This window comes from Rhizobium bangladeshense (genome assembly GCF_001662075.1).
Taxonomy (GTDB): Bacteria; Pseudomonadota; Alphaproteobacteria; order Rhizobiales; family Rhizobiaceae; genus Rhizobium; species Rhizobium bangladeshense_B.
This window is the reverse complement of the sequence record NZ_LYPL01000010.1, coordinates 1-54896: the sequence shown is the minus strand read 5'-3', so window position 1 is coordinate 54896 and position 54896 is coordinate 1. Positions and strand designations below refer to the sequence as shown.

57 protein-coding genes and 2 pseudogenes (1 of these 59 running past the window's edge) are annotated in these 54896 nt (G+C 62.5%); 36 read left to right on the top strand and 23 right to left on the bottom strand.

Going from position 1 to position 54896, the window contains the following annotated elements:
* From A7X77_RS19755 to A7X77_RS19730, 6 genes are all read left to right on the top strand, one after another.
* Positions 1-45: the final stretch of an ABC transporter substrate-binding protein gene (locus A7X77_RS19755; protein WP_064684543.1), read on the top strand. It extends 1602 nt beyond the left edge of the window; 45 of the gene's 1647 nt are visible here — the last part of the coding sequence; its start codon lies off the left edge, out of view; the stop codon is at positions 43-45.
* 58 nt (positions 46-103) lie between these two features.
* Complete coding sequence (locus A7X77_RS19750; RefSeq protein ID WP_064684542.1) at positions 104-1081, top strand: ABC transporter permease; 978 nt, start codon at positions 104-106, stop codon at positions 1079-1081.
* Between the two features lies 1 nt (position 1082).
* A complete protein-coding gene (locus A7X77_RS19745; protein ID WP_064684541.1) occupies positions 1083-1961 on the top strand; it encodes an ABC transporter permease in 879 nt (292 codons plus the stop codon).
* A complete protein-coding gene (locus tag A7X77_RS19740; protein ID WP_064684540.1) occupies positions 1958-2761 on the top strand; it encodes an ABC transporter ATP-binding protein in 804 nt (267 codons plus the stop codon). The genes A7X77_RS19745 and A7X77_RS19740 overlap by 4 nt, the downstream gene beginning before the upstream one ends.
* Positions 2758-3657, top strand: a complete 900-nt coding sequence (locus A7X77_RS19735) for an ABC transporter ATP-binding protein (protein ID WP_064684539.1) — start codon at positions 2758-2760, stop codon at positions 3655-3657. The genes A7X77_RS19740 and A7X77_RS19735 overlap by 4 nt, the downstream gene beginning before the upstream one ends.
* 70 nt (positions 3658-3727) lie before the next feature.
* On the top strand, positions 3728-4408 hold the full coding sequence (locus A7X77_RS19730) for a spermidine synthase (protein ID WP_064684538.1): 681 nt from the start codon (positions 3728-3730) through the stop codon (positions 4406-4408).
* A 6-nt stretch (positions 4409-4414) separates the two neighbouring features.
* Here the strand turns inward: A7X77_RS19730 and A7X77_RS19725 are convergent, their stop codons facing one another.
* Both A7X77_RS19725 and A7X77_RS19720 read right to left on the bottom strand, forming a co-directional pair.
* Positions 4415-5209, bottom strand: coding sequence for an HpcH/HpaI aldolase family protein (locus tag A7X77_RS19725; RefSeq protein WP_064684537.1), 795 nt, complete (start codon positions 5207-5209; stop codon positions 4415-4417).
* Between the two features lie 56 nt (positions 5210-5265).
* A complete protein-coding gene (locus A7X77_RS19720; RefSeq protein ID WP_064684536.1) occupies positions 5266-5466 on the bottom strand; it encodes a hypothetical protein in 201 nt (66 codons plus the stop codon).
* A gap of 578 nt (positions 5467-6044) precedes the next feature.
* Here A7X77_RS19720 and A7X77_RS19710 point away from each other — a divergent pair.
* Entirely contained in the window at positions 6045-6977 is a 933-nt protein-coding gene (locus tag A7X77_RS19710; protein WP_064684534.1) for a hypothetical protein, read from the top strand.
* 127 nt (positions 6978-7104) lie between these two features.
* Here the strand turns inward: A7X77_RS19710 and A7X77_RS19705 are convergent, their stop codons facing one another.
* The gene (locus A7X77_RS19705; protein ID WP_064684533.1) at positions 7105-8010 is read right to left on the bottom strand and encodes a choline sulfate utilization transcriptional regulator; all 906 of its coding nucleotides are present in this window, start codon (positions 8008-8010) and stop codon (positions 7105-7107) included.
* Positions 8011-8105: 95 nt separating this feature from the next.
* On the opposite strand from A7X77_RS19705, the gene betC reads away from it, so the two are divergent.
* Entirely contained in the window at positions 8106-9620 is a 1515-nt protein-coding gene (betC, locus tag A7X77_RS19700) for a choline-sulfatase (protein WP_064684532.1), read from the top strand.
* Positions 9621-9629: 9 nt separating this feature from the next.
* Here betC and A7X77_RS19695 read toward each other — a convergent pair whose 3' ends face one another.
* Complete coding sequence (locus A7X77_RS19695; RefSeq protein WP_064684531.1) at positions 9630-10490, bottom strand: sugar phosphate isomerase/epimerase family protein; 861 nt, start codon at positions 10488-10490, stop codon at positions 9630-9632.
* 62 nt (positions 10491-10552) lie between these two features.
* The gene (locus A7X77_RS19690) at positions 10553-11923 is read right to left on the bottom strand and encodes an amidase (RefSeq protein WP_064684710.1); all 1371 of its coding nucleotides are present in this window, start codon (positions 11921-11923) and stop codon (positions 10553-10555) included.
* Between the two features lie 271 nt (positions 11924-12194).
* Here A7X77_RS19690 and A7X77_RS19685 point away from each other — a divergent pair, with 271 nt between their 5' ends.
* Both A7X77_RS19685 and A7X77_RS19680 read left to right on the top strand, forming a co-directional pair.
* Positions 12195-12473 (top strand): hypothetical protein, encoded by a 279-nt coding sequence (locus A7X77_RS19685; protein WP_082928840.1) that lies wholly within the window; start codon positions 12195-12197, stop codon positions 12471-12473.
* A 91-nt stretch (positions 12474-12564) separates the two neighbouring features.
* Complete coding sequence (locus A7X77_RS19680; protein ID WP_064684529.1) at positions 12565-13002, top strand: DUF1810 domain-containing protein; 438 nt, start codon at positions 12565-12567, stop codon at positions 13000-13002.
* Here A7X77_RS19680 and A7X77_RS19675 read toward each other — a convergent pair.
* Positions 12986-13183 carry a hypothetical protein gene (locus tag A7X77_RS19675; RefSeq protein ID WP_064684528.1) on the bottom strand — a complete coding sequence of 66 codons (198 nt, stop codon included), beginning with the start codon at positions 13181-13183 and terminating at the stop codon, positions 12986-12988. The genes A7X77_RS19680 and A7X77_RS19675 overlap by 17 nt on opposite strands.
* A 65-nt stretch (positions 13184-13248) precedes the next feature.
* On the bottom strand, positions 13249-13872 hold the full coding sequence (locus tag A7X77_RS19670) for a TetR/AcrR family transcriptional regulator (RefSeq protein WP_064684527.1): 624 nt from the start codon (positions 13870-13872) through the stop codon (positions 13249-13251).
* Positions 13873-14000: 128 nt separating this feature from the next.
* Between A7X77_RS19670 and A7X77_RS19665 the strand changes: the two genes are divergently transcribed.
* Positions 14001-14216, top strand: coding sequence for a hypothetical protein (locus A7X77_RS19665; protein ID WP_064684526.1), 216 nt, complete (start codon positions 14001-14003; stop codon positions 14214-14216).
* A 114-nt stretch (positions 14217-14330) separates the two neighbouring features.
* Positions 14331-14526 (top strand): annotated as a pseudogene (locus A7X77_RS34030) (hydantoinase B/oxoprolinase family protein); the annotation flags it as partial.
* 89 nt (positions 14527-14615) lie between these two features.
* Here the strand turns inward: A7X77_RS34030 and A7X77_RS19660 are convergent.
* Positions 14616-15473 carry an SDR family oxidoreductase gene (locus A7X77_RS19660; protein WP_064684709.1) on the bottom strand — a complete coding sequence of 286 codons (858 nt, stop codon included), beginning with the start codon at positions 15471-15473 and terminating at the stop codon, positions 14616-14618.
* A gap of 256 nt (positions 15474-15729) precedes the next feature.
* Between A7X77_RS19660 and A7X77_RS19655 the strand changes: the two genes are divergently transcribed.
* The 3 genes from A7X77_RS19655 (at position 15730) to A7X77_RS19645 (ending at position 17338) form a co-directional block, all read left to right on the top strand.
* On the top strand, positions 15730-16569 hold the full coding sequence (locus A7X77_RS19655) for an IclR family transcriptional regulator (protein WP_064684525.1): 840 nt from the start codon (positions 15730-15732) through the stop codon (positions 16567-16569).
* Positions 16570-16640: 71 nt separating this feature from the next.
* Positions 16641-16895, top strand: a complete 255-nt coding sequence (locus A7X77_RS19650; protein ID WP_064684524.1) for a FitA-like ribbon-helix-helix domain-containing protein — start codon at positions 16641-16643, stop codon at positions 16893-16895.
* Positions 16892-17338 (top strand): type II toxin-antitoxin system VapC family toxin, encoded by a 447-nt coding sequence (locus A7X77_RS19645; protein ID WP_064684523.1) that lies wholly within the window; start codon positions 16892-16894, stop codon positions 17336-17338. Before A7X77_RS19650 ends, A7X77_RS19645 begins: the two co-directional genes overlap by 4 nt.
* A gap of 17 nt (positions 17339-17355) precedes the next feature.
* Here A7X77_RS19645 and A7X77_RS19640 read toward each other — a convergent pair whose 3' ends face one another.
* Complete coding sequence (locus A7X77_RS19640) at positions 17356-18564, bottom strand: amidohydrolase/deacetylase family metallohydrolase (RefSeq protein ID WP_064684522.1); 1209 nt, start codon at positions 18562-18564, stop codon at positions 17356-17358.
* 263 nt (positions 18565-18827) lie between these two features.
* The gene (locus A7X77_RS19635) at positions 18828-19694 is read right to left on the bottom strand and encodes a sigma-70 family RNA polymerase sigma factor (RefSeq protein ID WP_064684521.1); all 867 of its coding nucleotides are present in this window, start codon (positions 19692-19694) and stop codon (positions 18828-18830) included.
* Between the two features lie 108 nt (positions 19695-19802).
* On the opposite strand from A7X77_RS19635, the gene A7X77_RS19630 reads away from it, so the two are divergent.
* On the top strand, positions 19803-20261 hold the full coding sequence (locus A7X77_RS19630; protein ID WP_064684520.1) for a carboxymuconolactone decarboxylase family protein: 459 nt from the start codon (positions 19803-19805) through the stop codon (positions 20259-20261).
* Positions 20262-20323: 62 nt separating this feature from the next.
* On the opposite strand, the gene rhaI is transcribed toward A7X77_RS19630, so the two are convergent.
* Positions 20324-21616, bottom strand: a complete 1293-nt coding sequence (gene rhaI, locus A7X77_RS19625; RefSeq protein ID WP_064684519.1) for an L-rhamnose catabolism isomerase — start codon at positions 21614-21616, stop codon at positions 20324-20326.
* A gap of 79 nt (positions 21617-21695) precedes the next feature.
* On the opposite strand from rhaI, the gene A7X77_RS19620 reads away from it, so the two are divergent.
* Positions 21696-21854 carry a YqaE/Pmp3 family membrane protein gene (locus A7X77_RS19620; RefSeq protein WP_003547831.1) on the top strand — a complete coding sequence of 53 codons (159 nt, stop codon included), beginning with the start codon at positions 21696-21698 and terminating at the stop codon, positions 21852-21854.
* 1 nt (position 21855) lies between these two features.
* On the opposite strand, the gene A7X77_RS19615 is transcribed toward A7X77_RS19620, so the two are convergent.
* The gene (locus tag A7X77_RS19615) at positions 21856-23952 is read right to left on the bottom strand and encodes a bifunctional rhamnulose-1-phosphate aldolase/short-chain dehydrogenase (protein WP_064684518.1); all 2097 of its coding nucleotides are present in this window, start codon (positions 23950-23952) and stop codon (positions 21856-21858) included.
* Between the two features lie 198 nt (positions 23953-24150).
* Here A7X77_RS19615 and A7X77_RS19610 point away from each other — a divergent pair, with 198 nt between their 5' ends.
* The 13 genes from A7X77_RS19610 (at position 24151) to fhuB (ending at position 39238) form a co-directional block, all read left to right on the top strand.
* Positions 24151-24963, top strand: a complete 813-nt coding sequence (locus A7X77_RS19610) for a DeoR/GlpR family DNA-binding transcription regulator (RefSeq protein ID WP_064684517.1) — start codon at positions 24151-24153, stop codon at positions 24961-24963.
* A 45-nt stretch (positions 24964-25008) separates the two neighbouring features.
* Positions 25009-26004, top strand: coding sequence for a rhamnose ABC transporter substrate-binding protein (rhaS, locus tag A7X77_RS19605; RefSeq protein ID WP_064684516.1), 996 nt, complete (start codon positions 25009-25011; stop codon positions 26002-26004).
* 72 nt (positions 26005-26076) lie between these two features.
* Positions 26077-27612 (top strand): sugar ABC transporter ATP-binding protein, encoded by a 1536-nt coding sequence (locus tag A7X77_RS19600; RefSeq protein WP_064684515.1) that lies wholly within the window; start codon positions 26077-26079, stop codon positions 27610-27612.
* Positions 27613-27622: 10 nt separating this feature from the next.
* Positions 27623-28624, top strand: coding sequence for an ABC transporter permease (locus A7X77_RS19595; protein ID WP_064684514.1), 1002 nt, complete (start codon positions 27623-27625; stop codon positions 28622-28624).
* Positions 28621-29631: an ABC transporter permease gene (locus A7X77_RS19590; protein WP_064684513.1), complete on the top strand. Its 1011-nt coding sequence runs from the start codon at positions 28621-28623 to the stop codon at positions 29629-29631. Before A7X77_RS19595 ends, A7X77_RS19590 begins: the two co-directional genes overlap by 4 nt.
* Positions 29628-29948 carry an L-rhamnose mutarotase gene (gene rhaM, locus A7X77_RS19585; protein WP_064684512.1) on the top strand — a complete coding sequence of 107 codons (321 nt, stop codon included), beginning with the start codon at positions 29628-29630 and terminating at the stop codon, positions 29946-29948. The genes A7X77_RS19590 and rhaM overlap by 4 nt, the downstream gene beginning before the upstream one ends.
* The gene (locus tag A7X77_RS19580) at positions 29945-31324 is read left to right on the top strand and encodes an FGGY-family carbohydrate kinase (RefSeq protein ID WP_064684511.1); all 1380 of its coding nucleotides are present in this window, start codon (positions 29945-29947) and stop codon (positions 31322-31324) included. The genes rhaM and A7X77_RS19580 overlap by 4 nt, the downstream gene beginning before the upstream one ends.
* A gap of 87 nt (positions 31325-31411) precedes the next feature.
* Positions 31412-32170: a fumarylacetoacetate hydrolase family protein gene (locus A7X77_RS19575; RefSeq protein ID WP_064684510.1), complete on the top strand. Its 759-nt coding sequence runs from the start codon at positions 31412-31414 to the stop codon at positions 32168-32170.
* Between the two features lie 130 nt (positions 32171-32300).
* A complete protein-coding gene (locus A7X77_RS19570; RefSeq protein ID WP_064684509.1) occupies positions 32301-33185 on the top strand; it encodes a helix-turn-helix domain-containing protein in 885 nt (294 codons plus the stop codon).
* Positions 33186-33346: 161 nt separating this feature from the next.
* Positions 33347-35506, top strand: a complete 2160-nt coding sequence (locus tag A7X77_RS19565) for a TonB-dependent siderophore receptor (RefSeq protein WP_064684508.1) — start codon at positions 33347-33349, stop codon at positions 35504-35506.
* 95 nt (positions 35507-35601) lie between these two features.
* Entirely contained in the window at positions 35602-36381 is a 780-nt protein-coding gene (locus A7X77_RS19560) for an ABC transporter ATP-binding protein (protein ID WP_064684507.1), read from the top strand.
* 3 nt (positions 36382-36384) lie between these two features.
* Positions 36385-37269 (top strand): ABC transporter substrate-binding protein, encoded by an 885-nt coding sequence (locus tag A7X77_RS19555; protein ID WP_064684506.1) that lies wholly within the window; start codon positions 36385-36387, stop codon positions 37267-37269.
* Positions 37262-39238, top strand: a complete 1977-nt coding sequence (gene fhuB, locus A7X77_RS19550) for a Fe(3+)-hydroxamate ABC transporter permease FhuB (protein ID WP_064684505.1) — start codon at positions 37262-37264, stop codon at positions 39236-39238. Before A7X77_RS19555 ends, fhuB begins: the two co-directional genes overlap by 8 nt.
* 348 nt (positions 39239-39586) lie before the next feature.
* Here fhuB and mmsB read toward each other — a convergent pair whose 3' ends face one another.
* The 8 genes from mmsB to A7X77_RS19510 form a co-directional block, all read right to left on the bottom strand.
* Positions 39587-40468, bottom strand: coding sequence for a 3-hydroxyisobutyrate dehydrogenase (mmsB, locus tag A7X77_RS19545; RefSeq protein ID WP_064684504.1), 882 nt, complete (start codon positions 40466-40468; stop codon positions 39587-39589).
* A gap of 9 nt (positions 40469-40477) precedes the next feature.
* Entirely contained in the window at positions 40478-42073 is a 1596-nt protein-coding gene (locus A7X77_RS19540) for a GMC family oxidoreductase (protein ID WP_064684503.1), read from the bottom strand.
* A 132-nt stretch (positions 42074-42205) separates the two neighbouring features.
* Positions 42206-43195: a branched-chain amino acid ABC transporter permease gene (locus A7X77_RS19535; RefSeq protein WP_064684502.1), complete on the bottom strand. Its 990-nt coding sequence runs from the start codon at positions 43193-43195 to the stop codon at positions 42206-42208.
* 1 nt (position 43196) lies between these two features.
* Positions 43197-44084, bottom strand: a complete 888-nt coding sequence (locus A7X77_RS19530; RefSeq protein WP_064684501.1) for a branched-chain amino acid ABC transporter permease — start codon at positions 44082-44084, stop codon at positions 43197-43199.
* 4 nt (positions 44085-44088) lie between these two features.
* On the bottom strand, positions 44089-44790 hold the full coding sequence (locus A7X77_RS19525; protein ID WP_064684500.1) for an ABC transporter ATP-binding protein: 702 nt from the start codon (positions 44788-44790) through the stop codon (positions 44089-44091).
* On the bottom strand, positions 44790-45572 hold the full coding sequence (locus tag A7X77_RS19520; RefSeq protein WP_064684499.1) for an ABC transporter ATP-binding protein: 783 nt from the start codon (positions 45570-45572) through the stop codon (positions 44790-44792). The genes A7X77_RS19525 and A7X77_RS19520 overlap by 1 nt, the downstream gene beginning before the upstream one ends.
* Positions 45573-45577: 5 nt before the next feature.
* The gene (locus A7X77_RS19515) at positions 45578-46783 is read right to left on the bottom strand and encodes an ABC transporter substrate-binding protein (RefSeq protein ID WP_064684498.1); all 1206 of its coding nucleotides are present in this window, start codon (positions 46781-46783) and stop codon (positions 45578-45580) included.
* A 334-nt stretch (positions 46784-47117) separates the two neighbouring features.
* Positions 47118-47357, bottom strand: a complete 240-nt coding sequence (locus A7X77_RS19510; protein ID WP_064684497.1) for a hypothetical protein — start codon at positions 47355-47357, stop codon at positions 47118-47120.
* A gap of 190 nt (positions 47358-47547) precedes the next feature.
* Here A7X77_RS19510 and A7X77_RS19505 point away from each other — a divergent pair, with 190 nt between their 5' ends.
* A complete protein-coding gene (locus tag A7X77_RS19505) occupies positions 47548-48501 on the top strand; it encodes a LysR family transcriptional regulator (RefSeq protein ID WP_064684708.1) in 954 nt (317 codons plus the stop codon).
* Here the strand turns inward: A7X77_RS19505 and A7X77_RS19500 are convergent, their stop codons facing one another.
* Entirely contained in the window at positions 48502-48840 is a 339-nt protein-coding gene (locus A7X77_RS19500; protein ID WP_064684707.1) for a cupin domain-containing protein, read from the bottom strand.
* Positions 48841-49012: 172 nt separating this feature from the next.
* Between A7X77_RS19500 and A7X77_RS19495 the strand changes: the two genes are divergently transcribed.
* From A7X77_RS19495 to A7X77_RS19480, 4 genes are all read left to right on the top strand, one after another.
* Positions 49013-50200 carry an acyl-CoA dehydrogenase gene (locus A7X77_RS19495; protein ID WP_064684496.1) on the top strand — a complete coding sequence of 396 codons (1188 nt, stop codon included), beginning with the start codon at positions 49013-49015 and terminating at the stop codon, positions 50198-50200.
* Positions 50201-50291: 91 nt separating this feature from the next.
* The gene (locus A7X77_RS19490; protein WP_064684495.1) at positions 50292-50753 is read left to right on the top strand and encodes a DUF4126 family protein; all 462 of its coding nucleotides are present in this window, start codon (positions 50292-50294) and stop codon (positions 50751-50753) included.
* Positions 50750-52111: an FAD-containing oxidoreductase gene (locus A7X77_RS19485; protein ID WP_064684494.1), complete on the top strand. Its 1362-nt coding sequence runs from the start codon at positions 50750-50752 to the stop codon at positions 52109-52111. Before A7X77_RS19490 ends, A7X77_RS19485 begins: the two co-directional genes overlap by 4 nt.
* Positions 52112-52151: 40 nt before the next feature.
* Positions 52152-52721, top strand: coding sequence for a DedA family protein (locus A7X77_RS19480; RefSeq protein ID WP_064684493.1), 570 nt, complete (start codon positions 52152-52154; stop codon positions 52719-52721).
* Positions 52722-52736: 15 nt separating this feature from the next.
* On the opposite strand, the gene A7X77_RS19475 is transcribed toward A7X77_RS19480, so the two are convergent.
* Positions 52737-53780 carry an NAD(P)-dependent alcohol dehydrogenase gene (locus A7X77_RS19475; protein ID WP_064684492.1) on the bottom strand — a complete coding sequence of 348 codons (1044 nt, stop codon included), beginning with the start codon at positions 53778-53780 and terminating at the stop codon, positions 52737-52739.
* 526 nt (positions 53781-54306) lie between these two features.
* On the opposite strand from A7X77_RS19475, the gene A7X77_RS19470 reads away from it, so the two are divergent.
* Positions 54307-54669 (top strand): copper resistance CopC family protein, encoded by a 363-nt coding sequence (locus A7X77_RS19470; RefSeq protein WP_064684706.1) that lies wholly within the window; start codon positions 54307-54309, stop codon positions 54667-54669.
* A gap of 121 nt (positions 54670-54790) precedes the next feature.
* Here A7X77_RS19470 and A7X77_RS19465 read toward each other — a convergent pair.
* Positions 54791-54896: pseudogene (locus A7X77_RS19465) on the bottom strand (IS5 family transposase); the annotation flags it as partial.

The following is a 54896-nucleotide window of genomic DNA, read 5'->3' as shown; positions in this document are numbered from 1 at the left end:
CCGGCGCGCCTCTTGAACCTGCTCGCGCTCGAGCCGGCCAAGTAAAGGCATTGATCCCGGGAGCGGTGGCTTTCAACGCCGCTCCCGTCACGACGGAGTTCCCATGGCTTTCCTGCTTCGCCGCCTCGTCTTCTACATGGCAGCCTTCATCGCGGCAGCGACGATCAATTTCTTCCTGCCGCGCCTGATGCCGGGCGATCCGGTGCAGATCATGTTTTCGAGCGCCGGCACCGAATTGCCGCCGGAAAGCCTGCAGGCGCTGAAGCTGACCTTCGGCTTCGTCGATGGGCCGCTCTGGCAGCAGTACCTCACCTATCTGGGCAGCATCTTCACCGGCGATCTCGGCCGCTCGATCAAGTATTTCCCGCTGCCGGTCACTTCGGTGCTCGGCCACGCCCTCGTCTGGACAGTCGGCCTGATGGGAACCGCCACGATCGCGAGTTTCGCGCTCGGCACCTTGCTCGGCATCCTCGCCGCCTGGCGGCGCGGCAGCCGGTTCGATGTCGTCGTCTCGGTCGGCGCGATCTTCGCGACCTCGGTGCCGGCAGTCGTCACCTCGCTGATCGTGCTCTTCATCTTCGGTTTCACGCTCGGCTGGTTCCCGAACGGCTATGCCGCCGACCCGTCGCTCGATCCGGCCTTCAGCTTGCAATATATCGGCAGCGTCGCCTATCACGGCATCCTGCCGATGGTGACGCTCTGCACCGTGCTGATCGGCGGCTTCACCGTCACCATGCGCAACAACATGATCAACCTGCTCGGCGAGGACTATATCGTCATGGCCCGCGCCAAGGGCCTGTCCGACCGGCATGTGATGCTCTGGTACGCGGCACGCAACGCCCTGCTGCCGACCGTCTCCAGCCTTGCCATCGCCATCGGTACCATCCTCGGCGGCTCGCTGGTGACCGAGGTCGTCTACAACTATCCCGGCCTCGGCAACATTCTCTACCAGGCGATCCTCGCCCGCGATTATCCGGTCATCCAGGGGCAACTGCTGATCATGACCGCGACCATGCTGATCGCCAATTTCATCGTCGACGTCAGTTATGTCCTGCTCGACCCGCGGCTGAAGGGAGCGTGAGATGAAGACCCTGCTTCGAAACCGCAAGGCGCTCACCGGCCTCGTCATCATCGCCTTCATCATCATCGTCGCGATCGCAGCGCCGCTGCTGACCCAATACGACCCCGCCGCCCGCACCGGGCGACCGCACCAGCCGCCGTCGCTCGACCATATCCTCGGCACCACCCGCATCGGCCAGGATGTCTTCGCCCGGCTGATCTACGGCGCCCGCACCTCGCTCGCCGTCGGCTTCGGCGCCGGCCTGCTGATCACCCTTGCCGGCACCGCGCTCGGCATCATCTCCGGCTATCGCGGCGGCAAGACCGACGAGGTCATCAGCTTCTTCACCAATATGGTGCTCGTCGTTCCGAACCTGCCGCTGCTGCTGGTGCTCGCCGCTTTCATCGGCCAGGCGAGCCCCTTTGTCATCGCCCTCATCCTCGGCGCCACCTCCTGGGCCTGGGGCGCCCGCGTCACCCGCGCCGAAACCCTCTCCGTCAAACAGAAGGATTTCGTCAAATCGGCCGAGATGATGGGTGAGCCGCAATGGCGGATCATGACATTCGAGATCTTCCCCAATGTGATCTCCATCGTCGGCATCAATTTCATCGGCAGCGTCATCTTCGCGATCATCACCGAGGCGACGCTGGAATTCCTCGGCCTCGGGGATCCCCGGGCGATCTCCTGGGGCACGATGCTCTACAACGCGCAGAAGGCCTCGGCGCTTTCGGTCGGCGCCTGGTGGGATATTCTCACCCCCTGCATCGCGCTCGCCTTCCTCGGCATCGGCATGTCGCTCCTCAATTTCGCCGTCGACGAGATCGCCAATCCGCGGCTGCGCACCGGCAATCATCTGAAGCGCTGGTCGCTGCTCGTTCGAACAGGGGAGGGCCGACTGTGACGCAACCGCTGCTTTCGGTAAGGAACCTCACCATCGATTATATCGGCGAAGAGAAGGATTTCCGCGCCGTCGACGACGTCAATTTCGATGTCGCACCCGGCGAGGTCTTCGGGCTTGCCGGCGAATCCGGCTGCGGCAAGAGCACCATCGCCTTTGCCATCAGCCGCCTGCACAAGCCGCCGGCGCTGATCCGCAAGAAGAGCCGCATCCTGCTCGACGGCCGCGACGTACTCGATCTCGACCAGCGGGCGCTTGGCGCCTTCCGCTGGCGCGCGGTCGCCATGGTCTTCCAGAGCGCCATGAACTCATTGAACCCGGTGCTGCGCATCGAGACGCAATTCTACGACCTGCTGCGCACCCATAAAGGCATGAGCCGCGCGCAAGCCCGCGAGCGCACCGCCGAAATGCTGACGCTCGTCGACATCGCACCGGACCGCATGCGCGATTATCCGCATCAGTTTTCCGGCGGCATGCGCCAGCGCATCGTCATCGCCATCTGCATGGCGCTCGATCCGAAGCTCGTCGTCATGGACGAGCCGACGACCGCGCTCGACGTCGTCGTCCAGCGCGAAATCCTGCAGCGGATCAACGAGCTGCGCCGCAGCTTCGGCTTCTCCGTCCTCTTCATCACCCATGATCTCGGGCTGATGGTGCAGTTCTGCGACCGCATTGGCATTATGCTGTCCGGCAGGCTGGTGGAGCAGAACAGCGCCCAGGCGATCTACAGGACGCCGGCGCACGACTATACGAAGAAGCTCTGGGCCTCCTTCCCCTCGCTTCATGGAGGCGTGCTGCTATGAGCGAGGCCATCCTTGCGCTTGACACGGTGACCAAGACCTTCGGCCACGGCGCGTCCGCCGTTCATGCTGCGCGCTCAATCACCTTTTCGCTGCGCGCCGGCCGGGCGCTGGCGCTCGTCGGGGAATCCGGCAGCGGCAAGACCACCTGCGCCCGCATGTCGATGCGCGAATATCTGCCGACATCGGGCCGCATCCTCTACAAAGGCCGGCCGGTCGAGGCGGCGAATTCCGCGGAAATCGCCCGCTACCGCCGCTCGGTGCAGATGATCTTCCAAGATCCGTTCGCCTCGCTGAATCCCGCCCACACCATCGCTCACCACCTCCGGCGGCCGCTGAAACTGCATCGCCCGGACATCAAGGGGACGGAGATCGACGTCACCATCCACGAACTGCTGGGGCGCGTCAGGCTCGATCCCGATCTCGTCGCGCCGAGATATCCGCATGAGCTCTCCGGCGGACAGCGCCAGCGCGTCAACATTGCCCGCGCGCTTGCCGTCAAGCCGGAAGTGATCGTCGCCGACGAACCGACCTCGATGCTCGACGTCTCGGTGCGCCTCGGCGTGCTCAACCTTTTGAACGAGATGAAGCGGGAGATGAATCTCGGCTTGCTCTACATCACCCATGACATCGCCACCGCCCGTTATGTCGCCGAGGACATCGCCGTGATGTATGCCGGCCAGATCGTCGAATGGGGCAGTACTGCCCGGGTGATCGACAATCCGCTGCATCCCTATACCAGGCTGCTGCTCTCGGCCGTGCCCGATCCCGACGTCCGTTTCGAAGATCCGAAGGCGCGGCTGAGCCCCGACGAGGTCGAGGATATCCGCCGCCGTTCGGCCGCGACGCAGGACAATGTCGTCGAAGCAGAGCCGGGTCATTTCATGCGCATGATCTGACCCCGGGTTTGCTGGTTTCGCTCGTCTCCCTGTGCTAGGGGAGCCTTTCTTCATTTGAGGCGAAACTGTCATGCTGCCCTGGATCCAACTCGATTCCGCGACCATTCCCGGTGAAGGCGGCGAGTTGCGCCTGAAGCAGCGCGGCAGCGAGTTCTCGATCATGCTCGGCGCCAACGAGCTGATGAACAGCCGTCTCAGCGGCTCGGAAGAGGCGCTGGCGACCCTCTCCTGGGAGCGGATCAAGACGCATCCGAAGCCGAGGGTGCTGATCGGCGGGCTCGGCATGGGGTTCACCCTGCGCGCCGCTCTTGCCGTCCTTCCCGATGATGCCGGCGTCACTGTCGCCGAACTGGTGCCGGCCGTCGTCATCTGGGCGCGCGGGCCGATGGCCGAGATGTTCAAGGGCTGCCTCGACGATCCCCGCGTCGGCATCCATCAGGGCGATGTCGGCGAGGCGATCCGCGCCGGCAAGAGCGCCTACGACGCGATCCTGCTCGATGTCGACAATGGACCGGATGGGCTGACCCGCAAATCCAACGACCGGCTCTACGATTTTAACGGCCTGCGCGCCGCCCGCGACGCGCTTCGCCCCGGCGGCGTGCTTGCCGTCTGGTCATCCGGGCCGGACCCTGATTTCACCCGCCGCCTCAAGGACAGCGGCTTTTCCGTCGAAGCGGTCAACACCCGCGCCAATGGCAAACGCGGCGGCGCCCGCCACGTCATCTGGCTGGCGATCAAGCCGGCCCGCTGACGAAGATCAGCGGCCGGAGGCGATCCGGCGGGCGGCATTGATGGCGCGGCGGGCGCCGGCGCGCAGCTGTATGGTCTCGGCGCCGGCGATGACCAGATCAAAGCCGAACTTCAGCAGTTCGCCCGCCCGCTCGCCATCGCCGGCATAGGCGCAGGCGAATTTGCCGTGGGCGCGGCAGCGCGCAACGGCGTGCTGCATGGCGCTGTCGATCTCGGCGGCATTCGGCGCCACCTGATCGCCGTTCGACAGGGCGATCGAAAGGTCGGCGGGGCCGACAAAAATACCATCGATGCCGGTTACACCAAGAATGCCGTCGATCGCATCGAGCGCGGCTCGGGTCTCGATCATGGCGATGGCGACGGTGAGCTCGTTGGCAGTCTTCAGATAGGCGTCCGGCGCCAGACCGCTATGGTTCAGCGCCAGGGACGGTCCCCAGCTGCGCTCTCCGAGGGGCGGATATTTCGTCGTCCGGACCAGGGCTCGCGCATCCTCGGCCGAATTGATCATCGGCGCGATGATGCCGGAGGCACCGGCGTCGAGCAGCCGCGAGGCGGAAGCGAAATCGCCGACCGGAATGCGCGCGATGGCCGGCTTGCCGGCAAGACGGGCTTGAGCAACGGCATTTGCCGCCGACTGCATATCCCACATGCCATGCTGCATATCGAGCACGACGGCATCGAACTCCTCCTGCGCCAGATGATTGACGAGCATGGCGTCGGGAATGCCGACCCAAGCGGAGATCATACCGTCCCGATGCTTCCTGATCCGGTCGGCAAAACCGTCGATTACAGCTGCGCTCATGCCATTCTCCTCATTTCGACAGGCCCTCAGCGGCCGGTTGCCGCCATACGGCCAATTCATCCTCTGCGGCGAAGCCGCGAGATGCTGACCATCACGACGATGCCCGCTGCCGCCAGAATGGCGCCCCAGAGCATCCAGATCTTTTGGGCAATCATGAAACTCGAGGCCGGATAGGGAAAATAGCCGCTTCCCTGACCGATCCAGATCAGGCCGAACCCGACCATAAGCAGTCCGACGACATATCCGATGGTTCGCATGCTTCAGTCCCCTCCGCTATGGATTCGGCCCAGAATGTCGATCGCCATCGCCGATGACAAGGCTTCTCCTGGGCACAAACGTCGGCGTTGAGGCGTGGTGAGCCGCAAGGCTGCTGCTAGCCGCGCAGATCGGCGGGCATGTGGCGCTTTTGAAATCCCAATATAGACCAGGAGAACGAAATACACCCGCCCACTTACAGAATGCCTCCCTATTACTCATGTTGCATAGATTGCTAGCAAGCCACGATCCAGTACGGGAGAAAAAGCTCCATCGAATCTCGCAAATCCGAAGGAATCACAACTCGCTGAAATCGCTCAATTCTTTTTGAGGCAGCCTTCTCATGCGCTTCAGCAACCCAGCCATGGTCATAGTGATTATTGCTGTACGCCCAATGAATGACTTTAGATTCGCGAAAACATCAATCACTATGAGCCGCGTACAATCCCAACTAACGAGTCCAAGGCCGAACAATATTGCTTGGCTTTTCTTTGGCCTCTCATGAGGTTGCACGCGAATTCTGCTGGGTAGAGCACGCCGGACATTGCCGTGCTGGAGTTTCGATGAAAAAGGTGGCGCCATGACCCATATTGCACTTCGCTCCCTAGCCAAGGGACTGGGTTCCTTTGTCCTTCCGCAACTGCGAAATACGCACGTAGAAGGGGGCACTGCTTCTGCGCGCCACTGTTATGACCTTTTCTTTCGCCACTACGGTCACCTAGCGCCTTGGCTCAACGGCAAAAGACCTGAAGTATTGGTCGAGGTGGGCCCCGGAAGTTCGCTTGGCGTTGGGCTTGCCGCACTGCTTGCGGGCGTCGACACGTACATCGGGCTGGATTTACAAGACCACCGGAGCATCGAGCACGATCTTGAAGTCCTGAACGGTTTGATTGAACTCTTCGGCGAGCGGGCCGCATTTTGGGATAACACCGTATCGGGCGACATCTTTTTTCCGCCGTCACCGACAAACTTCGCCTGGGATCGGATAGATGGGATCGTGCAACAGCGCCTCAGTGCGGAGGCAATCGACGCGCTGAAGGCGGACCTCGTAAATGGCAGCGAACGATTAAAGTTCGTCGCACCATGGACCGATTTCAACGTACTGGAGGCGGGTGTGGCTGACTGGCTGATGACGCATTCAGTCATGGAACACGTGGACAACCTCGTTGATACCTATATCGCTATTGCCCGGTGGCTGAAGCCAGGAGGGTTTGCGACGCACCTGATCGACTTCCAGTCTCACGGTCTGTCAAGCGACTGGAATGGGCACTGGGTTTTGAGCGCGCCCACGTGGACGATGATGCGTGGACGACGACCCTACCTGATAAATCGGAGGTGGCGCAGCCATCACATCAATCTGATGCAGGAAAGCGGCTTCGAAATCCTTGCGGAACTCCAGTACATCCGTACGGACGGACTAGGACGGAAGGATTTTCGAGCGCCGTTCACATCAATGCCAAATGGTGACGAAAAAGTTGCGATGAGTTTCTTTGTGACGAGAAAAATCGGCTAAGAGTCGGACTCGAAAAGGCTTCGACTATATCCCTATCTTGCGAGGCGTCTGGTGAGCATGCGGATGTGGCGATGGTTATCCGGGATAACTGCCGTCAGAACCTTTCCGCCATGCAGCGCGGATCGAGCTAGCCGACCTTCTCCACCTCATCCGACAGCCAGATGCTGAGCCTCTCGCTATGGACGTTCGGAGATCGCGGAGGCACCAGCCAATAACCCCGGTCTCGAGCCTCCAGCGACGGGCCGGCTTCGAGCAGCATGCCCGCCGAAAGGAGCGTGTCGACGAGCCCCATCCAGCCGAGCGCCACGCCCTGCTCGCTCAGCGCCGCCTGGATGACCAACGAATAGGTGTTGAAGCTGATATCACCGCGGTCGGCATGGGCGCCGCGCAGGACGGAGAATTCACCAAGATATGTGCGCCAGTCGAACCAGGGCGATGGCAGCGGCGCGTCGAGATGGATCAACCTCGCTCCGGCCAATTGTCCGGGATCGTCGAAGGGGCCGTTGCGATCGAGGAACCCCCGCGTGCAGACGGGCACGACCCTCTCCGGCAGCAGAAGCGTGCCCACTGCACCGAATTCCGCCCGCGTCCCGAACACGACCGCGACGTCGGCCTCGTCGCGAAACCCGACCGCAAGCCTCTGCGTCGCGACGATCTGTATGTCCGTTTCCGGGTGCAGAAGGCGAAAGCCATCCATGCGCGGGATCAGCCAAAGCGCCGAAAAAGCATAGTCGGTTCTGAGCCTGACGACCGGCCTCTGGGCTTCAAGGCGAAAACTGCGGGCGAGCGCATCGATATCGCCGACCGCCTTAGCGGCGATGTCCAGAAGCCGCTCGCCTTCGGCGGTCAACTCGACGCCGCGATGCTGGCGGCGCAGCAAGCTGACGCCGAACTGCTGTTCCAGCCGGCGGATTTGGTAGCTCACAGCCGGCTGGGTCAGGCCGAGAAGCGTTGCAGCCGCCGAAAAACTCCCGAGCCGCGCAACCTCGACAAAGAGGCGCATCCATCCGAGCTCAGGTGGGCGATCTGACATAAGTCTGCCTTTTAGCAGCCATCGAAAAAAGCTGTCTTTACAGCTCTCATAATAGGCGTTTCAATAAAATCTTCAAATAGCAAAAGGGAATTGACATGGCGCGCCCGAACATCCTCATCCTGATGGTGGACCAGCTGAATGGAACCTTCTTTCCCGATGGCCCCGCCGATTTTCTTCACGCGCCGCATTTGAAATCACTGGCAGGCCGCTCGGTGCGTTTCGCTAATACCTACACGGCAAGCCCGCTCTGCGCGCCGGCGCGGGCGTCATTCATGTCGGGCCAATTGCCGAGCCGGACGCGCGTCTATGACAATGCGGCTGAGTTTGCCTCCGACATCCCGACCTATGCGCACCATCTGCGCGCGACCGGATACCAGACGGCGCTGTCGGGCAAGATGCACTTCGTCGGCCCCGACCAGCTTCACGGCTTCGAAGAGCGTCTGACGACGGATATTTACCCCGCCGATTTCGGCTGGACGCCCGATTACACAAAGCCCGGCGAGCGCATCGACTGGTGGTACCACAATCTCGGTTCGGTGACCGGCGCCGGCATTGCCGAGATCACCAATCAGATGGAATATGACGACGAGGTCGCCTATCACGCCACCCGCAAGCTCTTCGACCTCTCGCGTGGTCACGACGAACGCCCCTGGTGCCTGACCGTCAGCTTCACCCATCCGCACGACCCCTATGTCGCGCGCCGCAAATTCTGGGATCTCTATGAGGACTGCCCGGCACTCGACCCGGCGGTCGCTGCGATCCCTTTCGAGCGGCAGGATCCTCATTCTCAGCGCCTGACGAAAGCCTGCGATCACGATGCTTTCGACATCGGCAGCGAGCAGATCAGGCGGGCAAGACGCGGCTATTTCGCCAATATCTCCTATGTCGACGACAAGATCGGCGAGATTCTCAGCGTGCTGGAACGCAGCCGCATGGCCGAGAACACCATCATCCTCTTCGTGTCCGACCACGGCGACATGCTTGGCGATCGCGGCCTCTGGTTCAAGATGAATTTCTTCGAAGGTTCGGCGCGGGTTCCGCTGATGATCGCAGCCCCCGGCTGGACGCCGAAGCGCATCGACCAGCCCGTCTCCACCCTTGACGTAACGCCGACGCTTGCCGGTCTTGCCGGCATCGATATCGCGTCATTGAAGCCGTGGACCGAAGGCCAAGATCTTGCAGCCCTCGCGACGGGCACCGGCAGCCGTGGCCCGGTACCGATGGAATATGCCGCGGAAGGCTCGGAAGCTCCGCTCGTCTGCCTCAGGGACGGGCGCTACAAGCTCTCGCTCTGCGAGAAGGACCCGCCGATGCTGTTCGATCTCGAGGCCGATCCGCAAGAGCTCGACGATCTCGCCGGAAATCCGGCGCATGCCGTGACGCTCGCGCGGCTCGTCGAACAGGCGGGCCGGCGCTGGGACCTTTCCGCTTTCGATGCGGCCGTACGCGAAAGCCAGGCCCGACGCTGGGTAGTCTATGCGGCGCTGCGCAACGGCGCCTATTATCCCTGGGACTATCAGCCGCTGCAGAAAGCCTCGGAGCGCTATATGCGCAACCACATGGATCTGAACGTGCTGGAGGAAAGCCAGCGGTTCCCGCGCCAGGAATAACAGACGGTTCTAAGCCGTCCGGCGCGCCGGCGCCTCACGCAGGAAATCCTCGATGAAGGTCTTTTGCAGCAGGATGCCGTCCCATTCGTCGGCGAAGAAGGGCGAATCATAGATCAGCGTGAATGGACCGGCGTAACCGGCCCTCTCGCACATCGCCAGACACTTGCGGTAATCCTCCGCATCGAGGCCGCCGGCATTGTAATCGGCCTTGGCGTGGCAGATTTCCGCCCGCCGCATGATATCGGCCAGAGCCTCATATTTCGCGGGTGCCGACCAGTTGCCGAGGTCGCCGTTGAGGCCGACCTTGCCATCCAGCCGGTCCAGCAGCCAGTTCGTTTCGACCGGCGACGGCAGCAGGTCGAACCAGTTCTCGACGACGACGCGCACGCCGCTGGCTTCCGCTTTCTCGGCCAGCCAGTTCAGGTGACGAGCGGCACGGCCGAGATTTTCCTCGGTCGGTTTCTGTTTGCCGGCGATAACGCGCATTCTCTGCGCTCCAAGGGCATCGGCAATTCCGATCCACTCCGCCATCCAAGCGACGTCGCGTTCGGCCGTCCCGGCATGACTCGGATCGCCGTCCTCGACGAGCAGGGTCTGGAACAGCACGTTCGACGCCGTCATCGCTTCGCTGAGTTCTCTAAGATAGGCGGGATCGAGGCTCGGCAGATGGAAGGAGCAGATTTCCAGCCGGTTGACGCCGCGCGCCGCCAGCATCGCCGGCACGTCGATCAGCGCCGCGCCGCCGGGGCCGTAGGGCTCCTTCGGCGCCGCGCTTTTGTCGGGGTCGGGGCTATAGGCGTGAACCGCGCCGAGCAACCGATGCAGCGACCATGTCGAAACCGCGAATCGTCCATTTTGCATATGCTGCATGCTCCCTCCTCCAATTCCTCTCGCGCCAGTCAGTGGCGACAAAATCGAAATCAATCGCGAAGTCAGTCAAAATCGCCGCGGATGACTGCCTCCGCGGCAAGCGCCGTTCCCAGCAATACCTCGTCGCGACGGGCAGTGGCCGAAAGCAGCAGGCCGACGGGCATGCCCGCCTCACCCGTGCCGCAAGGCACCGACACACCGCACCAGTCGAGAAAATTGCCGAACATCGTGTTGCGCAGCGTCTTGTTGTTCGTGGCGAAGAAGAGCTCGTCATCCTGTTCCAGAGGCGCGATCGGCGGCGCCACATGGGCGACGGTCGGAAAGGCAATGAGGCGGTCGCCGATGAAGCGGTCGACATCGGCAATGAGGCGGCGGCGGGCTTCGAGAAGCGCCATGTAATGCGGCGCCGTCGTCCTCGCTCCCAAGCGGGTGCGCATGACGACGCGATGATCCATGCGGTCCGCTTCCGGCCCCGCCAGCCGCTTCTGATGAAGGGCATAGGCTTGCGCAGTCACCAGCGGGCCGCAGGTCGTCAGCAGGTCGATGATTGCGTCGAAAGCGGGGATGGTGATGCGCAAAACCCGAACACCTGCCTTTTGAAGGCGCTCCAGGGCTGCCTCGAAGGCAACGACGACGCCCGGTTCGGCCCCATCGAAGACGATGTTTTCAGGCACCAGCAATTCCAGCCCCTGCAGGGAACGCTCAGCGACATCGGGCGCCGTCAGGCCGCACATCGCCGCATCGATCCAGACTGCATCCTTGACGGTGCGGCAGAGCGGCCCCAGCGAATCCAGGCTTTTCGCCAGCGGATAGACACCGTCCATCGCATGGCGGCCGCGTGTCGCCTTGTAGCCGACGATGCCGTTGAGGGCGGCGGGAATACGCACCGACCCGCCGGTATCCGTGCCCATCGCGACCGGGACGAGCCCAGCGGCGACGGCCACACCGGCGCCGGAGGAGGAACCGCCGGGAATGCGAGGGCGGTCGGCGCTTCGCGGATTTGTCGGCGTGCCGTAATGCGGATTGATGCCGAGGCCGGAAAAGGCGAACTCGCTCATATTGGTACAGCCGATGGCAACCATGCCGGCATTCCTCAGCAAAGCGACGACGGCCGCATCCCGTTCGGCCGGCGCATCCGCTGCCAGGACGCGCGAACCTGCCGTCGTCGTCCGGCCTTGGATGTCAAAAAGATCTTTCCAGGCGATCGGAATACCGTCCAGCAGTCCGAGCGAGCGCCCTTGCCGCAGCCGTTCGGAAGAAGCGCGCGCTTCTTCCATCGCCCGGTTTTCAAGCAGCGTGGTGAAGACGGCCTTGTCGGCGTAATTCGCGATGGCGTCGAAGGAGGCCTCTGCCACATCGACCGGATCGGCTGCGCCGCCCTGAATGAGGACGGAAAGCTGGGCGACCGACATGGCGCCGAAGGATTTGCTCATGGGACCCATCCAGACGAAATATCTCTCCGGATTACCGCGGATCATTTCGGCGAGCCAGAGCTTCACGATATTTTGCATGCATTAGTTCGATTTTCTGAACACTGCGTTTGCAGATCGCCCCTTCAATTGCCGCGATTGAAGACACACATGATGCTCGCATTTGGAGTAGGATTCGGCGCGAGGGTGAGGGTTTACCCTCGGGACGCGACTCTGCATGCGTTGCAGGAGTATTAGAATGACAGATTGTGAAACTTTAAGCCGTCACCAGGATATGGTAACCGTCCACGTGAAAGAGGACGAAACGGCCGGCGCCGGCGAGCGCGAATATGCGGAACATCTCAGTGCCCAGAAACTGTCGGGCGTTGAGCGCGTTGTCATTGTCGGCGCATTGCTTGTCTTGAGCTTTGCGGGTTTTGCCGCATATTCTTCCGGCAATACCGATCCGATGACGACATCGGCCATTGCCGCACCCGCCGGCGATAATCCGCCGCATCATCCGGCTTACGGCCATTGCCGCGACAGCAGCCCCTACGCTGAAAGGGTCTGCTGACAGCCCGGCCACTTCGCCGGGCAGAAAAGTTTCGCCGGGCATGGAGCCCCTTGGCCCAGGCTGCAAAGACAGCAGGAAAAGGGAAAGAACCATGGCCGGTGATCTCGATTTTAACCTCGACCGCTTCGTCGAAGCCCAGAACGGCATCTACCAACAGGCGCTCTCCGAGCTGCAAGCGGGGCACAAGACGTCCCACTGGATGTGGTTCATCTTCCCTCAGATATCAGGTCTCGGCACGTCGGCGATGGCGCAAAAATATGCGATCCGTTCGGCCGAGGAAGCCGCCGCCTATCTCGCCCACCCCATTCTTTCAAGCCGGCTGCTGCGCTGCGTCGAGGCGATTTTATCGGTCAAGGGCCGATCGGCGCATGAAATCCTCGGCTCGCCCGATGACTTCAAGCTGCGCTCATCGATGACGCTGTTTGCTGCGATCAGCGATCACGGCTCGCCCTTCCACCAGGCGATCGAGCGTTTTTATGAGGGACAATTCGACGAGCGGACGATGGAGATCCTCAGCGCCAGGGAGTAGCCGCTCTGCTCTCCAAGGCGGCGATCTCATCGGAGACCTCGCTCAATCGCTGACGCAGATCGCTGTCGGTGCCGTCATCGACCTCTTCCTCGCCGAAACAATAGCGCGCATCGTGAAGCTCCAGCTTGGCTTCAAGCTCGGCGCGTTTGGCATATAGGCGCTTGAGATAGACGTAGTTCATCTCTGCCTCCACATCGCCTTCCGGTGATGGAAAAACGGCATAGAGGCGGCAAGGTTCCCCGGAGGTCAGGTGAAAGAGGCGATCGCCGCCCTGCAGGCCTTGGCGAAATGACCGCAACAGCTTGCGGCACCCATAGCCTGGCGGCTGACGCGCGCGCCTTCGAGCAGCAGCGTCAGCGTATCGGCAAGGAGTTGAGGTTCGCGCGCATCGGCTGCCGAACAGAGCGCGGCCAGACGATCGCGCTGTTCGGCCTTGTGCCTCTCGATCATCTCGTGGGCAGGATGGCCCTCGCCCTTCAGTTCGATGGCGGCATTGGCGAGATCGCAGCCGGCGGGCTCGCCGTTCAGACATTGCGCCCGCATCTCGACCCAGGCGTCCAACTGGGCGCCGGGATCGCCGGGATGGGCCGCCTCCAGATCCCGCCAGATGGCATCCGCCTTTTCGGAGGCGCGGCGCAGTGTCTCGCAGACGAGCTCGTCCTTCGAGCCGAAATGCCGGTAAAGCGTCATCTTGTTGGTCGATGCCGCATCGGCGATGGCATCGACGCCGATGCCGCGAATGCCGTGTTCGCGGAAAAGCTCGGAGGCGGTCGAGACGATGCGCTCCCGCGGAGGGATGCGATCTTCTGGAGCGGCGGCGGAGATTTCACTCGAAGTTTCTGATTTTTTTGCGGACGAAGTCCTTGACATCAATGTGACCGATCGGTAACAACTGTATTGTTACTTACCGGTAACACCACAGGCTGCCAAAGTCAATGCCGAGGGCTTGGCGACGCAAAGTGGAACACGGGCGACCGCCCACGAAAGGAGGACAAGCCATGAGAAAGACCAGAGACGACCTGACGATATCCGAAGCCCTCCGCGACCCCCTGATCGCCATGGTATTGCGCGCCGACGGCGTGAAGCTTGAAGATTTCAAGCAACTCCTGGAGACGGCCGCCGGGAACCGCGAACCGCGCCCGACGCCGGTCGGCAAAATGATCGGAGCACTCGCAAGCCGCGCCAATCTGCCTGCGATGCCCTGCTTCTGCTGAAAACAACTTTCTGAATACCGGGGGATCTCTCCCTGCCCCCGACAAGGGCTGTCGTCATAAAGAGGCGGCGGCCCTTGCTGCTTGATCGTAGTGACCGGAAAGCGCCCTGAGGGCATTCTCTCCTCGCATCGAACGATCCGGCCGTTCGGCCTGTTCGGCGGGAAAGACGGACAGCTGGGGGAAAACCGAGATCCGTCGCGCCGACGGCACCGTCGAATGGCTCGAAGGCTGCGACCAGGCAATGCTCGCCGCCGGGGACGCCGTGATCGTCACGACGCCGACCGGCGGCGGCTTCGGCAGGCCGCACTGAAGCGTGTCACATCAGACTTGATCGACACGCTTCAGCTCCTCGTTCAAGCAGGTCTTTCACCCGGAACCGCCAATTCCGTCCGACCTGCATCACAGGATCGGCTTGCCGCCGGTGACCGCGATTGTCGTGCCGGAGACATAGCTCGACAAAGGATCGGCCAGCATCACGTAGGCTGTTGCAAGCTCGGCCGGCTGGCCCGGCCGTTTCATCGGCACCTGCTTGCCGAAATTGCTGACGCTTTCCTCAGGAAGCGTCGAGGGAATGAGCGGCGTCCAGATCGGCCCCGGTGCCACGGCGTTGGCGCGAATGCCTTTCTCGGCCAGCAGCTGGGCGAGGCCGGCAGTGAAATTCTGGATCGCCCCCTTGGTCGTCGCATAGGCGAGCAGTGTCGGATTCGGACTGTCGGAGTTGATCGAGGCGGTATTGATGATAGCGCTGCCGGGCTTCATATGGGGGACGGCAGCCTTGGTCAGGTAGAACATCGCGTGGATGTTGACCTTGAAGGTCAGTTCCCACTCCTCGTCGCTGATTTCGTCGATGCTCTTGAAACTTGCCTGATGCGCGGCATTGTTGACGAGAATGTCGATGCCGCCAAGCTCCTTGACCGCGGTGTCGACGATCTGCCGGCAATGAGCCGGATCCTGGATATCGCCGCTGACGAGCACGGCCTTGCGTCCGGCCTCTTCGACGAGTCGCTTCGTATCGTCGGCGTCTTCATCCTCGTCGAGATAGGAAATCACCAAGTCGGCGCCTTCCCTGGCATAGGCGATGGCCACCGCCCGGCCGATGCCGCTATCGCCGCCGGTGATAATCGCCCGCTTGCCCTTCAACCGTTCGGAACCGCGATAGCTTTTCTCGCCATGATCGGGGACGGGATCCATTTGTGCGGTAAAACCCGGCATGGGCTGTTTCTGGGACGGGAAAGGCGGTGTCGGATAATTCGTCATCATGACCTCCTGGGTTCGGGGTCAAACTCAGGCTGCGGCTTGTTGTTCCAAGCGGGATTACGACTGCATTGTTTTCGGATTAAAATGACCGGAAACATCGAGGATGCATCATGGTGCGTGTCGAGGGAGGAAGTAGGGGTCCGTCTCAGCGAATTGCGCACACCCGCCGACGTGATCAACCTACAAAATGTTGCGATTTGCCACAGCGACCGCTATGCCATAGTAATGTAACACGATCGCAGTGTTAACGAGGTGCATGGAATTGGACGGAAAGACATCACCCGCAGTTTACTCCGAAGATGAGGGCCATGCCGATGAAGCCGCCGGCAAGGGTGCGCGCCGCGCGCGCGTCAGCGGCATCGACCGGGCGCTTCAGGTGATCGATCATCTCTACGAGACGGGATCGCCCGCCGGCGTCTATGCCATCGCCAAGGCGGTGAAGGCGCCGCTTTCGACCGTCTACGTCATCGTCGACGATCTCGTCGAGAAGAACATGCTGACACGCCAGGCGGACGGCTCGATCTGGCTCGGCGCGCGGCTTTATCACTACGGGCTCGCCTATGCCCGGTCGCTGGATTTCATGAGCATCGCCACCCACGAGATGCACGACCTCTGCCGCCAGGCCGGCGAGACAGTGCAGGTCTGCGGCCGCGACGGCGATTATATGCTGGTGCTTGCCATGGCCGATGGCCCGAGCCACTTCCAGGTGGCATCGCGCGTCGGCACCCGGGTGCCGCTGAACTGGACAGCATCCGGCCGCCTGCTCGTCGGCCATCTGCCGGAGCAGGAGCGCATCGAGCTCTTCAAGCGCTGCGCCCGCTCGTCGCCGACCGGCCGCGCCGAGATCGATCCGGGCACGCTATCGGAAGCCGCCGCAAAGGCCTTCGAGGCCCGCCTGTCGATCCAGGCCGGGGAATCGGATTATGCGGTTGCCTGCATCGCCTCGCCGATCTGCGACCGTGACGGCCATTGCGTCGCCACCATTTCCATCGTGCTGCCGGAGCAGAAGGCTTTTTCCGACGAGAACCACTATACCGCGCATGTGCGCAATTCGGCGGAGCGGATCGAAAAGCTGATGGGCTGGCGCAACCGCTAGCGTCTCCTGATTGCGGCATGACTGCATAATGGCTATATTGCTGTCATTGACAGCATCTTCGGAGTTTGCATATGGCCATTCTGACAGTTCGAAATGTGCCCGATGAGGTGCACCGCGCATTGCGTCTGCGGGCGGCGATACACGGCCGCAGCACCGAGGCGGAGGTCCGTGACATTCTGGAAAATGCGGTGAAACCCGAGCAGCGTATTCGCATGGGGGATGCCTTGGCGGAAATCGGTCGACAGTCAGGGCTGTCCAATGTTGATTTCGAAGGGCTCGACCAGCTACGCGATAGGGCGCCGGCGGAACCATTGAGGTTTGAATGATCGTTCTGGATACGAACGTTCTTTCCGAGGCGATGAAACCAGCCCCTCATTCGGCTGTGCGGTCATGGCTGAACGAGCAGGTTGCCGAAACCTTGTATTTGTCGAGTGTGACGTTGGCGGAGCTGCTGTTTGGCATCGGCGCGCTGCCTGACGGTCGGCGCAAGGCGGCTCTAACCGAAACACTCGGCGGCATACTCGAACTGTTTCGGGATCGCGTGTTGTCGTTCGACGCAGAAGCAGCCCGACACTATGGCGATCTAGCCGTCAGGGCTCGTGCGGGCGGCAAAGGATTTCCAACCCCGGACGGATATATTGCCGCCATCGCCGCATCGAAGGGGTTTATGGTCGCAACACGCGACGTCAGCCCCTTTGAAGCCGCGGGACTTACTGTCGTAAATCCCTGGAACCACCACACACCTCACGCCTTTGGGACGGATTTCTGATCGATCCGCCGTATATCCTATCGGTACGAATAACCGTGGCTATGGCGCACGAGCTTGCGCGCTCGCGGCACGTAGCGGCTGGCAGCGAATGCCTCGGCGCCGATCACCGCGTAGCGCGGCTCGAACAGCTTGTTGAGGACCGAGACGTCGCCGTTGGAATCCGTCGCCTCGAGGTCGGAATCGACAAGGTCGAAAATGGTGAATTCCGCCTGCGCGCCGACCGAAAGCCGGTTCTCCATCGGCAGCTTGATGACCGATGCCGGCGCATGGGTGACGGCTTCAACCACCTGGTCGAAGGGCATGCCGACGCTGAGCAGCTTTGACATCGTCGTCGCCAGGTCCCAGACCGGAAAATTCATCGAGTGGCCGTGTAGGTCGGTCGAGATCGAGAAGGGCAGCAGACCGCGAGCGATCGCTGCTTCCGCCACCTTGAAGGAGAAGGAGGCGCCGCCATGGCCGATGTCGAGGCGGATGCCCTCCGAAGCGCAGCGCTCGGCGAGATTGAAGAGATCCTCGTCCTCCATGATGCTCGACCCGGCCTTGCCGTTGAAGCAGTGGGTGACGACGTCGCCGGGGCCGAGGATTTCGAGCACTTCATCATAGAGCGCCGGCGGCTCGCCGACATGCACCATCATCGGCACTTTGAGGATCTTGGCAATCTTCTTGCCGAGCTTGACCGGGGTGACGCCCCAGGAACCGGTGATGACGTGGCTGGCGCGCACCTTGATGCCGACGATATGCTCGCTGTTTTCGGCATAGACTTCGAGGATGCGGTCGAGATCGATATCTCTGATGTCCCTCAGTTCAGCGACGCGGTTGCAGGCGACAAGACCAATCGAGCCGAGGTTCAGGAACGCCTTGATGCGCTCGCGCGAGGGCTCGATAATATATTCGCGGAAACCGTGGAAATTCGCCTCGCCGGCCGACCCGGCATCGACAAGCGTTGTCACGCCACGCTCGAGACCGCATTCGGAAGGGCGGATCGAAATGTCGGTGCCGCCATGCCAGATATGCACATGCAGGTCGATCCAGCCTGGCGAGATGAAGGCACCCTTGCCGTTGATGCGCGTCACATCCTGGGAGACCGCGAGCGACGACCCGATCTCAGCGATCCTGCCCTCGCCATCGACGAGAATGTCGATCACCCCCTCGCCTGTACCCGCACCGACAGCGACCGGTTTGACATTGGTAAGGAGAAGCGGCTTCTTCACCTGCTCGCCGGACATATATGTATTCCTTCCGAAATCTGGGAATCGCTTCCTGCCCATCCGTCCAAGTCGCTATGGAGAGTGAAGGAAACTAGAGATGGCGGCTCATACAATCACACCTGAGGAATTCCGTAATTATGACATATGAGGCTGTATAATAGAATAAAGCCAAGGTTATCGCTGTCAAGGAATCTATCACGGAAAATCACCTCCGGCTCGCGACGCCGCAATCGTAGAGGCGCCCTCCTACCGAGCCGGTCTGTTTCGAACATCAACACGTTTCAATCCCGAAGGATCGAATAGTTGATCCGTTGCAGATGATCCGGATCGGCGACGGCGTCGATCGCAACAATCCTGTCATTGCCGATCGCCAGCGTCACCGCGACGCGAATCTGACCGCCAATATCCACGACAAATCCAACTTCGCCGTTGACGACGGCGATCTGCGCCGCCTGTGCCCGACCCTTGAAGGCCTGGGCCACATCGGCCGCGCCGCGCATTTCGCCAATGCCATATCGGGCCGCCGTTGCATCCGGCCGGAAGACGACGTCGGGCGCGAGCACTGCAAGCAGCGCCTCCAGATCGCTGCTGCGGGAGGCGGCAAGAAAGGCCTCGGCGATGGTCCGCTTGTGGGCAAAATCGATCTCCGGCGCCTCGTCCACGCCCTGCACTCTTCGGCGCGCGCGGCTTGCGAGCTGTCGGGCGGCAGCGGATGAGCGGCCGATAATCGGCGCAATCTCATCGAACGGCAGATCGAACATGTCGTGCAGCACGAAAGCGACACGTTCGGCAGGCGCCAGCGTCTGCAGCACGACGAGCAGTGCCAGGCCGACGGAATCGGCGAAGGCTGCCTCGCGTTCCGGATCCGTCGCAGGATCGGCCAGCCCGGCATGAGCGAGCATATCCAGCGGCTCCTCGCGCCGGCTTTTGCGCGCCCGCAGCATGTCGAGGCAGATACGCGCCACGACCGTCGTCAGCCAACCGCTGAGATTTCCGACACCGCTCGTATCGGCCCGGCTCAACCGCAGCCAGGCCTCTTGAACGGCGTCCTCCGCCTCGCTGCGGGAGCCGAGCATGCGATAGGCGGCGGCGCGCAAATGTGCCCGGTTCGCCTCGAATTCATCAGCCAGCCATTTTTTCTCGTTCATCCGTCACATTCCTTCGCTGCGGTCCGTCAAACCTATGACGAATGGAAGCCGGCCGATGTGACAGTGCCGGCGGAGCGTCGAACCGCAAACGCATCAAGGAGACATATCATGCAGGAGAGAATGGGAAATCCCGCCCTCGTCCTTCCCGCGGCCATGCAGGCGCTGACGGCGCTGGGCAAAGTGCCGGCAGAGGCGGGTCTTTCACCGACGCTGCTCGAACTCGTCAATCTTCGCGCCAGCCAGATCAACGGCTGCAGCGTCTGCATCGACGGGCATCCGCGCATCGCCAAGAAGCTCGGCGAGACCGATGAAAGGCTCTTTGCCGTCAGCGCCTGGCGCGACACACCCTATTTCAACGATGCCGAACGGGCGGCGCTTGCGCTGACCGAGGCCGTGACCCGCACCAGCGACCGCGCCGACCCGGTGCCGGACGAGATCTGGGACGAGGCGACCCGGCACTATGACGGCAGGAGCCTTGCGGCCCTCGTCATCGCCATCGCCAATATAAACGTCTGGAACCGGCTGAACATCGCCACCCGCCAGATCGCCGGCGCCTGGAAGCCGTAAACGGCAATGGCCGGCAGTGCGTCATCCGCACTGCCGGCCATCCTTTTATTCAGTTTCGAAATTCAGATGATACCGCCGCCGCCGGCAACGGAAGCCGGACGCTCGGCCGCCACCTTGTTGCGGTAGCCGCTGGCGCGGTAGGCGGCGATCGGGTCGATCGCGCCGCCGGCCCGGCGCCGGGCTTCGGCGAGGATCGGCTCGACATCGGCGCGATAGGCGCGCTTCAGCGTTTCCGACGCCATCAGCGCGTCATTGTCCTGCTGGTAACCCTCGAGCGCCTTGCGGTCGACGATCAGCGCCTGCGCATAGGCGCGGCGGATTTCGTTGGCGCTGTTGATCAGACTCTCGATCGGGTCGGTGACATTGTGCGACTGGTCGATCATATGGGCCGGATTGAAGTCGCTGACGCCGCGCTGCTCGGCATCGACCAGCTCGTTGAAAACGAGGAACAGCCGGTAAGGATCGATCACGCCGGCGTCGAGATCGTCGTCGCCATATTTCGAATCGTTGAAGTGGAAGCCGCCGAGCTTGCCGAACTGGATCAGGCGGGCGACAATCATTTCGATATTGGTGTTCGGTGCATGATGGCCGAGATCGACGAGGCAATAGGCCTTGGGGCCGAGCGTCTGGGCGATCAGGTAGTTGGTGCCCCAATCCTGCACGATCGTCGAATAGAAGGCCGGCTCGTACATCTTGTGCTCGGTGAAGAGCTTCCAGTCGTCGGGCAGTGCCTTGTAAATATCAGCCATCGAGGCGAGGTAACGCTCGAACGCCCTGGTAAAACTGCTCTGGCCGGGGAAGTTCGAGCCGTCGCCGATCCACACCGTCAGCGCCTTCGAGCCGATCGCCTTGCCGATCTCGATGCATTCGAGATTGTGCTCGACCGCCTGGGCCCGTGTTGCCGCATCCGTATGGCTGAGCGAGCCGTATTTGTAGGAATGGGCCTGGCCCGGAGCATCCGAAAAGGTGTTCGAGTTCATCGCATCGAAACCGAGGCCGAGCGCATCGCCCTTGGCCTTCAATTCCCGTGAATCCGCCTTGTCCCAGGGGATATGCAGCGAGACGTTCGGTGTCGCCCGCGTCAGCTGGTTGATGACGGCGCAATCGTCGAGCTTGTCGAAGATGCCACGCGGCTCGCCGGTGCCGGGGAAGCGGGCAAAGCGCGTGCCGCCGGTGCCGACACCCCAGGAGGGAACGGCGACGAAGAACTCGCTGACTTTGCGCATCACCGCTTCGATATCGACGCCGCGCCGATCGAGCGTCGCACCCAATGCGTCGTAATCGGCTTTCAGCGCCGCCGCCCGCTTTTCATTTTCCGTCGCGACCAGATCCGGCGCAATCCTGAATTCAGCCATTGTTTCCTCCCACCTCGCGAACCATAGAACCGTGGTTTGCGTTCTAATGCTTGCATGTCTTCAAAACTCAGGAGCTACGATGGACGTTGTCCGCATTCTTCTTGCGATCATCCTGCCGCCCCTTGGCGTATTCCTGCAGGTCGGGATCGGCCTGCATTTCTGGCTCAACATATTGCTGACGCTTTGCGGCTATGTGCCGGGGATCATCCATGCAATATGGGTGATCCTGCGGAAGTAGCTCAGCGCGTGAAGCTTTGGACGTTGCCGGCATCAACATTGATGATGTTGCCGGTCGATTTTGCCGAAAGGTCCGAGGCGAGGAAGTAGATCGCCTCGGCGATATCCTCCGGAAACACGTTGAGTTTCAGCATCGAACGCTTGCGGTAATGCTCCTCGAGATCGTCCACCTCGATTTTCGACGAGGCGGCGCGCTGTTCGCGCCATTCGCCGCTCCAGATCTTCGATCCGCGCAGGACGGCGTCCGGGTTAACGGTGTTGACTCGGATGCCGGCATCCGCGCCTTCCAGTGCCAGGCAACGGGCGAGATGGATTTCGGCAGCCTTTGCAGTGCAATAGGCAGAGGCATTCGGCGAAGCGGCAAGACCGTTTTTCGAGGCGACGAAGACGATGTTGCCGCCGAGCGTCTGACGGCGGAACAGGCGGAAGGCTTCGCGCGACACCAGGAAATAACCGGTCGCCAGAATGTCGACATTGCGGTTCCAGGTCGCAAGCTCGGTGGCTTCGATCGGCGCGGAAGAGGCAATGCCGGCATTCGAGACGAGGATATCGATGCCGCCGAATTCGACCGAGGCTTCCGCGAAAGAGGCGATCACCGCCTCTTCCTTGGTGACGTCGAGCGGGACGCTGCGCACAGCGTCGGCGCCAAACTTCTTGACGAAATCGGCCTCGGTGGCTTCAAGTGCCGCCTGGTCGATATCGGCAAGCACCACGCAGGCGCCCTCGCCGACGAGGCGCGCGGCCGTCGCCCGGCCGATGCCGCCGGCGCCACCGGTGACGAAGGCCACCCGGCCGGCAAGGCTCTTCGGCTTCGGCATGCGCTGCAGCTTCGCCTCTTCGAGCAGCCAGTACTCGATGTCGAAGGCCTCCTGCTCCGGCAGGCCCTGATATTCCGAGACCGTCGAGGCGCCGCGCATGACGTTGATGGCATTGACGTAGAATTCGCTGGCGATGCGTGCTGTCGCCTTGTCGCGGGCAAAGGACAGCATGCCGACGCCGGGAACGAGGAAAATCACCGGATTGGCGTCGCGCATGGCGGGCGAATTGTCATGCTTGCAGTCGTTGTAATAGCGGGCGTAGTCGGCGCGGTAATCTTCCAGCGCCTGGTCGAGACCGGCAATGATCGCGTCAACATCCGGTTTGGCGGGATCGAAATCGACGATCAGAGGGCGGATCTTGGTGCGCAGGAAATGATCCGGGCAGCTGGTGCCGAGCGCGCCGAGCGGACGCAGATCCCTGGAATTGACGAATTCGAGCACGGCGTCCTGATCGTCGAAATGCCCGAGCTTGCGCTCCTGCTTGCCGATGCGGCCGCGAATCTCCGGCATCAGCCGGGCGGCGATGGCGCGGCGTTCGGCAACCGGCAGGCTCTGCGTGACCGCGCCGCCGAAAATCGTCTTGCCTTCGGTCTTTTCGGCAAACCAGACGATCGCCTTGTTGATGATCTCAAGCGTCAGCTCGTAGCAGGTCTTGGCATCATTCGCCCAGGTGAAGAGGCCGTGGCTTTCGAGCACGACGCCCTTGGCGTTCGGGTTCGCCTTGACGAAGGCTTCGAGATCGAGGCCGAGCTGGAAGCCCGGACGGCGCCAGGGCAGCCAGCCGATCTCGTTGCCGAAGATCTGCTGCGTCAGCTCCTTCGAATTCTTCGAGGCGGCGATGGCGATGATCGCATCGGGATGCATGTGATCGACATGGGTGAAGGGCACGAAACCGTGCAGGGGCGTGTCGATCGAGGCGGCGCGGCCGTTGAGGTTGAAGGTGCAGTGCGGCAGGAAGCCGACCATGCGATCTTCGTCCTCGACACCTTTATAGATGGATTTCAGCGATTCCAGCTTGTCCTGGTAGAGAGTAGCGAAACCGTCGAGCTTGATCGTGCCGACGTCGCCGCCGGAGCCCTTGACCCAGAGCACTTTGACCTTGCCGCCATCAAGCGGATCGGTTTCCATCACCTTCGCCGAGGTGTTGCCGCCGCCATAGTTGGTGATGCGCTTGTCGGCGCCGAGCAGATTGGAGCGATAGAGAAGCTTGCCGGGCTCGTCGAGGCCCGCCGCGTACCCATCATCCCACCGGTTTTCCAGAAGCCGGACGTTCGCCGCCATATCATCCTCCCATATCAGGCTTGTCGGGGGCGGCGATCAGCGCGCCCTTTCGCTCACGGTATCGCGCATCAAAAGTGCGCTTGTCAATCGAAAACGATCAAAAACGATTATGCTGCATCGCAATATGAAAATTTATGATCGTTTGTGATTGACAGCCTTTAACGGATACGAAATAAATATGACAAGAGGAGGAACCCAATGCACGAACGCGAACGCCATCGCATCATTCTAAGCGCCGTTCAGGAAAAGTCCGTCGTTACCATCCAGGACATCTCCGAGCTGACGGAAGCCTCTGAAGCGACGATCCGGCGCGATATCGCGGCTCTGCATGTGCAGGGCAAGATCCGTCGTGTCCGCGGCGGCGCCGAGGCCGTGCATCCGCCGCAGCTCGGCAATCTCGCCGGCCGGCCCTTCCGGGTTTCAGAATCAGTCAACATCGATAAAAAGCGCGCAATCGCGCGCGCAGCGGTCGATCTCTGCGAGGCCGGCGACGCCATCATCATCAATGGCGGCACGACGACCTTCCAGATGGTGCATTACATGGCCGGCCACCGCATGCAGGTGATGACCAATTCTTTTGCCATCGCCGAACATCTGGTGAAGCATTCCAAGAATACGGTGACGGTACCTGGCGGCGCGATCTATCGCGAGCAAAGCCTTATCCTGTCGCCTTTCGACAATGACGCGATCCGCAATTTCTATGCGCGGCGCATGTTCATCGGCGCGCAGGGCGTCGGCCCGCTCGGCATCATGGAGGCGGACGCGCTCATCATCCAGAGCGAGCAGAAGCTGATGCACCAGGCCGACGAGTTGGTCGTCATGGTCGATTCAAGCAAATTCAATCGCCGGTCGAGCCTCATTCTCTGCGCGCTCGATCGTGTTTCTGTGGTCATCACCGATGACGGGATCTCGGAGGAGGCGGCGCGCATGGTCGAGAATGCCGGCGTCCGGCTTGTTGTCGCAAGCCCGGTAACCCAGGCTGTGAGGGAGGATTCCTCGTCGGTTGCATGAGGCGCCGCCGAGGTGTGGAAGTCTAATCTTTAGGGAGGAAAGCACATGAAACTCGCAAAGACACTTGCGCTCGGCGTCGCGCTCGCCGTCGCCATGATGGCCGGCACCGCCAGCGCCGAGGACATCAAGATCGGCCTCGTCGTGAAGTCGCTCGGCAACGGCTTCTTCGACGCCGCCAACAAGGGCGCCCAGGAAGCCGCCAAGGAACTCGGCGGCGTCGAGGTCATCTACACCGGTCCGACGTCGACGACGGCCGAAGGCCAGATCGAAGTCATCAACTCGCTGATCGCCCAGGGCGTCGACGCCATCGCTGTCTCGGCAAATGATCCGGACGCGCTCGTTCCGGCGCTGAAGAAGGCGACCCAGCGCGGCATCAAGGTCATCTCCTGGGATTCCGGCGTCGCACCGGAAGGCCGCATCCTGCAGCTCAACCCCTCGTCCAACGAGCTGATCGGCAAGATGTGCCTGACACTCGCCAAGAATCATCTGGAAGGCGGCAAGGGTGACTTCGCCATCCTGTCGGCAACGACCACCTCGACCAACCAGAACATCTGGATCGACCAGATGAAGAAGCAGCTCAAGGATTTCCCAGGCCTCAACCTCGTCACCACGGTCTATGGCGACGACCTCTCGGACAAGTCCTATCGTGAAGCCGAAGGTCTGCTGAAGTCGAACCCGAACGTCAAGGTCATCGTCGCTCCGACGACCGTCGGCGTTCTCGCCGCTTCCAAGGTCGTCGAAGACAAGGGCCTCGTTGGCAAGGTCTACGTGACCGGTCTCGGCCTGCCGTCCGAAATGGCCGGCGCGATCAAGTCTGGCGCCACGAAGGAATTCGCCATCTGGAACCCGATCGATCTCGGCTATTCCGCAACCCAGATCGCCTATCGCCTCGTCAAGGGCGAGACCGACGGCAAGCCGGGCAGCGAGATCGAAGTCGGCCGCATGGGCAAGATCAAGGTCGGCGACAACGGCGAAGCCGCCATGGCCGATCCCTTCGTCTACAATGCTTCGAACATCGACCAGTTCTCCAAGGTCTTCTGATCCGGAGCGACGTTTAAAAGCCCGGCGGCCGATGGTCGCCGGGATTTCCCTTTCGACACTGGTAGAAATCTGATGAACGCCGCCCTTCAACAACCCGTCACGGACAGCAAAACCGGCGACGCGCCCGCCGTTCTGGAAATGCGCGGCATCTCGCAGATCTTTCCTGGTGTGAAGGCGCTCGACAATGTCAGTATCGCGCTTCATCCGGGCACGGTGACGGCGCTGATCGGCGAAAACGGCGCCGGCAAGTCGACGCTCGTCAAGATCCTGACCGGCATCTACTGGCCGAACGAAGGCGAGATCCTCGTCGACGGCCAGCCGACGAGTTTTGCCAGCGCCCAGGCCGCCATCGACGCCGGCGTCACCGCCATTCATCAGGAAACCGTGCTTTTTGACGAGCTGACGGTCGCCGAAAACATCTTCCTCGGCCATGCGCCGCGCACGCGCCTGCGCACCATCGACTGGCAGACGATGAACAGCCGCTCCAAGACGCTGCTGACCGCGCTCGAAAGCAATATCGACCCAACCATCCGGCTGAAGGACCTCTCGATCGCGCAACGCCATCTGGTGGCGATCGCGCGCGCTTTGTCGATCGAGGCCCGCATCGTCATCATGGACGAGCCGACCGCCGCCCTTTCCCGCAAGGAGATCGACGATCTCTTCCGCATTGTCCGGGGCCTGAAGGACCAGGGCAAGGCGATCCTGTTCATCAGCCACAAGTTCGACGAGCTTTACGAAATCGCCGACGATTTCGTCGTCTTCCGCGACGGCCGTGCGGTCGGCCAGGGACGCCTCAAGGAAACACCGCAGGACGAGATAGTCCGCATGATGGTCGGCCGCGATGTCGAGAACGTCTTTCCGAAGATCGACGTCGCCATCGGGGGGCCGGTGCTCGAAGTCGAGGAATACAGCCATCGCACCGAGTTTCGCGACATTTCACTGACGCTGCGCAAGGGCGAGATCCTCGGTGTCTACGGCCTGATCGGCGCCGGACGTTCGGAATTCGCGCAATCGCTCTTCGGCATTACCAAGCCGCTCTCCGGCAGGCTGAGGCTCGAAGGCCGGGAAATCTCGATCAACTCGCCGCATGATGCCATCAAAGCCGGCATCGTCTACGTGCCGGAGGAGCGCGGCCGCCACGGCCTGGCGCTGCCGATGCCGATCTACCAGAACATGACGCTGCCTTCGCTGGCGCGCACCTCGCGCAAGGGCTTTCTGCAGGCGGCGGAAGAATTCGCGCTCGCCCGCAAATATGCCGAGCGGCTGGATCTGCGCGCCGCAGCCCTCTCCGTACCTGTCGGCACGCTGTCGGGCGGCAACCAGCAAAAGGTCGTCATCGGCAAATGGCTCGCCACCAAGCCCAGGGTCATCATCCTCGACGAGCCGACGAAGGGCATCGACATCGGCTCGAAGGCCGCCGTGCACGGCTTCATTAGCGAACTTGCCGCAGAGGGACTCTCAATCATCATGATCTCTTCCGAACTGCCCGAAATCATCGGCATGTCGGATCGTGTGCTGGTGATGAAGGAGGGCCTGTCGGCCGGGCTCTTCGAGCGCGATCAGCTCTCGCCGGAAGCGCTGGTGCGCGCGGCGACCGGGAATGCATGAGGTAGTGAGCATGGCAAGACTGATCAGAAAACGCGAAACCCTGCTGTTCCTCATCATCGTCGTGATGATCGCGGTCTTTTCGACCCGCGCTGCGGATTTCGCCACACCCGGCAATCTCGCCGGCATCTTCAACGATACCTCCATCCTGATTATCCTGGCGCTCGCCCAGATGACGGTCATTCTGACGAAATCGATCGACCTTTCCGTAGCCGCCAACCTCGCCTTCACCGGCATGGCGATCGCGATGATGAATGCCGCTTTTCCCGGCCTGCCGCTCGTCGTGCTCATCCTTACAGCGATCATCATTGGCGCCGCGCTCGGCACGATCAACGGCCTCCTCGTCTGGCGTCTCGAGATCCCGCCGATCGTCGTCACCCTCGGCACGCTTACCATCTATCGCGGCATGGCTTTCGTGCTTTCCGGCGGCGCCTGGGTAAACGCGCATCAGATGACGCCGACCTTCCTCTCCGTCCCCCGCACGCCGATCCTCGGCCTGCCGGTGCTGAGTTGGGTCGCGATCATTATCGTCGCGCTGATGTACATGTTGCTGCGCTACAGCCAGTTCGGCCGCTCGGCCTATGCGACCGGCGGCAATCCGACCGCGGCGGTCTATGCCGGCATCGATACGGGCCGGACGAAATTCCTGGCCTTCGTCCTCTCGGGTGCCTTGGCGGGTCTCGCGAGCTATCTCTGGGTGTCGCGTTATGCTGTCGCCTATGTCGATATCGCCAACGGTTTCGAACTCGACAGTGTTGCCGCCTGCGTCATTGGTGGCATTTCGATTGCCGGCGGTGTCGGCTCGGTCGCCGGCACGGTGCTCGGCGCGCTCTTCCTCGGCGTCATCAAGAACGCCCTGCCGGTCATCGGTATTTCACCCTTCACCCAGATGGCGATATCAGGCACCGTCATCATTCTCGCCGTCGCCTTCAACGCCCGGCGTGAGCGCAATCGGGGCCGCATCATCCTGCGCGACCGCGCCGCAGCCGACACCCGAACGGAGGCCGCAGCATGAGCGCCGTTTCCACCCCGTCCGAAAAGCGGGTCATCCCCGACCGCCTCGGCACACCGTTGCGCCGCATCATCGCAAGCTGGGAAGTGCTGCTCTTTGGCGTCGCCGTCCTGATCTTCATCTTCAATTCCCTGGCTTCGCCCTATTTCCTCGATGCCTGGAACCTCTCGGACGCCACCTTCAACTTCACCGAAAAGGCGATGATCGCCTTTGCCATGGCGCTGCTCGTCATATCAGGCGAGATCGACCTCTCGGTTGCTGCGATCATCGCGCTCGCCTCGACCGCGATGGGAGCGGCAGCTCAAGCCGGCATCGGCACGCCCGGCCTTGTGCTGATCGGCATCGGCACCGGCCTTGCCTGCGGTATCTTCAACGGTGTGCTCATCTCCGTGCTGAAACTGCCGTCGATCGTGGTCACCATCGGCACGATGAGCCTTTTCCGCGGCATTTCCTATATCGTGCTCGGCGACCAGGCCTATGGCAAATACCCCGCCGATTTCGCCTATTTCGGTCAGGGCTACGTATTCTGGGTCTTTTCCTTCGAATTCGTGCTCTTCATCGTCGTCGCGATCCTCTTCGCCATCCTGCTGCATGCGACGAATTTCGGCCGGCAGGTCTATGCGATCGGCAATAACGACTTCGCTGCCCGCTTCTCCGGCATCCCGGTCGAGCGCGTCAAATTCATCCTCTTCCTGCTGACCGGCATCATGAGCGGTGTCGCCGCCGTCTGCCTGACCTCGCGCCTCGGCTCGACCCGGCCGTCGATCGCCCAGGGATGGGAACTCGAGGTCGTCACCATGGTCGTGCTCGGCGGGATTTCGATCCTCGGCGGCTCGGGCAGGATCGGCGGCGTCGTCATCGCCGCCTTCGTCATGGGCCTCGTCACATTCGGCCTCGGCCTGCTAAACGTGCCTGGCATCGTCATGTCGATCTTCATCGGCCTGCTGCTCATCATCACCATCGCCATCCCGATCATCGCCCGCCGCATCAAGCTCATGAGCTCCCGATGACATTGGAAAAACACGCCTTCAAGATGCAGCTCCATCCCGGCATGGAAGCCGAATACCGCAAGCGGCATGACGAGATCTGGCCGGAACTGGTCGATCTCCTGCACCAGTCGGGCGCCAGCGACTATTCCATCCATCTCGACCGCGACACCAACACGCTGTTCGGCGTGCTGACGCGGCCGAAGGACCACACGATGGCGAGCCTGCCGGAGCATCCCGTCATGAAGAAATGGTGGGCGCACATGGCCGATATCATGGCGACGAACCCGGACAATTCGCCTGTTCAAAGCGACCTCGTCACCCTCTTCCATATGCCATGACCGCCCCCCCCTATCGCCGCATCGCCGTTCTCGACATCGGCAAGACCAATGCCAAGGTCGTTGTTCTCGACAGCGGGACGGGCGCCGAGATCGCCGTCCTGAAACGGCCGAACGTTACGATCAAGACCGGCCCCTACCCGCATTACGATATAGAGGCTCTCTGGTCCTTCGCGCTCGATGCCCTGAAGACGCTGGCGCGGGAACCCGGTTTCGACGCCATTTCGATCACCACCCATGGCGCCGCCGCCGCGCTGCTCGATCAGCACGGTCAGCTCGCCATGCCTGTGATCGACTACGAATACGAATATCCCGAAGCGATCCGCGATGGCTATGCGGCCTTGCGCCCCTCCTTCGACGAGACCTTCTCGCCGCGCCTCGCGATGGGCCTCAATGTCGGCGCCCAGCTGCATTACCAGAGAACCGCCTTTCCCGAGGCGTTCGCTGAGGTGGCGACCATTCTCACCTATGCGCAATATTGGACGGCGCGGCTGACCGGTGTCGCCGCCAACGAGCTGACCTCGCTCGGCTGCCATACCGACCTCTGGAATCCAAAGACCGGCAGCTATTCCTCGCTTGTCGACAGGCTCGGCATCCGCGCGCTGATGGCGCCGATCCGTTCCGCCTTCGATGCGCTCGGCCCGGTGCTGCCGGAGATTGCCGCGGAGCTTGGGCTCGCAGCCCCCGTGCCGGTCTATTGCGGCATCCACGATTCAAATGCCTCGCTGCTGCCGCATCTGGTCCATCGCGAGGCCCCCTTCGCCGTCGTCTCCACTGGCACATGGGTGATCAATTTCGGCGTCGGCGGCGATCTCGATCACCTCGATGCCAAACGCGATGCGCTCGCCAATGTCGATGCCTATGGCCGGGCCGTCCCCTCCTCGCGTTTCATGGGCGGGCGGGAATTCGAGATCCTGTCGGCGGAAATCGGCCCTGTCGATGAGAAGGCGGCCCAGGTGGCGATCGGCCCCGTCATCGAAAAGGGCACAATGCTGCTGCCCAACATCGCCCCCGGTTCCGGACCCTTTCCGGAAAAGACCAGCCGCTGGATCGGCGCTGAAGAGGCGAGCCGCGAGGAGCGGCATGCCGCCGCCTGCCTCTATCTCGCTTTGATGACCGATGCCTGCCTCGAACTGATCGGCGCCAAAGGTCCGGTCATCGTCGAAGGGCCTTTTGCCCTGAACGAGATCTATTTAAAGCTGCTTGCCGCCCTTGCCGGCCGCGAGGTCCTCGCCCTTCCCGGCTCGACCGGCACTAGCCAGGGTGCTGCCCTTCTCACCGGCATCCGGCCGGTATCCAGCGCCGAGACGCATGTTCCGCCGGCCGAAATCGCGGGGCTTTTCGCCTATCGCGATCGCTGGTACGCGGCGATGGAGTAAGCTTTCCTAAATATGGCTCAAGAACGCCCTTGTTCGTTCCTGTCTGGCAGTTAGTGTGCGCCTCGAAAATCAGGTCGAGGAGACAGCATGACAGAGGCATTCGATCCACGCGCCCTTGCCGCCAGGCTGCACAGCCTGCGCCAAGCCGGCCGACAGGAGGAAACCGGCACTTTCACGCTGCCGACCGACCTGCATCAGGCGATGGAGGCGCAGAATTTCCTGACTGCGGCCGACGGCATTTCCAGCAATGCCTGGAAGGTGACGGTCTCGCCGCAGGGTCAGGCGGTCACCGGCCCGCTACATCCCTATGCCGAAGCGGCCTCGGGCGCGAGCATCCCCTGGTATCCGGGCATGAAGTTCGAAACCGAGATCGCCGTGCGCCTCGGCAAGGATCTGCCGATCCGCAGCGAGACTGCCTATAGCCGCGCCGAAGTGGTCGAGGCGATCTCCGCTGCCCATCTCGGCGCCGAGCTGCTGGTCAGCGCGGTCAGGGAAAGCGGCAGCATTTCCTTTCTGCTGTTTACATCAGACCGCCTCGGCAACAGCGGCTATGTACTTGGCCCCGAGCTTGACAAAAGCGCTGTCGATACCGCCGCCGGCACGCCGCTCAAGGTCACCCATGCCGGCCGCACGATCTATGATGGGCCGGCCCAGCATCCGAAGGGCGACGTTCTCACCTGGCTTGCCGATTACGCCAATGACGGCCTACGCCCGGAGACATCGCTGAAGGCAGGTGCGCTGATCACCACGGGCACGTTGAGCGGCGCGATCGAACTGACGGAGCCAGGCGAGATCGACATCCTCTTCGGCGACAGCCAGCTCCGTTTCTCGGTGGCGAAGCCCTGATCGATCGCGGCTTGCCGTTCCCGAATCTGGACCTCATTCGGTGATTGTCATCCGGTTCCGCCTGCTGTAATAAACTTGAGTATCAATTGAAGGTTTATCTCCGGCCGCTCGGCCGGAGGCGGAAGTGGAAATGACGTTTCAACCGCGGATGCAGAACAAGATCCAGGGCTTCTCCGTCATCGGCGGGGTGCATCGCCGCCAATGGAATGGCATCGTCGCCGATGTCTGGGACGTCGAATGCGCCGCTTATGCCGGCGGCTATTATGTCTCGCGGGATCCGCGGCTCTTCATCATGCTCGACAAACGGGGACCGGGCAATTCGCGCATCAAGCTGTCGCCGAAGGCCGAGGGCGCCGTTCAGGATGCGGAAAAGCGGCCGATCTCCTATGTGCCGGCCGGCATAGAAGTCTGGGCCGATCTCACCGGCGTGCATTCGGTGCGCCACCTCGACGTCCATTTCGACGCCGACACGATCAGCCGCCGGCTGATGGAGGACATAGACCCGCGTCGTCTCGGAAGCCCACAGCTTCTCTTTTCCGACGAGCGCCTGCTGGCGCTGGCGCAGCTGGTCGCCGCCGAATGCCTCAATCCGGAGCCGCTGCACGATCTCTATGGCGACGGCCTCGCGCTGGCGCTGATCATCGACGTGCTGAAGCTTTCCAAGGCGGTGCCGCGCAAACGCAGCAAGCTCGCCTCCTGGCAGCTTCGCCGCGCCACCGATTTCATCGAGGAAAACTGCCTGCGCAACATCCGCCTCGAGGAACTCGCCGGCCTGACCGGCCTGTCACAATCGCATTTCAGCCATGCCTTCAAGGCTTCGACCGGCATCGCGCCGCACCAGTGGCAGACCAATGCCCGGCTCGACAGGGCTAAGCGCCTGCTCGTCGACAGCGAATACGCCTTGACCGCGATCGCCGCCGAGACCGGCTTTGCCGACCAAGCCCATTTCACCCGAGTCTTCCGCAAGCATGTCGGCAGCACGCCGGCCAGCTGGAAAAAGGCCCAGCTCGCCTGATTGCAATGGTCATCGGGCAATTGCATGCGAGGCGGAGAATTGCCCAAAAACGTTCAAATTTCCCCGATCCGGACAAGCCGAGGCGATAAAATTGAGTTACACGCTCACCTTATTAAGGCTTCGCCGCGCCAGCGTCGCGGCACGAGTGGGGTAGACAAGGCATGCGCGGGCAGACCAGGGGTCGCAATTTCAAGATAAATCTGTTGGCAGGCGTTGCGATCGCCAGCCTGATCGCGGGCTCCGCCGCGGCACAGCAGGCGACGTCGACGGAGCTCGAGCCGATCGTCATCCAGGGCAGTGGCGACACCGCGACCAGTCCTGTCGAGGGCTATGTCGCCAAGAAGTCCTCAGCCGGCTCGAAGAGCGATACCCCGCTCAACGAAATCCCGCAGTCCGTCTCCGTCGTCGGCACCGAGGAAATGGACGATCGCGGCATCACCAACAAGATCGACGAGGCGCTGCTCTATACGCCGGGTGTCACCTCGCAGCCCTTTGGCAATGACGGCGATACCGACTGGTTCTATATCCGCGGATTCGACGCCGGCCAGACCGGCGTCTTCTTCGACAATCTGACGCTTTTCAGCTACGGCTTCGGCGGCTTCCAGCTCGATCCGTTCATGCTGGAGCGCGTCGAGGTGCTGAAGGGCCCGGCTTCCGTGCTTTATGGCGGCGCCAATCCCGGCGGCATCGTCAATCTCGTCCGCAAGCGCCCGCTCGACGAGCCGCTCTTCTATACGGAGATCGGCATCAACAGCAACGGCAACGCCTTCACCGGCTTCGATGTCTCCGACAAGATCGGCTCCAGCGGAGCGATGAGCTACCGCATCACCGGCAAGGTTGCGGGCGGCGACAATTATTCGGATTTTTCCGAGGATGTCCGCGGCTTCATCATGCCCCAGCTGACGATCTCGCCGGATGACGGCACCAGCCTGACGATCTGGGGCAGCCTCGCCGGCCTCGATCAGGTGCATACCGGCAACGGCTTCTTTCCCTATGTCGGCACCGTCGAGGACGCGCCGTTCGGCAAGATCGACCGCGACGCCTTTTATGGCGAGCCCGACATCGATGACGGCAGCTATGTTCAGAAGATGATCGGGGTCGAATTCGAGCATGAGTTCGGCAACGGCATCAACTTCTCCCAGAACCTGCGCTACGGCCGGCTCGACAAGCACGAAATCGGCCCCTACCTGAACGGCTGGGTCGGCGGTGTGCCGACGGGTCCGGACTATCAGCTGGCGCGCATCGGTTTCGAGGGGCGCTCCGGCGTCGACACCTTCTCGATCGACAACCGGCTCGACGGCGAGACCGACATCGGCGGTGCCACGCATAATCTTCTCGTCGGGCTTGATTACACCTATTACCGTCTCGACAATTGGCAGGCCTGCTGCGGCTCCAATCCGATCAGCGCCACCGATCCCGTCTACGGCACGACGCAGGGCACCAATTTCGTCTATGCCGACGGCATCGTCACCAAGAACCAAATCGGCGTCTATGCGCAGGACCGCATCCATTTCGGTGAGGGCTGGCTGCTGACGCTGAACGGCCGCTACGATTATGTCGATATCGACCAAGATGCCAGGATCGGCACGACCTTCAGCACCAACGACAGCGCCGTCAGCGGCCGCATCGGCCTTGCCTATGAGTTCGACAACGGCCTGACGCCATATGTCAGCGCCGCGACTTTCTTCAACCCGCTGATCGGCACCGGTGTATCAGGCGCCCTGAAGCCGGAGGAAGGCGAGCAGTTCGAAGGCGGCATCAAATATGAGCCGAGCTTCATCGACGGCTCGCTGACCGCATCGGTCTTCCACATCACCAAGCGCAACAACACGGTCACCAATCCGGCGACCTTCGCCCAGAGCCAGCTCGGCGAGGTCGTTTCGCGCGGCGCCGAACTCGAAGGCAAGGTCAATATCAACGAGAACTGGAAGCTTCTCGCTTCGCTTGCCTATACGGACATGGAAGTGACCGAGAATGAGGCTAACCCGGCTCTCGTCGGCAATTCACCCTATATCGTCCCGAAAGTGACCGCCTCCCTGTGGCTCGACTATACGCTGACGACAGGTGCTTTCGAAGGCATGAGCTTCGGCGCCGGCGTGCGCCATCAGGGCTGGTCCTGGGCCGATGAGGCCAATACCGAGAAGGTGCCGGCCGCCACTCTCGTCGATGCGGCGATCCGCTACGAGCGGGAAAACTGGGGCGCCGCGCTCAACGTCACCAATCTCTTCGACAAGGAATATGTCAAGGGCTGCGGCGGCCTGACCGTCTGCGGTTATGGCGATGCCCGTACCGTCACCTTCAAGCTCAGCAGAAAGTGGTAAGTTGACAATCTTAGTTTAGTTTTGCAGGAACCTGCTGGAAAAGGAGGGCAAGCCCCTCCCGAACCCCGTTTGCAGCGACGAACCTGGAGCAGACCATGCCCTCGCCTTTTCTTGCCCTCTCGGGAATCGATTATGCCGTCGGGCCGAAATCCATTCTGCACGGTATCGACCTGACGCTCGAGCAGGGCCGCATCTACGGGCTGGTGGGGCCGAACGGGTCCGGCAAGAGCACGCTTTTGAAGATCATCGCCCGCCAGGTCGCGCCGAAATCCGGCGCCGTCGCCTTCGGCGGCAAACAGGCGGCCGACTGGGGCGCCCGCGAATTTGCCCGGCACGTCGCCTATATGCCGCAATTTACGCCGGCGACCGACGGCATGACCGTGCGGGAACTGATCGCGCTCGGCCGTTTCCCCTGGCACGGCACGCTCGGCCGCTTCACCGCGACCGATCGCAACAAGGTCGAAGAGGCGATCGCCCGCACCGAACTCGAGGATTTCGCCAATCGCCTCGTCGCCAACATGTCCGGCGGCGAACGCCAGCGTGCCTGGATTGCCATGATGCTCGCGCAGGATGCCCGCTGCCTGCTGCTCGACGAGCCGACCTCCGCACTCGATCTCGCGCATCAGGCCAGCGTTCTCTCACTGGTCAAGGAACTCAGTCACGAACGCGGGCTGACCGTCATCGTCGTCCTGCACGACATCAATCTGGCCGCGCGCTATTGCGATGCGATCATCGCGCTCAACCGCGGCCGGATCACCGCCGAAGGCACGCCCGCCGAGATCATGCAGACCGAGACGCTGCAGTCGATTTTCGGCGTCGGCATGGGCGTCTTTCCGCATCCGGTTCGCAACGAACCGGTGAGCTATCTGCTGTAGGCCATGGCTTTTCTGGCTTACTTCTCCCGCAGGCAATTTCTGGCTGGTGCGGCGGCCTCGCTCTCCGCCCCCGCGCTGGTGCGGGCAGCGGAGGGCTTGCGCGTCGCCACGCTCGACTGGGCGCTGCTCGAAACCCTGCTTGCCATCGGCGCCGACGTCGTTGCGGCAACCGAATTGCGGCAGTTCCGCGAGGTCGCCGTCACACCTGGCGTGCCGGCAGCGGTGGCCGATCTCGGCCTGCGCGGCACGCCGAATTTCGAGGTGCTGCGGTTTGCACGACCGGAGCTGATCTTCAATTCGAACTTCTATGCATGGGCCGACGATCGCATGCGTCTGATTGCGCCGGTGGAAAGCCATGCGATCTACAAGCCCGGCGAAAGCCCCTTCGCGCTGGCCGAGCAGGTAACGCTTGCACTTGGCGAGCGCCTGCAGCTTCCCGCCGCCAGGCAGTTGACCGAGGCGCTTTCAGCCCGGCTCGACCGCCACCGCTCTCTCTTTGCCGCGGGCGACGGGCGGCCGGTCATCCCGATCAATCTCGGCGACGCCAGGCATTTCCGCGTCTTTGGCGCCGACAGCATGTTCGGCGAAGTGCTGAACCGCATCGGCCTGACCAATGCCTGGCAGGGTGCGACCAGCTACTCGGCGGCGGCGCCCATCGGCATCGAGACATTGGCGTCGATGCCCGACGCCTGGATCGTCATGATCCCGCCGCACCCGGCCGACGCTCTCGCCGCGCTCTCCCGCAGCGGCTTCTGGAGTGCCTTGCCGGCCGTGCGCGAAAAGCGCGTGCTGATGCTCGGCTCGATCAATCCCTATGGCGCGCTGCCGGCCGCCGGCCGCTTTGCCGATCTGTTGGCGGAGGGGCTCGGCCATGCATGGAATGGTTAGCCGCGCCAGGCCCGCACGACGCGCGGGCGCGCCTATCATCGGCATCATCCTCGCCACGCTCTGCATCGCTGCCTTCGCGCTCCTCATCGTCACGCGCCCCGAGCTTCCGCACAATGATGCCGATGCAGCCATATTGAACGCAGTGCTGCTCTGGGACAGCATCATGCCCCGCGCCGCGCTGGCCCTGATCGCCGGCGCCGCACTCGGCCTTTCCGGCGCATTGCTGCAGCGTGTGCTGCGCAATCCAATTGCCGACGCCTCGACGCTCGGCATCGCCGCCGGCGCGGAACTGGCAATGACGGCGGCCATGAGCGTCTCGCCTCTCCTCATCGGTTTGCCGCGCGAGATGATCGCCTTTGGCGGCAGCATCGCGGCTGTCGCCATCGTGCTGGCTCTGAGCTGGCGGCGCGGGCTCGATCCAGTGACGGTGGCGCTTTCCGGCATGATCGTCAGCCTGATCGCCTCGGCGCTCAGCGTCACGCTGGTCCTTTCGCGCGGCGAATATGCCATGTCGATCTATATCTGGGGCGCCGGTTCGCTCAGCCAGCAGGATTGGAACGGCGTGCTGTCGCTCGGCCCCCGGCTCATCCTCGGCTTTGCCGCCGCCTTGCTGCTGGTGCGGCCGCTGCGCATCCTCGCGCTCGACGACAGCGGCGCCAGGAGCCTCGGCCTCGCCCTGCATTCGATCCGCCTGGCGATCGTGGCGCTTGCCGTTTGGCTTGCCGCGTCGGTGACGTCGGAGCTCGGCATCATCGGTTTTCTCGGCCTCGCCGCACCTGCGATCGCCAGGCTTGCCGGCACGCTTAGCTCCGACCGGCTAATGGTGGCCGCGCCGCTGACCGGCGCCGGCCTGCTCTTCCTGACCGATTGCCTGACCCAGATCCTCGGCCCCGGTTTTACCGATCTCGCGCCCACGGGCGCCGCAACCGCCCTGCTCGGCGGCCCGCTGCTGCTCTTTCTGCTGCCGCGCGTGCACTCCGTTTCAGCCATTGCCGCCCGGCCGGCCGGAATGCTGAACAGGCTCGCAAAGCCGATCCGGGCGCTTGCTTTGCTCATCACTGCCCTTCTCCTGCTCTATGCCGTCGTCCTCACTTTCGGCCCCACCGACGACGGCTGGAAGGTCGCGACCGGCACGCTGTTGACCGATCTCCTGCCCTTCCGCCTGCCGCGCACGATAGTGGCCGCAGGCGCCGGCGCCATGCTGGCGGCGGCCGGCCTCATCATGCAAAGGATGACCGGCAATCCGATCGCCAGCCCCGAGGTGCTCGGCGTCAGCAGCGGCGCCGGGGCGGGCCTAACCGTGGCGCTCTTTCTCTTCAGCTTCCCCTCGCCCGTCACCATGCTGCTTTCCATGGCGTTCGGGGCGCTGGCAGCCTTCCTCGCAATGATCGCCATTTCCGCCCGCGCGGGGTTCTCGCCGGAACGCATGCTGCTTGCCGGCGTCGGCATCGGCGCCTTCGCCATGGCGATCGTGACCATGGTGCTCGCCCAGGGCGATATGCGCGGCTATATCCTGCTCACCTGGCTGTCCGGCTCGACCAACCGCGCCGGCGCCTTCGAAGCCTGGACGGCCATCCTCTCGCTTGCCGTGCTGACCGTACCCCTGCCCTTTCTCAGTCGCTGGCTGACGATCCTGCCGCTCGGGGCCGGCCTCGGTCGCACTGTCGGCCTTCCTGTCGAGGCAAGCCGGCTGGTGCTCGCCATCCTCGCCGCGCTGATGACGGCGATCGCCTCGTTCCTCGTCGGCCCGCTCAGCCTCACCGGCCTCCTCGCGCCGCATCTCGCCCGCCTCAGCGGCTTCCGCAGGCCGGATCACCAGCTTGCGGCGAGCCTCATCTTCGGCGCCGGCGTGCTGATGGCGGCGGACTGGCTGTCACGCGTCGTCATCTATCCCTACCAGGTACCGGTCGGCCTCTTCGCCGCGCTGATCGGCGGCCCCTATCTCGTCTGGCTGCTGTCGCGAAAATAGGGCCGGCAGAACGTCGCCCCATTCTCCCTCCTATGCTCGTTACAGAAACCAGCGCGCCCAAGTCCTCGGGCGCGGGAGACTCTCTTCAAGGCCTGTGGGTTCACTCACCGCGCCGACGAGCGGTTGCTGGATTCCGGGCTCAAGGCCTGGAATGACGGAGGTTGGGGTGTTACGGCCAAACGAGCCGTCGACGTTTCGGATGCGAGCGGTGCTTGGTGCCTGTTATAGCGCCGCCTTCATCCGCTGCGCCAACGGCGAGTTTGGCGCAGCCGCAACCCTCACCCTCCGTCCTGCTCGGCCTTGAGCCGAGCATCCACACCGCATCCATTGGCCGGGTCGAAAGGTTGCTTACTTCCGCTCGCGGAACATCTCGATAATCGCCGAAAAATCCCTGCCGCCGTTGCCCTGCTTCTCGAACAGCGCAAAAAGCTGGGCCGCCTCGGCACCCATCGGCGTCGACGCGCCACTTGCCAGTGCCGCCTCCTGCGACAGCTTGAGATCCTTGAGCATCAGCGCTGCGGCAAAACCCGGTTTGTAGCCGTTATTGGCGGGCGAAGTCGGCACCGGTCCCGGCACCGGGCAATAGGTATTGATCGACCAGCACTGGCCCGACGAGGTCGAGGCGACATCGAACAGCGCCTGGTGCGAGAGGCCGAGTTTTTCGGCGAGCACGAAGGCTTCGCAGACGCCGACCATCGAAATCCCGAGGATCATGTTGTTGCAGATCTTCGCGGCTTGGCCGGCACCCGCCTCGCCGCAATGGACGATCCTCTTGCCCATGGCCTCGAGGATCGGCTTCGCCTTGGCGAAGGCCTCGTCCGAGCCGCCCGCCATGAAGGTCAGCGTGCCGGCGCTCGCCCCGCCGGTGCCGCCGGAGACGGGTGCGTCGAGCGACAGGCAGCCTGCAGCCTTGGCCATCTCATGCGCCTTGCGGCTGCTGTCGACATCGATGGTGGAGCAATCGATCACCAGCGTGTCCTGCGCCGCCGTCTGCAGGATATCGGTCCAAGCCGTCAGCACGTGCCGGCCCTGCGGCAGCATTGTGATGACGATCTCTGCGTCCTTGACCGCTTGGCTGGCATGACTTGCCGGCTTGACGCCGCTCGCCTCCGCCGCCTTCAGCACCGAGGCCGCGAGATCGAAACCGAGAACCTCGTGACCGCTCTTGACGAGATTGGCCGCCATCGGCCCGCCCATATTGCCAAGCCCGATGAATGCGATCCTTGCCATGGTCTTCTCCTATCGATTGTCTTCGAGGATCATCGCCGCCGCCTTTTCGGCGATCATGATCGTCGGCGAATTGGTGTTGCCCGAGGTGATGGACGGCATCACCGAGGCATCGGCGATCCTGAGCTTGCCGAGCGCCCGGAACCTCAGCCGCGGATCGACGACGCTGTCCCTGTCGGCGCCCATGCGGCAGGTGCCGACAGGATGGAAGATCGTCGTGCCGATATCGCCCGCCGCCCGCTCCAGATCGGCCTCGGTCTGATAGCTGGGACCCGGCTTGAACTCCTCCGGCTTGAACCTTGCGAAGGAAGGCTGCGCGACGATCTTGCGCGTCAACCGTATCGAACGGACAGCTATGTCACGATCGCGCTGCGTCGAGAGGTATTTCGGGCTGATCGTCGGCTGGGCGGCAAAATCCGGGCTCGACAGATGCACCGAACCGCGGCTCTCCGGCCTCAGATTGCAGACGCTCGCCGTGATGGCTGGGAAAGGGTGGACGGGATCGCCGAACTTCTCCAGCGACACCGGCTGCACGTGATATTGCAGGTCCGGCGTCTCCCGATCAGGCCTCGAGCGGGTGAAGATGCCGAGCTGGCTCGGCGCCATCGCCATCGGCCCGGAGCGACGGACGAGATATTCGAGCCCGATCGCAGCCTTGCCGATCAGCTTCGTCGCCTTCTCGTTCAGTGTCGGAACGCCGGTCACCTTATAGGCCAGACGCAGTTGCAGATGGTCCTGCAGGTTCTCGCCGACAGCCTTGACCTCGGCGACGACATCGACGCCCGCCCGCTGCAGCACATCGCCCCGGCCGATGCCGGAGAGTTCCAGAATATGCGGCGAGCCGATCGAACCGGCCGAAAGGATGGTTTCTCGGGCGGCATAGGCGCGCTTCGCAACGCCGTTATGCTGGAATTCGACGCCGGCGACGGCCCCCTCCTCCACCAGCAGCCGCCGGACCTGCGCCTTGGTCAGCACGGTCAGGTTGGGGCGCCTGCGCGCCGGGCGCAGGAAGGCTTTCGAGGTGTTCCAGCGAATGCCGGAACGCTGGTTGACGTCGAAATAGCCGGAACCTTCGTTGTTGCCGCGGTTGAAATCCGCCGTCTCGGGAATGCCGGCTTCTCTCGCCGCCTGCTGGAAGGCATCGAGCACGGCCCAGCGCACGCGCGCCTTCTCGATGCGCCATTCGCCGCCGGCGCCATGCATCTCGTCTTCGCCGCGATAAAAATCCTCGGACTTGCGAAAGAACGGCAGGATATCGTCCCAGCCCCAGCCGGTGCAGCCCATCTGCCGCCAGAGATCGTAGTCGCGTGCCTGGCCGCGCATGTAGATCATGCCGTTGATCGACGAGCAGCCGCCGAGCACCTTGCCGCGCGGATAGCTTAGCGCCCGGCCGTTCAACCCCGCTTCCGGCGCGGTGGTGAAGCACCAGTCGGTGCGCGGATTGTTGATGCAGTAGAGATAGCCGACCGGGATATGGATCCAGTGGTAATTGTCGTTGCCACCGGCTTCGAGCAGCAGCACCCTGCTCTTGCCGTCGGCAGAAAGCCGGTTGGCAAGCACACAACCGGCGCTGCCTGCCCCGATGATGATGTAGTCGTAACGATCCATGTGCCCTGCACGAAGCCCCAGATGCCCCTGCCTCCCTCTCCCCGCGGGACGGGGAGAGGGAGAGTCGCATTGCCGCCGCCAATCTCTTTGCCGGGAAGGAAATCGTTCCTGGAAAAAGAGAGGTCCGCCCGTTCAGCGGCGATAGACGAAGCCCAGTTTTCGCCCGAGCCGCGAAGCGTAGAATTCGCCGATGATGCCGCGGCGGAATATCAGCACGCAGATCATGAAGACGACGCCGGTGATGATCGTCACCGGGAATTCCGACGTGGCGAGATAATTTTGCAGCGCCACGACAAGCCCTGCACCGAAGAGCGGTCCGACCAGCGTCCCGATACCGCCGAGCAGCGTCATCAGGATCACCTCGCCCGACATCTGCCAGGCGACGTCGGTCAGGGTCGCGAACTGGAAGACCAGCGATTTCATCGCGCCTGCCAACCCGGCGAGCGCTGCCGACATGACGAAGGCGCCGAGCTTGTAGCGCGCCACGGAGTAGCCGAGCGAAATCGCCCGTTGTTCGTTCTCGCGGATCGATTTCAGGATCATGCCGAACGGCGAATTGATGAAGCGCCAGATGATCAAGATACCAACGAGGAAAACGGCCAGCACGAAATAATACATGTTGGTCGAGTTGTTCAGGTCGATGAAGCCGAAGAGATGGCCGCGCGGCACCGACTGGATGCCGTCCTCGCCTTCGGTGAACTCCGCTTGCAGGCAGAAGAAAAAGAACATCTGCGACAAGGCCAGCGTGATCATCGCGAAATAGATGCCCTGACGGCGGATGGCGAAAAAGCCCATGACCAGCCCAAGGAATGCCGCGCCCGCCACGCCGATCAGGATGCCGAGTTCCGGCGGCAGCCCCCATGATTTCACCGTATAGGCGGTGAAATAGGCCGCCCCCCCGAAGAAGGTGGCATGGCCGAAGGACAGCAGGCCGGTATAGCCGAGCAGCAGATTGAAGGCACAGGCAAAGAGCGCGAAGCAGAGCAGCTTCATCAGGAAGATCGGATAGAAGAAGAACGGCGCCAGCAGCAGGAACACTAGCCCCGCAAGCAGGAAGCCCGCCTGCACCGAAAAGGCGGTCCGGCTTTTTTCCGTTCGGATGGTTTCAGTGATGTCAGCCATGTCAAGCATCCCGGCCGAAGAGGCCCGCGGGCCTGATGAGAAGCACGATCGCCATGATGACGAAGATCACGGTGTTGGAAGCTTCGGGATAGAAGACCTTGGTCAGGCCCTCGGCGATGCCGAGCACATAACCGGTCACGATCGCGCCCATGATCGACCCCATGCCGCCGACGACGACCACGGCGAAGACGACGATGATCATGTTCGAGCCCATCAGCGGCGAGACCTGGTAGATCGGCGCGGCCAGCACGCCGGCAAAGGCCGCAAGGCCGGCGCCGAGTGCGTAGGTGAAGGTCAGGAGCATCGGCACGTTGACGCCAAAGACCTGCACCAGCACGGCGTTCTCCGTGGCGGCCCTGAGATAGGCGCCGAGCTTGGTCTTCTCGATCAGCAACCATGTGCCGAGGCAGACGACGAGCGAGACGACGACCACCCAGCCGCGATAGATCGGCAGGAACATGAAGCCGAGATTGGCCCCGCCGGCAAGGGCGGGCGGCGTTGCGTAGGGCTGGCCGGACGAGCCGTAGAGATAGCGGAAGGTGCCTTCGACGGCGAGTGCCAGCCCGAAGGTGAAGAGCAGTCCGTAGAGCGGATCAAGATCGTAGAGCCGGCGCAGGAACAGCCGCTCGATGACCGCGCCGGCAAGGCCGACGATCACGGGTGCCAGGATCAGCGACGGCCAATAGCCGATGCCGGCATAGGTCAGCAGCAGATAGGCGACGAAGGCGCCAAGCATATATTGTGCGCCATGGGCGAAGTTGATCACCCGGAGCAGGCCGAAGATGATGGCGAGGCCGAGGCTGAGCAGCGCATAGAACGAGCCGTTGATCAGGCCGATCAACAGCTGGCCAAGCAGCGCCTGCAGGGGAATGCCGAAGATCATCGTCATCTGGTCACACTCCCAGAACCTTGTGCAGCGTATCCATGCGCTGCGGCAGTTCGCCGACCGGGAATTCCGACACCATCTGCCCATGATCCATCAGATAGAAGCGGTCGGCAATACGGCTGGCGAAGCGGAAGTTCTGCTCGACGAGCAGGATCGTCATGCCGCGTCCTTTCAGCGTCTGCAGCACCTCGCCGATGCGCTGGACGATGACGGGGGCAAGCCCCTCGGTCGGTTCGTCGAGAATGAGCAGCCGGACGCCGGTGCGTAAGATTCGGGCGATCGCCAGCATCTGCTGCTCGCCGCCGGAAAGCTTGGTGCCGGCGCTGCCGCGACGCTCGTAGAGATTGGGAAAGAGCTCGTAAATTTCGTCGAGCGTCATGCCGCCCTTCGCCACGACAGGCGGCAGCAGCAGGTTTTCCGACACGGTCAGCGTCGAAAAGATGCCGCGCTCCTCCGGCACGAAACCGATGCCGCGATGCGCCGTCTTGTGTAGCGGCACATGCATCATGTCGCTGCCGGCAAAGCTGATCCTGCCCTTGCGGGCGCGCACGATGCCGGTAATGGTGCGCAGCGTCGTCGTCTTGCCGACGCCGTTGCGGCCGAGAATGGTGATCGTCTCGCCTTCTGCTACCCGCATGTCGACGCCGTGCAGGACATGGCTTTCGCCGTACCAGGCGTTCAGTCCCTGGACTTCAAGGAGAGCGGCCATCAATGCTCCTCCGTGCCCATATAGGCGATGCGCACGCGCTCGTCCTGGCTGACCGTGGCATAATCGCCCTCGGCTAGAATCTCGCCGCGCTGCAGCACCGTCACATGCTGGCAGATATTGGCGACGACCGAGAGATTGTGCTCGACCATCAGCACCGCCCGGTCGCGGGCGACGTCGCGGATGATCGCCGAGACGACGCCGACGTCCTCAAGCCCCATGCCGGCCATCGGCTCGTCGAGCAGCAGCACCTTCGGGTCGAGCGCCAGCGTGGTGGCAATCTCCAGCACGCGCTTGCGGCCATAGGAAAGATCGGCAGCGAGATGATCGCGCTCCTTGGAAAGCCCGACGCTGGCGAGCAGTTGCTCGGCGCGTTCGTTCAGCCGGTCGAGCGCCGAAAGCGGCCGCCAGAACTGGGTGGAAAGATTGTTCGGCCGCTGCAACGCCACCCGCACATTGTCGAGAACGGAGAGATGGGGGAAGACCGCCGAGATCTGGAAGGAGCGCACCAGTCCCATGCGCGCCACCCTGTCGGGTGCCGTCCCAGTTATGTCCGTGCCCATCAGCGTGATCGTGCCAGCGGTCGGCTGCAGGAACTTGGTCAGCAGGTTGAAGACCGTCGTCTTGCCGGCACCGTTCGGACCGATCAGCGCATGCACGCTGGCGTCGTGGACGTCGAGATCGACGTTCTTGACGGCCGTGAAGCCGCCGAAATCGCGGCGCAGGCCGCGGGCGGATAATACCACCCGCGGCTTTCCCTGTGTTTCAATCGCGGAAACCGCCATTGCGCTCACTTCACCAGATCGCAGCCGCTCTTGGCGGGATCGATATAGGCTTCCTTGCCGGGAATGGTGGCGAGCACGTTAAAGTAATCCCACGGCTCCTTGCTGTCGGCCGGCTTCTTGACCTGCAGCAGGTACATGTCGTGGATCATGCGGCCGTTGGCGCCGACCGTGCCGCCGCGGCCGAAGACGTCATCAACAGGCATTTCATGCAGCAATTTGGCAACAGCTTCCGTCTCGTCGGTGCCGGCCTTCTGCACCGCCTTCAGATATTGCGTCACCGCCGAATAGGTGCCGGTGTGAACCATGTTCGGCATCTTGCCGGTGCGGTCGAAGAACTTTTTGGCGAAGGCGCGGCTTTCGTCGTCGCGGTTCCAGTAATAGCCTTCCGTCAGCGTCAGGCCCTGCGCTGCTTCGAGGCCGAGACCATGGACTTCGGCAAGCGTGAAGAGCAGCGCCGCCAGATGCTGGCCGCCCTGGGTGATGCCGAATTCGGCCGCCTGCTTGATGGCATTCGAGGTATCGAGGCCGGCATTGGCAAGGCCGATCACCTTGGCGCCGGACGATTGCGCCTGCAGCAGGAAGGACGAGAAGTCCTGGCTCGATAGCGGATGACGGACGGCGCCGACGACCGTGCCGCCGCTCGCCTTAACGTATTCGCTGGTCTGCTGCTCCAGCGAATAGCCGAAGGCATAGTCGGCGGTCAGGAAGAACCAGCTGTCGCCACCCTGCTTGACGAGCGCGCCGCCGGTGCCGACGGCGAGCGCATGCGTATCATAGGCCCAATGGAAGCCGTAGGGCGAGCAAGCCTTGCCGGTCAGATCCGTCGTCGCCGCACCGGTGACGATATCGATCTTCTTCTTTTCCTTGCCGATCGCCTGCACGGCGAGCGCCACCGACGAGGTCGTCAGTTCCATGATCGCGTCCACCTGCTCGGTGTCGTACCACTGGCGGGCGATGTTGGAGGCGATATCCGGCTTGTTCTGGTGATCGGCATCGACGATCTCGACCGGCACATCTAGCACCTTGCCGCCGAAATCCTCGACCGCCATCTTGGCGGCTTCGACGGAAGACTTGCCGCCAAAGTCGGCATAGACGCCCGACTGGTCGTTCAGAATGCCGATCTTGACCTTGCCGTCAGTCGCGCTCTGCGCGAGCACCGCTGTGCTGCTGGCGAGCAAAAACGCAACTGATGCAATAAGATTCTTTCGCATATTCTCTCCTCCCAGAGATTGGCCAGATTACCGATCTGTTCAAATTTGGCCGGTCGCGCTCCTCAGAACGACCGCCTCTCATCTTACGATCATGGAAATTCTCCCCTGAGGCAACGGGTGGTTTATAACTAATTCCAAACAGTATCTGTTCATTTTTGCACAGAACGAGGGCTGCACAATTTCGACCCAAGCCTCCAGGAGGCGCAAAGAGTGAGCGCACAGCGCTAGAATTAGGGCAGTTTCGACGGTTGTGCAGGGCTGGCAGCGTTCGACGAAGGACCAATCGTCTATTGATCCTTCGTCTCTGGCACATTCCGCGCGTTTCAGCCTGCCGTTATTTCCATTGCGTCCCATTCCCGGCAGCGCAGCCGTGGGGAGGCAAGGCGCCGCTGAAGGTTTCCTTCAGCTTGGCGCAGCCCCAGGCATTCAGCGGGCCCGGCATGGATGTGTTGAGCGTGATGCCGACTTCGTCATAGGGGCTGTCGGTGTTGGTAACGTAGCGATACCAGCGAAAACCGATGACGACGACGAATGCGATCGCGATCGTCAGCAGCAGGCGAACCAATTTTTTCATCAATAATTCCTCAGAATGCAAACGCGGCCCTGTAGCATTCGCGCCTAACGGCGGAAAGCACCCCCGCCGAGGCATCACCAGTTTCTCACCGGCGTCGTCTCGAAGTTAAAATACAAATAAAAACAATGAATTGTTTAAATAGCGCAAGACCATGCTATGCGTTATTGGTTGCTGAACGAAAGAAATGGCGATGAACAATCCACCGCAGTTTACCTGGGACGATCTGCAGTTTTTTCTAGCCGTCGCCCGCACCGGGCAGCTGTCGACGGCTGCACGCCAGCTGCGCTCCAGCCATGCCACTGTTTCGCGGCGCATCGACCGGCTGGAATTCGCCCTCAAGGTCAAGCTGTTCGAGCGCAATCCGCGCGGTTATGTGCTGACGGCCATGGGCACGCGCTTCGTCGAGACGGCCGAGAAGATGGAGCAGGAAACCGAGCGGCTGCGCGCCGACCTCGCTGACGGCTCGATGGCGCAGCGCGGCCTGGTGCGCCTGAGCGCCCCGGAAGGTTTTGCCAATTTCTTCTTCGCGACCGTGCTGCATCGGTTTGCCGCCCAGCACCCGCATCTGTCGCTCGAACTGGTAACGATCCAGCAGATCATGTCGCTCTCTCGCAAGGAGGCCGATCTGTCGGTCGTGCTCGACGAGCCGAAGGGCGGGCCCTATTTCGCCGAGAAGCTCACCGACTACCACCTGCAGATCTACGGCTCCCGCGACTACCTGGCAAAGGCGCCGGCGATTACCTGCCGCGACGACCTGCTTGAGCATCCCTTCGTCAGCTATATCGAGGAGATGATTTTCGCGCCGGGCCTGGATTATCTCAGCGACGTGCATCCGCGCATCAAGCCGCAGTTCCAGAGCTCCAGCATCTTCGCGCAGTTGACCGCCACCCGAAACGGCCTCGGCCTCTGCATCCTGCCCTATTTTTTCGCCAGCCGTTATCCCGAGCTGGTGCGGGTGCTGCCCGCGGAAATCGACCTCAAGCGCCAGTACTGGATCACCTGCCACCGCGATCTGAAACAGGCGCCGCGGGTGCGCGCCGTCATCGACTTCCTGCGTGAGGCGGTGCGCGGCAAGGATGCACACTTCGTGCCGCCCTATGTCACCGCCGCCGGACCGGCGCACCGGTCGGACGCCGAAACGTGACTATTTGAGGAACTCGGCCCGGTGCGGCGTGAACGTATCGATCAGCCGGCCTTTTTCCAGCGCTTTGACGCCGTGGACGAGATTGGGCGGCACGATGAAACTGCCGCCCTGCCGCAGCACCTCGGTCCGCCCGTCGATCGTCACCTCGAAACTGCCCTCGGCGACATAACTCGCCTGGATGTGCGGATGCGAATGGGCCGCACCGACGGCACCGCTCTCGAAGGCGACTTCCACCATCATCATCTCCGGCAGATGGGTCATGATGCGCCTGGTAACGCCGGGCTCCGGATTGACCCATTCAGCGCCTTCGGCCGATACGAACAGATCGCTTGACGACATTTCCGCCTCCTCGTTCCAGAATCGAACGCGGGCAAAGTGGAGCATGCCGACACTTTTGAAAAGATGGCGCGCCCCGTATTTTCGATAGGCTGGCTTCTGTTGACGCAATCGGCTGGCGGGTCTATGCGACCTTGAGCGAGGAAGCCTGAATCGTGGGTGAGGAGACGCCGCCATGCAGCATACGCGCGAGGTTTTTGACTGGGCCGATCCGTTCCGCCTGGTGGAGCAGCTGACCAACGAGGAGCGCATGGTGCAGGATACCGCCGATGCCTACGCGCAGCAAAAGCTTGCGCCCCGCGTTCTCGACGCCTTCCGCCATGAAAAGACGGATCCCGCAATCTTCCGCGAAATGGGTGAACTCGGCCTGCTCGGTCCGACGATTTCCCCCGATTACGGCGGCGCCGGTCTCGGTTACACCGCCTACGGCCTAATCGCCCGCGAGGTCGAACGGGTCGACAGTGGCTACCGTTCGATGATGAGCGTGCAGTCCTCGCTGGTTATGGTGCCGATCGAAACCTTTGGGTCTGAGGCGCAGAAGCTGAAATACCTGCCGAAACTGGCCGCCGGCGAATGGATCGGCTGCTTCGGCCTGACCGAGCCCGACCATGGCTCCGATCCCGGCTCGATGGCGACCCGCGCCAAGAAGGTCGACGGCGGCTACAGCCTTACAGGTTCGAAGACCTGGATCTCGAATGCGCCGATCGCCGATGTCTTCGTCGTCTGGGCCAAGACCGAGGACGGCCTCATCCGCGGCTTCATCCTCGAAAAGGACTGGAAGGGGCTTTCGGCCCCGGCCATCCATGGCAAGGTCGGCCTGCGCGCCTCGATCACCGGCGAAGTGGTGATGGACGCAGTCTTCGTGCCGGAGGAAAATCTTCTGCCCGGCGTCACCGGCCTCAAAGGACCGTTCACCTGCCTTAACTCGGCCCGTTTCGGCATTGCATGGGGCGCGCTCGGCGCCGCCGAGGATTGTTATGCCAGGGCACGGCAATATACGCTGGAGCGCAAGCAGTTCGGCCGGCCGCTAGCCGCCAATCAGCTGATCCAGAGGAAGCTCGCCGACATGGCGGCGGAAATTTCGCTCGGCCTGCAGGGCTGCCTGCGGCTCGGCCGCATGAAGGAGGAAGGCCATCCGCCAGTGGAACTGACCTCCATCCTCAAGCGCAACAGCTGCGGCAAAGCGCTGGAGATCGCGCGCGCGGCCCGCGACATGCTCGGCGGCAACGGCATCTCCGACGAATTCGGCATCGCCCGCCATCTCGTCAACCTCGAGGTGGTCAACACCTATGAGGGCACGCACGACATCCACGCGCTGATCATCGGCCGGGCGATCACCGGCATCGCCGCCTTTGCCAACTAAACCGTCGGTTCGGCAGGGCGAATTGCCACGCGCCTGACAATGTGCAACCTTCCCTCACGCGGCACGACGCCGGCAATGAAGGGGATCGCGCATGTTTCTGTTTCTTGCATTGCTGATCGGTGTCATCTCCGGCCTGCGCGCCATGACCGCGCCCGCTGCCGTCGCCTGGGGCGCCGCACTCGGCTGGTTCGACGTCTCGCAAACGCCGCTTGCCTTCATGGGTTACCGGTGGACGCCGTGGATCTTCACGGTTCTCGCCATCGTCGAGCTGATCACCGATCAGCTGCCCTCGACGCCGTCGCGCAAGGTGCCGGTGCAGTTTGGCGCCCGTATCGTCACCGGGGCGCTCGCCGGGGCGACGATCGGCGCCGCCAGCGGCCTGCTCTTCGGCGGGCTGATCGCCGGCGTGATCGGCGCCGTCATCGGCACCTATGGCGGTGCCGCCGTTCGCGCCAGGCTGGCCGCCTCCTTCGGCAAGGACCTGCCGGCCGCCCTCATCGAGGATGCCGTCGCCGTCATCGGTGCGGCGCTGGTCGTGGTGGCCATGTCATGAAAAGCTTAGACGCCATCGTCATCGGCGCCGGTCAGGCCGGCCCGTTCCTCGCCGCCCGCATGGTCGAAAAGGGCATGAAGGTCGCGCTGATCGAGCGCAAATTCCTTGGCGGCACCTGCGTCAATGCCGGCTGCATGCCGACGAAGACGCTGGTCGCCAGCGCCCGTGCCGCCCATGTCGCCAGAAGTGCTGCCGCTTACGGCGTCAATATTCCGGGCGACATCGCCATCGACATGAAGGTGGTCAGAGCCCGCGCCGAAACGGTGACGATGAATGCCCGCAACGGCCTGATCGGCTGGTTTTCCGGGATGGACGGCATGCACGTGATCTATGGTCATGCCCGCTTCGAGGATCCGAAGACCGTCAGCGTCAACGGCGAGACGCTGAGCGCGCCGCGCATCTTCCTCAATGTCGGCGCGCGGCCCGTCATTCCCGAACTGCCGGGTATCGATGACATCGACTACCTCACCAGCACCTCGATCATTCATCTCGACATGCTGCCGCGGCATCTGGCCGTCATCGGCGGCAGCTATATCGGGCTGGAATTCGCGCAGATGTATCGCCGCTTCGGCGCCGCGGTCAGCGTCATCGAACACGGCCCGAAGCTCGCATCGCGCGAGGACGAGGATATATCCGACGCGATCGCCGAGATCCTGCGTTCGGAAGGCATTGGCGTGCACACCGATGCGAAGGATATCGGTTTCGCAAGAAATAGCGACGGCGTGAGCGTCACCGCCGGCTCGGCGAAAATCGAAGCGAGCCACGTGCTGATCGCCACCGGCCGCAAGCCGAATACCGACGATCTCGGCCTCGAGGCCGCCGGCGTCGCCACCGACAAACGCGGCTATATCACCGTCGACGATAAGCTCGCCACCAATGTCGAGGGCATCTTTGCGCTTGGCGACTGCAACGGTCGTGGCGCCTTCACCCACACGTCCTACAATGATTTCGAGATCGCCGCCGCCAATCTGCTGGACGGCGACGACCGCAAGGTCTCGAACCGCATCCCCGCCTATGCGCTTTATATCGACCCGCCGCTTGGCCGCGTCGGCATGACGGAGAAGCAGGCGCGCGAGTCGGGGCGCAGGATCATGGTCTCGACCCGCCCGATGAGCCGCGTCGGCCGAGCCAATGAGCGCGGCGAGACCAAGGGCTTCATGAAAGTGGTGGCCGATGCCGAAACCAAGGAAATCCTTGGTGCTGCGATATTGGGCATTGAGGGCGACGAGGTGATCCACGGTCTGATCGACGCGATGAATGCCGGCACAACCTATCCCACGCTGAAATGGTCTGTGCCGATCCATCCCACGGTGTCGGAACTGATCCCGACGCTGCTCGGCGATCTGAAGCCGGTTTAGTCTTGAGCTGACGCTTCGAAACAGCTGGGGGCGGGCCGCCATGTCTATCGAACTGCTGATTGAGAATTACGGCCTGCTGGCAATCTTTCTCGGGGCCGCCTTCGAAGGCGAAACGGCCGCTTTCCTAGGCGGCGTGGTCGCTCATCGCGGCCTGCTTAACTACTGGGCGGCAGCGTCTGCGGCAACCGCCGGATCCTTCGCCGGCGACCAGTTCTGGTTCTTTGCCGGCCGATACGCCGCCCGATGGAGCCTCGTCCGTGGGCTACTGGAAAGACGGGCGCTTGCCCGCGTCACCCGGCTTCTCGAAACCTATCCCACCGGCTTCATCCTTGCCTTTCGTTTCCTGGTCGGGTTGCGGACGATCAGCCCCGTCGTCATCGGGACGACCAGGATATCGACCGGAAAATTCGTCGTCCTGAATGCGGTAGCCGCACTGGCCTGGGGACAGCTTTTCACCGCGCTCGGTTATCTCTTCGGGCACGGAATCCAGCAGACATTGGGCCACCTCCCCCTTCACCGCCACCTGCTGATCGCGGTCGGAGCGGCGGCTATTGTCGCAGCCGCCGCGCTTGCCCTTCGCAAGATGAGACCGAGTGCCGGGCACTCATAGACGTGGTGCGGCGCCCTACTCCATGACGATCTGAAGCTTAACGTCGCTCGGCCGCGCCTCAACGGCCCGATCGAAGGCCTTGATCGAATCCTCGAATGTGAAGGTCTCCGATATCAGCGGCTTCAGATCGACGCGGCCCGAGCCGAGCAGCGCGATCGAGCGCTCATATTGATGGGCGTAACGGAACACCGTTTCGATGCGGATTTCCTTGGTCGTCGCCGTCGAGACGTCGAAACCAACAGGATTGACTGGCAGGCCGACGGCGACGATGACGCCGCCCGGGCGCGGCAGCGCCATGATCGTCTCCCAGGCCTTCGGCGAACCGGAGCATTCGAAGACGATGTCGGCGCCCCAGCCGTCGGTCAGCCTGCCCACTTCTTCGATCAGATTCGTCTCGCGGATATTGACCGGGATGACACCCTGATATTGCGCGGCGATATCGAGCTTCGGCTGGGCGAGATCGGCAACGATCGCCCGGGCGCAGCCGCCGGCAAGGGCGGCAATCGCCACCATCGTGCCGATCGGGCCGGCGCCAAGAACGATAGCGGTATCGCCCGGCGCAATATTGGCCTTGCTCGCCGCCTGCATGCCGACCGCGAAGGGCTCGACCATCGCGCCCTCGGCAAAGCTGACATTGTCGGGCAACTTGAAGGTATAGTTGGCGGGATGCACGACCTCCGGCGTCAGCACGCCATGAACCGGCGGCGTCGCCCAGAAACTGACGGCGGGATCGATATTGTAAATGCCGAGCCGGCTTGCCTTGGAGTTCGGGTCGGGGATGCCGGGCTCCATGCAGACGCGGTCGCCGACTTTCAGATGCGTGACACCGGAGCCGACCTCGACCACCGTGCCCGCCGCCTCATGACCGAGCACCATCGGCGCGTTGACGACGAAGGGACCGATCTTGCCGTGGGTGTAATAATGCACGTCCGAACCGCAGACGCCGACGGTATGAACCCTGATCTTGACCTGCCCCGGTCCTGTCTCCAGCGGCAGATCGATATCGCGAAGCGCAAGCTCATGCTGGCGCTCCAGCACCAGCGCACGGACTTTGGTCATGATCGGGTCTCCTTCCCTTTTGCCCCGCAATTCATCGGGTGTCGTCGACACGGACTATAAGACCGTAAGCGGCGGCAATTCAATCGCGCTGATCAAGCTTTTGCTCAACATGTGATGAAATGCCCATTTTCTATAATCCGAAAGATTCTCGCTCCAAGACCTCTGTATGATTCCAGCCGAGGCCGACGGAGAGTACATTCTCAATTCGAGATCCCAGGGTCTCAATTCGAGATCCCAGGGTCTCAGTTCGAGATCCCGGGGTCTCAGTTCGAGATCCCCGGCGATGAGGACAGGCAGAGAGATGAAAAGCGGCCCAACGTTATCCAGGTCGTTCCGGCAATTCTGGCAGCGGCTTGCCGACCTGATCGCCGCGCTGCCGAAAGACCGCCAGCTGCAGCCGGTGCGCCTTATCGCAAGAACTAGGGATCGAAATCATCCCCCGCAGCGTTAATAGTGATGCGTCGGCGTGGCGTCACGGAAGCATGAGGGCTCCGGGCACATGCGGATCGGCACAAGGAAGACCATCATGAAGTCGATCGCGTCATTCTGTCTGTTCGCCTCCCTTCTCTTCACCGCAAGTGAAGCGTCTGCGGCCTTGGAACAAGCCTCGCTTCCGCCGCAACAGCAGGAACAAGAGCTCGTTCCTGCCAATCTTGAGCTCACCTTCACCGGCCCGGTCGATCTTGCCCGTTCGACGGCCGTGCTATTCGATGCCGAGGGTACGGCACTTCCCACAGGCAAGCCGTTTCTCTCCGGTCCTGCGGGGTCGATCTTCAAGATTCCGCTCGATCCTGCCATGGCGCCCGGCCTCTATACCGTCGACTGGCGCGTGCACTCGATGGACGGCCGCAGCGCCGAGGGCCGATACCAGTTCCGGGTCGATCCTTAATGCATGTCGCCCGGATGTGTGCAGCGGTTCCGGGACAACGATAAGCATAAAACAAACGGCTAAAGCGCGTCGCATGAATCAAATTTGATGCGACGCGCTTTAGGCCGTGGTGACAAATTAACTATTTGAGCCAAAGCATGATGCTTGCCAGCTTGATGAAGCCGAGGAAATTGGCTGCGAGTTTGTCGTAGCGTGTGGCGAGACGTCGCCATTGTTTGAGCTTGGCG

What these genes read in the sequence shown, in the direction of transcription:
- A7X77_RS19750 (WP_064684542.1), top strand. Translation starts at nt 104, where the DNA reads ATGGCTTTCCTGCTTCGCCGCCTCGTCTTCTACATGGCAGCCTTCATC.
- A7X77_RS19745 (WP_064684541.1), top strand. Translation starts at nt 1,083, where the DNA reads ATGAAGACCCTGCTTCGAAACCGCAAGGCGCTCACCGGCCTCGTCATC.
- A7X77_RS19735 (WP_064684539.1), top strand. Translation starts at nt 2,758, where the DNA reads ATGAGCGAGGCCATCCTTGCGCTTGACACGGTGACCAAGACCTTCGGC.
- A7X77_RS19730 (WP_064684538.1), top strand. Translation starts at nt 3,728, where the DNA reads ATGCTGCCCTGGATCCAACTCGATTCCGCGACCATTCCCGGTGAAGGC.
- A7X77_RS19725 (WP_064684537.1), bottom strand. Translation starts at nt 5,209, where the DNA reads ATGAGCGCAGCTGTAATCGACGGTTTTGCCGACCGGATCAGGAAGCAT.
- A7X77_RS19720 (WP_064684536.1), bottom strand. Translation starts at nt 5,466, where the DNA reads ATGCGAACCATCGGATATGTCGTCGGACTGCTTATGGTCGGGTTCGGC.
- A7X77_RS19710 (WP_064684534.1), top strand. Translation starts at nt 6,045, where the DNA reads ATGACCCATATTGCACTTCGCTCCCTAGCCAAGGGACTGGGTTCCTTT.
- A7X77_RS19705 (WP_064684533.1), bottom strand. Translation starts at nt 8,010, where the DNA reads ATGTCAGATCGCCCACCTGAGCTCGGATGGATGCGCCTCTTTGTCGAG.
- betC (WP_064684532.1), top strand. Translation starts at nt 8,106, where the DNA reads ATGGCGCGCCCGAACATCCTCATCCTGATGGTGGACCAGCTGAATGGA.
- A7X77_RS19695 (WP_064684531.1), bottom strand. Translation starts at nt 10,490, where the DNA reads ATGCAGCATATGCAAAATGGACGATTCGCGGTTTCGACATGGTCGCTG.
- A7X77_RS19690 (WP_064684710.1), bottom strand. Translation starts at nt 11,923, where the DNA reads ATGAGCAAATCCTTCGGCGCCATGTCGGTCGCCCAGCTTTCCGTCCTC.
- A7X77_RS19685 (WP_082928840.1), top strand. Translation starts at nt 12,195, where the DNA reads ATGGTAACCGTCCACGTGAAAGAGGACGAAACGGCCGGCGCCGGCGAG.
- A7X77_RS19680 (WP_064684529.1), top strand. Translation starts at nt 12,565, where the DNA reads ATGGCCGGTGATCTCGATTTTAACCTCGACCGCTTCGTCGAAGCCCAG.
- A7X77_RS19675 (WP_064684528.1), bottom strand. Translation starts at nt 13,183, where the DNA reads ATGAACTACGTCTATCTCAAGCGCCTATATGCCAAACGCGCCGAGCTT.
- A7X77_RS19670 (WP_064684527.1), bottom strand. Translation starts at nt 13,872, where the DNA reads ATGTCAAGGACTTCGTCCGCAAAAAAATCAGAAACTTCGAGTGAAATC.
- A7X77_RS19665 (WP_064684526.1), top strand. Translation starts at nt 14,001, where the DNA reads ATGAGAAAGACCAGAGACGACCTGACGATATCCGAAGCCCTCCGCGAC.
- A7X77_RS19660 (WP_064684709.1), bottom strand. Translation starts at nt 15,473, where the DNA reads ATGACGAATTATCCGACACCGCCTTTCCCGTCCCAGAAACAGCCCATG.
- A7X77_RS19655 (WP_064684525.1), top strand. Translation starts at nt 15,730, where the DNA reads ATGGAATTGGACGGAAAGACATCACCCGCAGTTTACTCCGAAGATGAG.
- A7X77_RS19650 (WP_064684524.1), top strand. Translation starts at nt 16,641, where the DNA reads ATGGCCATTCTGACAGTTCGAAATGTGCCCGATGAGGTGCACCGCGCA.
- A7X77_RS19645 (WP_064684523.1), top strand. Translation starts at nt 16,892, where the DNA reads ATGATCGTTCTGGATACGAACGTTCTTTCCGAGGCGATGAAACCAGCC.
- A7X77_RS19640 (WP_064684522.1), bottom strand. Translation starts at nt 18,564, where the DNA reads ATGTCCGGCGAGCAGGTGAAGAAGCCGCTTCTCCTTACCAATGTCAAA.
- A7X77_RS19635 (WP_064684521.1), bottom strand. Translation starts at nt 19,694, where the DNA reads ATGAACGAGAAAAAATGGCTGGCTGATGAATTCGAGGCGAACCGGGCA.
- A7X77_RS19630 (WP_064684520.1), top strand. Translation starts at nt 19,803, where the DNA reads ATGCAGGAGAGAATGGGAAATCCCGCCCTCGTCCTTCCCGCGGCCATG.
- rhaI (WP_064684519.1), bottom strand. Translation starts at nt 21,616, where the DNA reads ATGGCTGAATTCAGGATTGCGCCGGATCTGGTCGCGACGGAAAATGAA.
- A7X77_RS19620 (WP_003547831.1), top strand. Translation starts at nt 21,696, where the DNA reads ATGGACGTTGTCCGCATTCTTCTTGCGATCATCCTGCCGCCCCTTGGC.
- A7X77_RS19615 (WP_064684518.1), bottom strand. Translation starts at nt 23,952, where the DNA reads ATGGCGGCGAACGTCCGGCTTCTGGAAAACCGGTGGGATGATGGGTAC.
- A7X77_RS19610 (WP_064684517.1), top strand. Translation starts at nt 24,151, where the DNA reads ATGCACGAACGCGAACGCCATCGCATCATTCTAAGCGCCGTTCAGGAA.
- rhaS (WP_064684516.1), top strand. Translation starts at nt 25,009, where the DNA reads ATGAAACTCGCAAAGACACTTGCGCTCGGCGTCGCGCTCGCCGTCGCC.
- A7X77_RS19600 (WP_064684515.1), top strand. Translation starts at nt 26,077, where the DNA reads ATGAACGCCGCCCTTCAACAACCCGTCACGGACAGCAAAACCGGCGAC.
- A7X77_RS19595 (WP_064684514.1), top strand. Translation starts at nt 27,623, where the DNA reads ATGGCAAGACTGATCAGAAAACGCGAAACCCTGCTGTTCCTCATCATC.
- A7X77_RS19590 (WP_064684513.1), top strand. Translation starts at nt 28,621, where the DNA reads ATGAGCGCCGTTTCCACCCCGTCCGAAAAGCGGGTCATCCCCGACCGC.
- rhaM (WP_064684512.1), top strand. Translation starts at nt 29,628, where the DNA reads ATGACATTGGAAAAACACGCCTTCAAGATGCAGCTCCATCCCGGCATG.
- A7X77_RS19580 (WP_064684511.1), top strand. Translation starts at nt 29,945, where the DNA reads ATGACCGCCCCCCCCTATCGCCGCATCGCCGTTCTCGACATCGGCAAG.
- A7X77_RS19575 (WP_064684510.1), top strand. Translation starts at nt 31,412, where the DNA reads ATGACAGAGGCATTCGATCCACGCGCCCTTGCCGCCAGGCTGCACAGC.
- A7X77_RS19570 (WP_064684509.1), top strand. Translation starts at nt 32,301, where the DNA reads ATGACGTTTCAACCGCGGATGCAGAACAAGATCCAGGGCTTCTCCGTC.
- A7X77_RS19565 (WP_064684508.1), top strand. Translation starts at nt 33,347, where the DNA reads ATGCGCGGGCAGACCAGGGGTCGCAATTTCAAGATAAATCTGTTGGCA.
- A7X77_RS19560 (WP_064684507.1), top strand. Translation starts at nt 35,602, where the DNA reads ATGCCCTCGCCTTTTCTTGCCCTCTCGGGAATCGATTATGCCGTCGGG.
- A7X77_RS19555 (WP_064684506.1), top strand. Translation starts at nt 36,385, where the DNA reads ATGGCTTTTCTGGCTTACTTCTCCCGCAGGCAATTTCTGGCTGGTGCG.
- fhuB (WP_064684505.1), top strand. Translation starts at nt 37,262, where the DNA reads ATGGTTAGCCGCGCCAGGCCCGCACGACGCGCGGGCGCGCCTATCATC.
- mmsB (WP_064684504.1), bottom strand. Translation starts at nt 40,468, where the DNA reads ATGGCAAGGATCGCATTCATCGGGCTTGGCAATATGGGCGGGCCGATG.
- A7X77_RS19540 (WP_064684503.1), bottom strand. Translation starts at nt 42,073, where the DNA reads ATGGATCGTTACGACTACATCATCATCGGGGCAGGCAGCGCCGGTTGT.
- A7X77_RS19535 (WP_064684502.1), bottom strand. Translation starts at nt 43,195, where the DNA reads ATGGCTGACATCACTGAAACCATCCGAACGGAAAAAAGCCGGACCGCC.
- A7X77_RS19530 (WP_064684501.1), bottom strand. Translation starts at nt 44,084, where the DNA reads ATGACGATGATCTTCGGCATTCCCCTGCAGGCGCTGCTTGGCCAGCTG.
- A7X77_RS19525 (WP_064684500.1), bottom strand. Translation starts at nt 44,790, where the DNA reads ATGGCCGCTCTCCTTGAAGTCCAGGGACTGAACGCCTGGTACGGCGAA.
- A7X77_RS19520 (WP_064684499.1), bottom strand. Translation starts at nt 45,572, where the DNA reads ATGGCGGTTTCCGCGATTGAAACACAGGGAAAGCCGCGGGTGGTATTA.
- A7X77_RS19515 (WP_064684498.1), bottom strand. Translation starts at nt 46,783, where the DNA reads ATGCGAAAGAATCTTATTGCATCAGTTGCGTTTTTGCTCGCCAGCAGC.
- A7X77_RS19510 (WP_064684497.1), bottom strand. Translation starts at nt 47,357, where the DNA reads ATGAAAAAATTGGTTCGCCTGCTGCTGACGATCGCGATCGCATTCGTC.
- A7X77_RS19505 (WP_064684708.1), top strand. Translation starts at nt 47,548, where the DNA reads ATGAACAATCCACCGCAGTTTACCTGGGACGATCTGCAGTTTTTTCTA.
- A7X77_RS19500 (WP_064684707.1), bottom strand. Translation starts at nt 48,840, where the DNA reads ATGTCGTCAAGCGATCTGTTCGTATCGGCCGAAGGCGCTGAATGGGTC.
- A7X77_RS19495 (WP_064684496.1), top strand. Translation starts at nt 49,013, where the DNA reads ATGCAGCATACGCGCGAGGTTTTTGACTGGGCCGATCCGTTCCGCCTG.
- A7X77_RS19490 (WP_064684495.1), top strand. Translation starts at nt 50,292, where the DNA reads ATGTTTCTGTTTCTTGCATTGCTGATCGGTGTCATCTCCGGCCTGCGC.
- A7X77_RS19485 (WP_064684494.1), top strand. Translation starts at nt 50,750, where the DNA reads ATGAAAAGCTTAGACGCCATCGTCATCGGCGCCGGTCAGGCCGGCCCG.
- A7X77_RS19480 (WP_064684493.1), top strand. Translation starts at nt 52,152, where the DNA reads ATGTCTATCGAACTGCTGATTGAGAATTACGGCCTGCTGGCAATCTTT.
- A7X77_RS19475 (WP_064684492.1), bottom strand. Translation starts at nt 53,780, where the DNA reads ATGACCAAAGTCCGTGCGCTGGTGCTGGAGCGCCAGCATGAGCTTGCG.
- A7X77_RS19470 (WP_064684706.1), top strand. Translation starts at nt 54,307, where the DNA reads ATGAAGTCGATCGCGTCATTCTGTCTGTTCGCCTCCCTTCTCTTCACC.